The sequence below is a fragment of the Duganella sp. AC237 genome (genome assembly GCF_979254035.1).
In genome coordinates, this window is the sequence record NZ_CEEDEW010000003.1 from 801704 (window position 1) to 858113 (window position 56410).

Annotated in this window: 52 protein-coding genes (2 of these 52 cut by a window edge); 32 read left to right on the forward strand and 20 right to left on the reverse strand. The window is 63.1% G+C overall.

Going from position 1 to position 56410, the window contains the following annotated elements; all coding sequences use genetic code 11:
• From sucD to AC0IYS_RS03880, 3 genes are all read left to right on the forward strand, one after another.
• A protein-coding gene (gene sucD, locus AC0IYS_RS03870; protein ID WP_019923788.1) for a succinate--CoA ligase subunit alpha crosses the window boundary here: on the forward strand, positions 1-827 show its 3' portion. Its footprint begins 55 nt before the window's first position; the window shows 827 of its 882 coding nt (coding positions 56-882); its start codon lies off the left edge, out of view; it ends in the stop codon at positions 825-827.
• 70 nt (positions 828-897) lie between these two features.
• A complete protein-coding gene (locus AC0IYS_RS03875; RefSeq protein ID WP_471703938.1) occupies positions 898-1473 on the forward strand; it encodes an FHA domain-containing protein in 576 nt (191 codons plus the stop codon).
• Between the two features lie 189 nt (positions 1474-1662).
• Complete coding sequence (locus AC0IYS_RS03880) at positions 1663-2136, forward strand: pilin (RefSeq protein ID WP_471703939.1); 474 nt, start codon at positions 1663-1665, stop codon at positions 2134-2136.
• Positions 2137-2201: 65 nt separating this feature from the next.
• Here the strand turns inward: AC0IYS_RS03880 and AC0IYS_RS03885 are convergent, their stop codons facing one another.
• Complete coding sequence (locus AC0IYS_RS03885; RefSeq protein ID WP_471703940.1) at positions 2202-2912, reverse strand: flagellar brake domain-containing protein; 711 nt, start codon at positions 2910-2912, stop codon at positions 2202-2204.
• Positions 2913-3200: 288 nt separating this feature from the next.
• On the opposite strand from AC0IYS_RS03885, the gene AC0IYS_RS03890 reads away from it, so the two are divergent.
• Entirely contained in the window at positions 3201-4514 is a 1314-nt protein-coding gene (locus AC0IYS_RS03890; protein WP_471703941.1) for a hypothetical protein, read from the forward strand.
• A 107-nt stretch (positions 4515-4621) separates the two neighbouring features.
• Here AC0IYS_RS03890 and moaC read toward each other — a convergent pair whose 3' ends face one another.
• Positions 4622-5128 (reverse strand): cyclic pyranopterin monophosphate synthase MoaC, encoded by a 507-nt coding sequence (gene moaC, locus AC0IYS_RS03895; RefSeq protein ID WP_471703942.1) that lies wholly within the window; start codon positions 5126-5128, stop codon positions 4622-4624.
• Between the two features lie 124 nt (positions 5129-5252).
• Here moaC and AC0IYS_RS03900 point away from each other — a divergent pair, with 124 nt between their 5' ends.
• Positions 5253-6968, forward strand: coding sequence for a beta-barrel assembly-enhancing protease (locus tag AC0IYS_RS03900; protein WP_471708786.1), 1716 nt, complete (start codon positions 5253-5255; stop codon positions 6966-6968).
• Here AC0IYS_RS03900 and AC0IYS_RS03905 read toward each other — a convergent pair.
• The 4 genes from AC0IYS_RS03905 to AC0IYS_RS03920 are packed head-to-tail and all read right to left on the reverse strand — an operon-like array spanning position 6943 to position 9226.
• Positions 6943-7548, reverse strand: a complete 606-nt coding sequence (locus AC0IYS_RS03905; protein ID WP_471703943.1) for a DUF2946 family protein — start codon at positions 7546-7548, stop codon at positions 6943-6945. The two genes, AC0IYS_RS03900 and AC0IYS_RS03905, sit on opposite strands and share 26 nt — an antisense overlap.
• Positions 7541-8533, reverse strand: a complete 993-nt coding sequence (locus AC0IYS_RS03910; protein WP_471703944.1) for a YheT family hydrolase — start codon at positions 8531-8533, stop codon at positions 7541-7543. The genes AC0IYS_RS03905 and AC0IYS_RS03910 overlap by 8 nt, the downstream gene beginning before the upstream one ends.
• Before the next feature lie 16 nt (positions 8534-8549).
• Positions 8550-8978 (reverse strand): YybH family protein, encoded by a 429-nt coding sequence (locus tag AC0IYS_RS03915; RefSeq protein WP_471703945.1) that lies wholly within the window; start codon positions 8976-8978, stop codon positions 8550-8552.
• A gap of 35 nt (positions 8979-9013) precedes the next feature.
• Positions 9014-9226 (reverse strand): zinc-finger domain-containing protein, encoded by a 213-nt coding sequence (locus AC0IYS_RS03920; RefSeq protein ID WP_471703946.1) that lies wholly within the window; start codon positions 9224-9226, stop codon positions 9014-9016.
• A 139-nt stretch (positions 9227-9365) separates the two neighbouring features.
• On the opposite strand from AC0IYS_RS03920, the gene AC0IYS_RS03925 reads away from it, so the two are divergent.
• The 12 genes from AC0IYS_RS03925 to AC0IYS_RS03980 all read left to right on the forward strand — a co-directional run bounded on the left by AC0IYS_RS03925 (position 9366) and on the right by AC0IYS_RS03980 (position 22365).
• Entirely contained in the window at positions 9366-10130 is a 765-nt protein-coding gene (locus AC0IYS_RS03925; protein WP_471703947.1) for an AzlC family ABC transporter permease, read from the forward strand.
• Complete coding sequence (locus AC0IYS_RS03930; RefSeq protein ID WP_471703948.1) at positions 10123-10482, forward strand: AzlD domain-containing protein; 360 nt, start codon at positions 10123-10125, stop codon at positions 10480-10482. The genes AC0IYS_RS03925 and AC0IYS_RS03930 overlap by 8 nt, the downstream gene beginning before the upstream one ends.
• Before the next feature lie 64 nt (positions 10483-10546).
• Entirely contained in the window at positions 10547-11764 is a 1218-nt protein-coding gene (locus tag AC0IYS_RS03935) for a phosphoglycerate kinase (protein ID WP_471703949.1), read from the forward strand.
• Between the two features lie 263 nt (positions 11765-12027).
• A complete protein-coding gene (pyk, locus tag AC0IYS_RS03940) occupies positions 12028-13473 on the forward strand; it encodes a pyruvate kinase (protein ID WP_090325361.1) in 1446 nt (481 codons plus the stop codon).
• Positions 13474-13550: 77 nt separating this feature from the next.
• Complete coding sequence (fba, locus tag AC0IYS_RS03945; protein WP_471703950.1) at positions 13551-14615, forward strand: class II fructose-bisphosphate aldolase; 1065 nt, start codon at positions 13551-13553, stop codon at positions 14613-14615.
• A 107-nt stretch (positions 14616-14722) separates the two neighbouring features.
• Positions 14723-15616, forward strand: coding sequence for a phosphoribosylaminoimidazolesuccinocarboxamide synthase (locus AC0IYS_RS03950; protein ID WP_463452862.1), 894 nt, complete (start codon positions 14723-14725; stop codon positions 15614-15616).
• A gap of 1 nt (position 15617) precedes the next feature.
• The gene (purE, locus tag AC0IYS_RS03955; protein WP_471703951.1) at positions 15618-16124 is read left to right on the forward strand and encodes a 5-(carboxyamino)imidazole ribonucleotide mutase; all 507 of its coding nucleotides are present in this window, start codon (positions 15618-15620) and stop codon (positions 16122-16124) included.
• Between the two features lie 16 nt (positions 16125-16140).
• Positions 16141-17334, forward strand: a complete 1194-nt coding sequence (locus tag AC0IYS_RS03960; protein WP_471703952.1) for a 5-(carboxyamino)imidazole ribonucleotide synthase — start codon at positions 16141-16143, stop codon at positions 17332-17334.
• A complete protein-coding gene (locus tag AC0IYS_RS03965; protein WP_471703953.1) occupies positions 17331-18401 on the forward strand; it encodes an L-threonylcarbamoyladenylate synthase in 1071 nt (356 codons plus the stop codon). The genes AC0IYS_RS03960 and AC0IYS_RS03965 overlap by 4 nt, the downstream gene beginning before the upstream one ends.
• Before the next feature lie 135 nt (positions 18402-18536).
• Positions 18537-20030 (forward strand): alpha/beta hydrolase family protein, encoded by a 1494-nt coding sequence (locus AC0IYS_RS03970; protein ID WP_471703954.1) that lies wholly within the window; start codon positions 18537-18539, stop codon positions 20028-20030.
• 184 nt (positions 20031-20214) lie between these two features.
• Positions 20215-21594, forward strand: coding sequence for an SGNH/GDSL hydrolase family protein (locus AC0IYS_RS03975; protein WP_471703955.1), 1380 nt, complete (start codon positions 20215-20217; stop codon positions 21592-21594).
• 72 nt (positions 21595-21666) lie between these two features.
• Positions 21667-22365, forward strand: coding sequence for an OmpW/AlkL family protein (locus AC0IYS_RS03980; protein ID WP_471703956.1), 699 nt, complete (start codon positions 21667-21669; stop codon positions 22363-22365).
• A gap of 72 nt (positions 22366-22437) precedes the next feature.
• Here the strand turns inward: AC0IYS_RS03980 and AC0IYS_RS03985 are convergent, their stop codons facing one another.
• From AC0IYS_RS03985 to pdxH, 4 genes are all read right to left on the reverse strand, one after another.
• The gene (locus AC0IYS_RS03985; protein ID WP_090325377.1) at positions 22438-23622 is read right to left on the reverse strand and encodes an acyl-CoA dehydrogenase; all 1185 of its coding nucleotides are present in this window, start codon (positions 23620-23622) and stop codon (positions 22438-22440) included.
• An 88-nt stretch (positions 23623-23710) separates the two neighbouring features.
• Positions 23711-24214, reverse strand: a complete 504-nt coding sequence (locus AC0IYS_RS03990) for a flavin reductase family protein (protein WP_471703957.1) — start codon at positions 24212-24214, stop codon at positions 23711-23713.
• 168 nt (positions 24215-24382) lie between these two features.
• Positions 24383-25654: a class I SAM-dependent methyltransferase gene (locus AC0IYS_RS03995; RefSeq protein ID WP_471708787.1), complete on the reverse strand. Its 1272-nt coding sequence runs from the start codon at positions 25652-25654 to the stop codon at positions 24383-24385.
• 95 nt (positions 25655-25749) lie between these two features.
• Positions 25750-26997, reverse strand: a complete 1248-nt coding sequence (pdxH, locus tag AC0IYS_RS04000) for a pyridoxamine 5'-phosphate oxidase (protein ID WP_471703958.1) — start codon at positions 26995-26997, stop codon at positions 25750-25752.
• Positions 26998-27069: 72 nt separating this feature from the next.
• On the opposite strand from pdxH, the gene tcdA reads away from it, so the two are divergent.
• From tcdA to cysK, 3 genes are all read left to right on the forward strand, one after another.
• Complete coding sequence (gene tcdA, locus AC0IYS_RS04005; RefSeq protein WP_471703959.1) at positions 27070-27942, forward strand: tRNA cyclic N6-threonylcarbamoyladenosine(37) synthase TcdA; 873 nt, start codon at positions 27070-27072, stop codon at positions 27940-27942.
• 118 nt (positions 27943-28060) lie between these two features.
• Positions 28061-28594 carry an FKBP-type peptidyl-prolyl cis-trans isomerase gene (locus tag AC0IYS_RS04010; RefSeq protein ID WP_471708788.1) on the forward strand — a complete coding sequence of 178 codons (534 nt, stop codon included), beginning with the start codon at positions 28061-28063 and terminating at the stop codon, positions 28592-28594.
• A 66-nt stretch (positions 28595-28660) separates the two neighbouring features.
• Entirely contained in the window at positions 28661-29593 is a 933-nt protein-coding gene (gene cysK / locus AC0IYS_RS04015) for a cysteine synthase A (RefSeq protein ID WP_471703960.1), read from the forward strand.
• Here cysK and AC0IYS_RS04020 read toward each other — a convergent pair.
• The gene (locus AC0IYS_RS04020; RefSeq protein WP_471703961.1) at positions 29590-30639 is read right to left on the reverse strand and encodes a cation diffusion facilitator family transporter; all 1050 of its coding nucleotides are present in this window, start codon (positions 30637-30639) and stop codon (positions 29590-29592) included. The two genes, cysK and AC0IYS_RS04020, sit on opposite strands and share 4 nt — an antisense overlap.
• Positions 30636-30962 (reverse strand): ArsR/SmtB family transcription factor, encoded by a 327-nt coding sequence (locus AC0IYS_RS04025; protein WP_090325393.1) that lies wholly within the window; start codon positions 30960-30962, stop codon positions 30636-30638. The genes AC0IYS_RS04020 and AC0IYS_RS04025 overlap by 4 nt, the downstream gene beginning before the upstream one ends.
• A gap of 188 nt (positions 30963-31150) precedes the next feature.
• On the opposite strand from AC0IYS_RS04025, the gene AC0IYS_RS04030 reads away from it, so the two are divergent.
• Positions 31151-32728, forward strand: a complete 1578-nt coding sequence (locus AC0IYS_RS04030) for a Fic family protein (protein WP_471703962.1) — start codon at positions 31151-31153, stop codon at positions 32726-32728.
• Positions 32729-32857: 129 nt separating this feature from the next.
• Here the strand turns inward: AC0IYS_RS04030 and AC0IYS_RS04035 are convergent, their stop codons facing one another.
• The 3 genes from AC0IYS_RS04035 to AC0IYS_RS04045 form a co-directional block, all read right to left on the reverse strand.
• Positions 32858-33427, reverse strand: coding sequence for a hypothetical protein (locus AC0IYS_RS04035; RefSeq protein ID WP_471703963.1), 570 nt, complete (start codon positions 33425-33427; stop codon positions 32858-32860).
• Between the two features lie 6 nt (positions 33428-33433).
• Positions 33434-34186, reverse strand: coding sequence for a P-loop NTPase family protein (locus tag AC0IYS_RS04040; RefSeq protein ID WP_471703964.1), 753 nt, complete (start codon positions 34184-34186; stop codon positions 33434-33436).
• A gap of 127 nt (positions 34187-34313) precedes the next feature.
• On the reverse strand, positions 34314-34820 hold the full coding sequence (locus AC0IYS_RS04045; protein WP_471703965.1) for a CinA family protein: 507 nt from the start codon (positions 34818-34820) through the stop codon (positions 34314-34316).
• Between the two features lie 304 nt (positions 34821-35124).
• On the opposite strand from AC0IYS_RS04045, the gene AC0IYS_RS04050 reads away from it, so the two are divergent.
• Positions 35125-37731 carry an EAL domain-containing protein gene (locus AC0IYS_RS04050; RefSeq protein WP_471703966.1) on the forward strand — a complete coding sequence of 869 codons (2607 nt, stop codon included), beginning with the start codon at positions 35125-35127 and terminating at the stop codon, positions 37729-37731.
• On the opposite strand, the gene thiL is transcribed toward AC0IYS_RS04050, so the two are convergent.
• From thiL to AC0IYS_RS04065, 3 genes are all read right to left on the reverse strand, one after another.
• A complete protein-coding gene (thiL, locus tag AC0IYS_RS04055; RefSeq protein ID WP_471703967.1) occupies positions 37716-38684 on the reverse strand; it encodes a thiamine-phosphate kinase in 969 nt (322 codons plus the stop codon). The genes AC0IYS_RS04050 and thiL overlap by 16 nt on opposite strands.
• A 207-nt stretch (positions 38685-38891) precedes the next feature.
• The gene (locus AC0IYS_RS04060; protein WP_471703968.1) at positions 38892-39428 is read right to left on the reverse strand and encodes a hypothetical protein; all 537 of its coding nucleotides are present in this window, start codon (positions 39426-39428) and stop codon (positions 38892-38894) included.
• Between the two features lie 203 nt (positions 39429-39631).
• Complete coding sequence (locus AC0IYS_RS04065) at positions 39632-41518, reverse strand: ATP-dependent nuclease (RefSeq protein ID WP_471703969.1); 1887 nt, start codon at positions 41516-41518, stop codon at positions 39632-39634.
• Positions 41519-41948: 430 nt separating this feature from the next.
• On the opposite strand from AC0IYS_RS04065, the gene AC0IYS_RS04070 reads away from it, so the two are divergent.
• The 8 genes from AC0IYS_RS04070 (at position 41949) to AC0IYS_RS04105 (ending at position 52502) form a co-directional block, all read left to right on the forward strand.
• Entirely contained in the window at positions 41949-44267 is a 2319-nt protein-coding gene (locus AC0IYS_RS04070; RefSeq protein ID WP_471703970.1) for an NADP-dependent malic enzyme, read from the forward strand.
• 209 nt (positions 44268-44476) lie between these two features.
• Positions 44477-45520: a GDP-mannose 4,6-dehydratase gene (gmd, locus tag AC0IYS_RS04075; protein WP_471703971.1), complete on the forward strand. Its 1044-nt coding sequence runs from the start codon at positions 44477-44479 to the stop codon at positions 45518-45520.
• 10 nt (positions 45521-45530) lie between these two features.
• The gene (locus AC0IYS_RS04080) at positions 45531-46454 is read left to right on the forward strand and encodes an NAD-dependent epimerase/dehydratase family protein (RefSeq protein WP_471703972.1); all 924 of its coding nucleotides are present in this window, start codon (positions 45531-45533) and stop codon (positions 46452-46454) included.
• On the forward strand, positions 46451-47602 hold the full coding sequence (locus AC0IYS_RS04085; RefSeq protein WP_471703973.1) for a glycosyltransferase family 4 protein: 1152 nt from the start codon (positions 46451-46453) through the stop codon (positions 47600-47602). Before AC0IYS_RS04080 ends, AC0IYS_RS04085 begins: the two co-directional genes overlap by 4 nt.
• Positions 47603-47658: 56 nt before the next feature.
• Positions 47659-48810 (forward strand): glycosyltransferase family 4 protein, encoded by a 1152-nt coding sequence (locus tag AC0IYS_RS04090; protein WP_471703974.1) that lies wholly within the window; start codon positions 47659-47661, stop codon positions 48808-48810.
• A 192-nt stretch (positions 48811-49002) separates the two neighbouring features.
• Positions 49003-49722: a winged helix-turn-helix domain-containing protein gene (locus AC0IYS_RS04095; protein WP_471708789.1), complete on the forward strand. Its 720-nt coding sequence runs from the start codon at positions 49003-49005 to the stop codon at positions 49720-49722.
• Positions 49723-49759: 37 nt separating this feature from the next.
• Entirely contained in the window at positions 49760-51175 is a 1416-nt protein-coding gene (locus AC0IYS_RS04100) for a sensor histidine kinase (RefSeq protein ID WP_471703975.1), read from the forward strand.
• A 106-nt stretch (positions 51176-51281) separates the two neighbouring features.
• On the forward strand, positions 51282-52502 hold the full coding sequence (locus AC0IYS_RS04105; RefSeq protein WP_471703976.1) for an aminotransferase class I/II-fold pyridoxal phosphate-dependent enzyme: 1221 nt from the start codon (positions 51282-51284) through the stop codon (positions 52500-52502).
• An 88-nt stretch (positions 52503-52590) separates the two neighbouring features.
• Here AC0IYS_RS04105 and AC0IYS_RS04110 read toward each other — a convergent pair whose 3' ends face one another.
• Complete coding sequence (locus AC0IYS_RS04110; protein ID WP_471703977.1) at positions 52591-53580, reverse strand: alpha/beta fold hydrolase; 990 nt, start codon at positions 53578-53580, stop codon at positions 52591-52593.
• A gap of 32 nt (positions 53581-53612) precedes the next feature.
• A complete protein-coding gene (locus AC0IYS_RS04115; RefSeq protein ID WP_471703978.1) occupies positions 53613-54323 on the reverse strand; it encodes a dienelactone hydrolase family protein in 711 nt (236 codons plus the stop codon).
• Between the two features lie 291 nt (positions 54324-54614).
• Here AC0IYS_RS04115 and AC0IYS_RS04120 point away from each other — a divergent pair, with 291 nt between their 5' ends.
• Entirely contained in the window at positions 54615-55841 is a 1227-nt protein-coding gene (locus tag AC0IYS_RS04120; RefSeq protein ID WP_471703979.1) for an efflux RND transporter periplasmic adaptor subunit, read from the forward strand.
• On the forward strand, positions 55841-56410 hold the 5' portion of the coding sequence (locus tag AC0IYS_RS04125; RefSeq protein WP_471703980.1) for an ABC transporter ATP-binding protein. The gene runs 228 nt beyond the window's last position; the window shows 570 of its 798 coding nt (coding positions 1-570); it begins with the start codon at positions 55841-55843; the stop codon falls past the right edge of the window. The genes AC0IYS_RS04120 and AC0IYS_RS04125 overlap by 1 nt, the downstream gene beginning before the upstream one ends.

Here is a 56410-nt window from a genome sequence, read left to right on the forward strand (position 1 = left end):
AGACCGGCCAGTTCCACACCCGTGGCTGCCGCGATTACGCGAACGGCAAAAATGCGTTCGTCGCAGGCGTGAACCCGAAGAAAGCCGGCGAAGACTTCGAAGGCATTCCAATTTTCGCCAACGTTGCTGAAGCGAAAAAAGAAACCGGCGCCAACGTGTCGGTCATCTACGTTCCACCAGCAGGCGCGGCCGCCGCTATTTGGGAAGCCGTAGAAGCCGAGCTGGACCTGGCAATTTGCATCACCGAAGGCATTCCTGTCCGCGACATGATGGCCCTGAAGGACCGCATGGCCAAAGCCGGCTCGAAGACCCTGCTGCTGGGCCCTAACTGCCCAGGCCTGATCACCCCTGATGAAATCAAGATCGGCATCATGCCAGGCCACATCCACAAGAAGGGCCGTATCGGCGTCGTGTCGCGTTCGGGCACCCTGACCTATGAAGCAGTCGGCCAGCTGACCGCGCTGGGCCTGGGCCAATCGTCGGCAGTCGGCATCGGCGGCGACCCGATCAACGGTCTGAAGCACATCGACGTCATGAAGATGTTCAACGACGATCCTGATACCGACGCGGTCATCATGATCGGCGAAATCGGCGGTCCGGACGAAGCCAACGCGGCTTATTGGATCAAAGACAACATGAAAAAACCGGTCGTCGGCTTCATCGCCGGTGTTACCGCTCCTCCGGGCAAGCGCATGGGCCACGCCGGCGCGCTGATCTCCGGCGGCGCGGACACCGCACAAGCCAAACTGGAAATCATGGAAGCTTGCGGCATCACCGTCACCAAAAACCCGTCCGAAATGGCGCGTCTGCTGAAAGCCATGCTGTAATTACAGCCCGGTTGAATGTGGAATAATAAAGGGGAGCCTCGTGCTCCCCTTTATTTATTGGAGAACCGGATTGGCGAAGATCATCGTCACGCGCGACGGCCAGGTGGAACAGCAGGTCCAGCTGAGCAAGGAACGGATGACCATCGGCCGCCATCCGCGCAACGACATCGTGCTGACGCATCCGGCCGTCAGCGGCGAGCACGCCGTCATCGTCACCATCCTCGACGACTCCTTTCTGGAAGACCTGCACAGCACCAACGGCACCTTCGTCAACGGCCACCGCATCGGCAAGCATTTCCTGCAACACCAAGACGTCATCAAGATGGCCAAGTTCGAGGTCGAATTCCTGGCCGACGGCGTGCGGCCGAGCATGGCCGCCGAACCACTGCTGGCCCATATCGAAGTCTTAAACGGCAACAATGCCGGGAAACAAATGGCGCTGACCAAGCCGCAGACCACGCTCGGCCGTGCTGGCGTGCAGGTGGTGGTGATCACGCGCCAACCGGATGCTTATACGTTGACGCATATCGAGGGTGCGCAGGCGCCGCTGGTCAATGGCGTCGCGCTCGGCAAGCAGGGCTGGCGGCTCGGTCATGGCGATGTGATCGACCTCGGCGGCACGCAAATGGCCTTCCGCATCGGCTGACAATAATTGTCAGGCCTTGTCCCGGCTGACAAAACGCGGCGGTCGGAACTGACAAAAAACGGCAGCGGCTGGGGCTGAAATGGCGCTTATGAAAATATTCCGGCCCGTTTTGTCGAAAAAGAGGCTGGCACACCGCTTGCGATAAGAAAGGTGTACCACCCAATTTTTTCACCCCACAGGAGTCGCAAAATGAAATCCATGAAAATGATGAAGAAACAAGCACAGGCCGGCTTCACCCTGATCGAACTGATGATCGTCGTGGCGATTATCGGCATTCTGGCGGCGGTCGCGATTCCTGCGTACAGCGACTACACGGTCAAAGCCAAGGTCGCCAACATCCAGGGCGCGGCTGATTCGATGAAGACCGCTGTGGCGGTGTGCGCGCAAGAGGCCGGCGGCGTTCTCGCCGGTTGCGATGCGGGCCAGAATGGCGTTCCAGCTACGCTGACCAAGACCAAAGAAGTTCTTTCGGCAACCGTTGTGGATGGCACGATCGTCGTGACGTTGGCCGCTTCCGGCCTGGGCGATGGCGTCGATGGCAAAACCGTTACCTACACACCCAATATCGCCGCAGGCGCGACCAATTTGAACTGGACTGTCGCGACGACGGTCACCCACGTGGCGGCCCTGGCAGCCCTGACGAAAAACAACGTCGCGCCTTAATATCGATGTTGAATAAAAAAACCGGCCTCGGCCGGTTTTTTTTCGCCATCTCAAAACGCACGACCCTACACAATCTTCTGCCGGTCCGCGATCAATGCCTCGTACGTCAAATTCTGCAACATGGTGTAATGCACCGGATCCAAATCGACAAACTGCACGCCATAGGTAAACACCTCCGGCTTATCACCCGCCGCCGGCTTTACCACATTGATATTCCGGATAGTCGCGTTCGGATTAACGCGCACCTGCCGGTTACCCGGCTGTGCGATCAGGTAAAACGACAGCGCAACCTGCGCATCATCCTCCGGCAAGCGCTTCGCCGACTCGATCAGCGCCCCCGACACGCTTAAATTCACCAGGAACACAGACGACGTCCCGAACGGCGTCGTCAACTGCGCCGGAATATCCACCTTCACCCGCATCGCCGCCCGCAAGCTGGTGCCCTGAATCGACACCGGGAACGACAGATGGGCGTAAAAGAACGGCCGGGGAAACACGCGCTGCACGACGCACGCGAACGAGCACACGTTCACGCCGGAAAACACGCGGATGGTCAGCTTGTCTCCCTCGTTGATCGAAATGGGCGCGTTGTTCTCGAACGGCACCTTGACGATCATGTACTCGTCTTTGACCCAACCGATCAAGGTCGAAAAGTGCTGGATCGGCTTGATGGTCCGGTGCGTGATGAACTGGATCCTGCCGCCCACCTGCAGGTTCATCTGCTCGAATTCGTATTCCTGAGTCTTGGCTTCGCTCGGGAGAGGGTTGCTGCTCATTCAATTTCTTTCTCGCAGACGCATGGGCGACCACGGCAAGGTAACTGTCAAAAAAATTACTTCCGTGCTATTTATTATATACAGGTTAATGAAAAGTAACAAAGCAGCAATTGATGAGGTTGCCATGGACAACCACCGGGGCCGCAAAGCGTTGCGTTTTTGACGACAGGCGTGAATAGCCAGATAATCGGAGATCGCCATAAAAATTATAAAGTTAATAAGCTTAAAATACGTGTAACATCGATGCAGGATGATCTTCGACGTATTCCCTCGAGAGGCGAAACAGTCATGATAAAAAATCTTGTATTTGTCTCGATTGCCATGGCGCTTAGCGGGTGCGCTACAACCTCGGAGCTCGACGCCTCTCTGAAGACCATCGTCTGCGATGACGATCCGGCGCTGTGCCGGATGATCGTGACCGCGAACCAGGTCTACGCCCTGAAAAGCGACAACATGAATCCCGACAGTCCCGACGCGATCATCATGAAATACGACTTGGTGGATGATCCGAGGTTGGGCAACGCGGTGGATCGCTGGATCTCCGCCACCGATGCAGCCGGCGAGTCCGCCTATCAGTACACACGCGCCAGTGGTCCGCTGGGTCAAGCCGGAGCGTTGGGCGCTTTCGGGCCGCTCAGTTGGTCGGGATTTTTATCGAAGCGCTTCCGAGGCACCGTGCCCTCGCTGATCGGCGCATCCTACGATAACAACTGGTGCAACGTGCCCAGCGACCAAAGCGACATCGGCTGCGTCTATGGCTCCCAAGGCCCGTTGGGGGAGACTGGCGCGCTCAACCCAAGCTCCTATTACTACACCATGTACCACCTGCAGGAAGACAGTTTCTGGCGTGGAAACCACAACCACAATCTCGATTCCACCGGCGTCTGGGGGATCCAGGGACCGTTGGGACCCAGTGGCCCGTTCGGCGCCTTGGGTCCTTTGGGGCCGTTGGGGATATCGCTGCAACTCGGCATGACCACCACGACCGATGGTGTCTATAAGGCCGGTTCCAGCATCGTGCGCCAAACCCGGCCGATACGGTATGGCCAGGACGCCGCTGTCTGGCGCACCTACGATCTGTACGAGATGTACTCCAAGCAGTATGCGCAGCAAATGGGAACGGGATGCGGCGGTTGCGAGGTCAACGACACGTCGTTCGCCGTTGACGCGTCGTTTAACGACCCGACGACGACGGGCGATAGTTATTTATTCACGTCCCAGCACAATCAGTTCGTGCTGCTCAACGTGGTTCCGGTGAATGCCTGGAACGATTATGGATTGCAGCTCTACGTCTCCAATGATGGTGGCACCACCTACACGTTGTTGGCGACTTCGAACTCGAACGTCTATGCGGACGGCGGCGGTTTAATGGACTTCATCGTGATTCGAGCCAAGCAGGGGGAGATGTTCCGGGCAAATATCACTTTGCAAGCCGGCCTGCCTTTTTACGGCTATTACCTGTTCACCACAGGTTCCGGCGTGGGACAGGCAACGGCAGGCGCGACCGCTGCGGATGCCGACCTCTGGAGTTCTCGTCTGCAATCGAATGGAACACGGCGCTTCAATATCACTGGCGCTCACCAGCAGTGGGTGCCGTGGTAGCTTGAGCGGAGTCGAACGGCAGGGCTGGATGGAAGGGTTTTTGTAGTGGCGGCATCGTTCGATGACGTAGACCGCCAGTGCATTGTCGCCACGTTCACGTAAGGCGCTTAACTCGTCACGCTCCAGTCGCCACTCTTGCCGCCATGCTTTTCCATCACCCGGATATCGCTCATCACCATCCCCCGGTCTACCGCCTTGCACATGTCATACACCGTCAGCAACCCCACCTGCACCGCCGTAAGCGCTTCCATCTCCACGCCGGTCTTACCGAAAGTCTCCACCTGCGCCTTGCAGTGAACGCTCGAATTGGCCACATCGGTCTCAAAATCCACCGTCACCCGCGTCAGCGCCAGCGGATGGCACAGCGGAATCAAATCGCTGGTGCGCTTGGACGCCATGATCGCAGCGATGCGGGCGATGCCGAGCACGTCCCCCTTCTTGGCGGTGCCGCCGGTGATGATCGCCAACGTCTCCGGCTTCATGCGGATGGTTCCGCTGGCCAGCGCGATGCGGTGGGTTTCCTGCTTGGCGCCGACGTCGACCATGTGGGCTTGCCCGGAGGCGTCGAAGTGGGTCAGGTGGTCGGATGGCGGGGCGGATGTGGTGTCGGTCATGTTGAAGAGCTAACAAAATATTTCGGTGGCGGGCACTGTGCGTAAGCGCCCGAGATGCGGGTATCATAGCACCGTGAAATCGAACCGTTGCCCCCCTACCTACGATGGCCGCCGTCCGCTGCGCATGCGCATGATCGCGGCTGCCCTGCTGGTCGCCATGCCGATGGCCATGGCGCAGAACGCGCTCGCGCCCGCCAGGATTCCCAACCTGCCGGCGCTGGGCGATACCGAACGCCAGGACTTGTCGCCGCTGATGGAGCGCAAGCTGGGCGAGGAAATCATGCGCGATATCCGCCGCGACCGCGATTTCCTCGACGACGGCCCCATCCTCGAATACCTGAACACCTTCGGCAACGCGCTGGTCGCTGCCCGCCCGGATGCGCGCGGCGAGGCCAATTTCGATTATTACTTCTTCGCCGTGCGCGATCCGAACCTGAACGCGTTCGCCTTGCCGGGCGGTTTTATCGCTGTGCACTCGGCGCTGCTGCTGGCGGCGCAGTCCGAGTCGGAACTGGCGTCCGTGCTCGGCCACGAGATCGGCCACGTGGCGCAGCGCCACATCGCCCGCTCGATCGGCCAGCAAAAGCAGGACGCGCTGATCCCGCTGGCGGCGATGATCCTGGCCGCGCTGGCGTCGCGCGCCGGCGGCGACGCGGCCATGGGCGTGTTCATGGGCGGGCAGGGGCTGGCGATCCAGCGGCAATTGAATTTCGGCCGCGACGCCGAGCGCGAGGCCGACCGCATCGGCTTCCAGATCATGGGCGAGGCCGGTTTCGACACGTCCGGCATGGTGGGCTTCTTCCAGCGCATGCAGGCCGCTTCGCGCAACTACAGCGATCTGGTGCCGGCTTATCTGCAGAGCCACCCGCTGACGACCGAGCGCATCGCCGACATCCAGGCGCGCATCCGCGACCAGCCGTACAAGCAGCGCGTCGACAGCCTCGATTTCTATCTGGTGCGTTCGCGCGCGCGCGTGCTGCAGGACCAGACATCGCAAGGCTATGCCGAGACGAAGACGTTTTTCGAGAATCAGATGTTGCAGGAGAACCGTCATCAACTGACGGCGGGGCAGTACGGCATGGCTTTCCTGGCGCTGAAAAAAGGCGACACCGCCAACGCGCAGGTGTGGCTGGACAAGGCGCGCGCGACGTTCGGCAAGGCGCCCGCCGCCGGCACCTTCAGCGCGGCGCCGAAGCCGTCGTCGGATGCCATTTTCGTCAGCACGGCCATCGAGATCAAGCTGGCGCAGACCAACGACAAGGCCGTCCTCGCGCAGGCGGTGGTCGATGCCGAGGCGGCGCATCAGCGTTATCCGCTGTCGCGCGGCATCGCGCACCTGTACGGCGAGGCGTTGATCGCCGCCGGCAAGTACGAGGAGGCGGCCAGCTATCTGCGCGAACAGGTGCAGTCCTACCGCGAAGATCCTAACGCCTACGATTTGCTGGCGCAGGCCTATTCGAAGCAGGGCAAGCTGGCGTTGCAGCACATGGCGCTGGCCGAGTCGTATGTGTTGCAGGGTGGGGTGCTTTCGGCGCTAGACCAGCTTGGCTATGCGCGCAAGGCGCCCGACGCGTCGTTCTACGACCAGGCGGTGATCGATGCGCGCGAGCGCGAGTTGCAGGCGCGCCGGCGCGAGGAAATGGGCGACAAGGGCAAGAAGGATTTGCGCGAGGCCGACAGCCGGCCGGCGTTCAAGGCGGAGATGCGCTCCGGTTCCCGCGCCGAGGATGACGACCGTACCAAAAACCCGAACAGTCCATTCTCCAACCAGTCGACCAATCCGTTCGACCGGCTGCGCCAGGGGGCTTCGGACCTTACGCCGGGGCGCTCGGTTCGCTGACGAAGCCGAAGTGCGCCGCCACCTGCGCGGCGGCCACCCGGTGTACCGGCACCTGACGCTCGTGGTCGGTCAAGGTCAATGTGGAGGCGACCGAGTGCGCGTCGCTCTCCATCCATTCCAGCAAGGTTTCGTCGGCCACCGGCTCGTCGTTCATCCTGAGCAGCGGCAGCACCTGGGCGAAATCGCGGTCGTCCAGCTGGGCGACGATTTCACCGCTGCGCAAGACCAGCGCGCCGGCTTCCGTCAACACGGCCTTGTCGATGCCGCCCATCGCGGTGCCGGTGTGCAGCAGCCAGCCGCAGGACGGATCGGTGCGCACGATGTAGGGCGTCGCTTCCAGGTTCACGTACACGCGTTGCGGGCCGTTCTGGAAGTACCAGCAACCCCGGTCGTCGGCGGCGTAGTTGCGCACGATGAAGGCGATCAGCGCCTCGTGCGCGAGCTTGTCGCCGGGCAGATTCTGCTGCTGGGCGCGTTCGTCGCGCATGCGCCAGTTGCCGCGCGCGTCCAGACCCAGCCAGCCGTAGCAGTGGGGCACGTTCGGCCATTTGGCCAGTGCCTGCTTGACGATGTCATCCATGTTTCTTCTCGATCCGTTTCTGCGCCATACCGTCGTTGGCGCCTTCCATAAAGTGAATCAGACGCTGCGGCAGCCAGTGCAGCTTGCCCGGCAGACCGCCGACCGCGAAGCCGACATGGCCTCCGTGGTCAGGATAGTCCAATACCACGTTTGGTGCCGCACGCTGCGGCAGGTGGCGGCCGGGCAGGAAGGGATCGTTTTTGGCGTTGAGCACCAGGGTCGGCACGGTGATGTCGTTGAGTACATGCTTGGCGCTGGCGCGGTCCCAGTAGTCGTCGGTGTCGCGGTAGCCGTGCAGCGGCGCGGTGACGACGTTGTCGAAGGCGTACAGGTCGCGCGCCGCGTGCAGGGCGTCGAGGTCGAACAGGCCGGGGAACTCGCGCAGCTTGGCGATGCACTTGGGCTTGAGCGTTTGCAGGAACATGCGCGTGTAGATCATGTTGAAGCCGCTCGACAGCGAGGCGCCGCCCTGCGCCAGGTCCAGCGGCGCCGACACCGAACAGGCGGCGTCGACGAAGTCGGCCTGGTGCTGCGATTCGCCCAGCCAGCGCAGCAGCGCGTTGCCGCCCAGCGAGACGCCGGCGGCGTAGAACTTGCCGCCGCCTTGCGCGACGTGCTGTGCGTGCAGGCGGCGGATAATCCAGTCGACTTCGGTCGCGTCGCCGGAATGGTAGAAGCGCGGCGCGCGGTTGGCCTCGCCGGAGCAGCCACGAAAGTGCGGCACCGCGCCGGACCAGCCGCGCGCGGCGATGTCGGCCATCAGGGCGCGCGCGTAGTGGCTGTCGGACGAGCCTTCCAGGCCGTGGAACAGCACCACGAACGGTTGCCCCGGCTGGCCGTCGACGAAATCGACATCGACGAAGTCGCCGTCCGGCGCGTCCCAGCGCTCCCGGCGGAACGCCACCGCCGGCTTGGCGATGGCGACGGCGGGGTAGATGGTTTGCAGGTGACCGCTAGGCAGCCAGAACGGAGCGGTGTACTTCACGGCGGTGGACGGGGGGTTAGTGCAGGACTTGCGTCGACGTGTCGGCCGGCACCGGACCGGGCGCGACCGAAACGTGGTGCAGCACGATGCGCCAGCCGCGCGGCGTTTTGACGTAGACGTTGGTGGCGACCAGATGCGCCGCTTCGCCGCTGGCGGCGGTCGTGCCTTCGACCACCGTGTGCACGGAACTCATCAGGTTGTGGGTTTCGTGCAGTTGCGACGGCATGATGTGCAGGCCGCCGTGTTCGAGGATCTTGCTCCAGGACGAGCGGATCGCCGCGTGGCCGATCAGGCGGGTGCCGCCCGGATGGACGCAGACGATCTCTTCGTCGTCGGCCCACAGGGCCATCAGCGCGTCCAGGTCGGCGCGGTTGAGCGCGGCGTAGAACGCCGTTTCCACCTCGACGGCGCTGCCGTTCAACTGTTTTTCTCGTTTAATGGGCATGCGGGCTCCGGAGGACGCGGCTGGCGGTGGGCATATTAATGGTGGCCGACGACGGTGCCCGGCTTGAGGCGGTAGGCGGTACCGCAGTACGGGCACTTGGCGGTGCCGTCGTTGTTGAATTCCAGGAACACGCGTGGGTGCGACGACCACAGCGGCATGGCTGGGTTCGGGCAGTGTGCCGGCAAATCCTTGCCATCCAGCTCGACGGCGTTGGGGGCGGCTGCGGCGGACGTGTTGGCGTTGGTCATGTTGTAATGCTCCGAAAGGCGTGAAAACCACGATTTTAACGGAATTGCGCATTGAGCAAAAATCATCGGTAAAATAGCGCCTCAACAATATCGGTGTGGCCTGCTATGTGGCGGGAATGCCACACAACACTACAGCCACATGACCGAACCGAGCAGCACCCCTCCCGCGCCCGCCCGCTATGTGGCCGAGCATCATGAGCCTTCCTGGAGGGAAGGCCTGAAGGTCGGCACTCCCACATTGTTCGGCATCGGCGCCTGGGGTTTGGTGGTCGGCATCGCGATGGTCAAGTCCGGGCTGAGCGTGCCGCAGGCGCTGGGCATGACGTTGCTGGTGTTCGCCGGCTCGGCGCAACTGGCGGCGTTGCCGCTGATCGCTGCCAGCGCGCCGATCTGGGTCATCTTCCTGACGGCGTTCGTCGTCAATTTGCGGTTCGTTATCTTTGCGGCCTTGCTGGCGCCGCACTTCGCCCATCTTCCCTGGATGCGCCGGTTTTTGCTCGGCTATGTCTCCGGCGATATCACGGTGGCGCTGTTCTTGAAAAAGTATCCGTCGGAAGCCCCGCAGGTCGGCAAGTTGTCGTATTTGAAGGGCCTGATGTACCCGAACTGGGGCGCATGGCAGGTCGGCTCGATCGCCGGCATCTTCCTCGGCAGCACAGTGCCGCCGGAATGGGGGCTGGGTTTTGCCGGCACCTTGGCCATTATTTGCGTGATGATCCCGTTGATGGTCGGGCGGCCGGCGCTGTGCGGCGTGCTCGTCGCGGGCGGCGTGTCCGTGGTCGCGGCGGGGCTGCCTTATAAGTTGGGCCTATTGCTGGCGGTGCTGGTCGGCATGTTGACCGCGATGGCGGTGGAAGAGGGCGCCGAAAAGTGGCGCACCCGCTCGGAGAACAAAAATGGCTGATTGGGAAATTTGGGTCGTCATCGGTGTGCTGGCGCTGGCCACCGCCGCCACGCGCAGCTCGTTTTGGCTAATCGGCCAGCACATCACCATCCCCAAACGGGTGCAGGAAATGCTGCGCTATGCGCCGGCCTGCGCACTGGCGGCGATTATCTTCCCGGATCTGCTGCTGGCCCCGGACGGCCACGTCGTCCTTGATGTGAGCAATCTAAAATTAATCGCCGGCATCGTCGCGACGGGTTATTATTTGCTGCGGCGCAATATGCTGGAAACGATCATTTTCGGCATGGCTTTCTTTACGGCACTGCGGGTGCTTCCCTCCTTCTTGCCCACCCTTGTTCCTGTATTTCAATAACAATAAAACACGGCTGCGCTTGCGGTAAAATAGCGCTCTTCTTTCAACTCACCCTTGGGTCGCCATGTCCGCTGTTTTGAACTTCATCCGTCTGCAAGATCTCATCGCCCAGAATGCGCTGCAAGGCAAGCGCGTCTTCATCCGTGCCGACTTGAACGTGCCGCAGGATGATGCGGGCAATATCACCGAAGATACACGCATCCGCGCCTCCGTTCCCGCCATCAAGGCGGCCGTGGCCGCCGGCGCGAAAGTGATGGTGACGTCCCACCTGGGCCGTCCGACCGAGGGCGAGTTCAAGCCGGAAGACAGCCTGGCGCCGGTCGCCGCGCGCCTGTCCGAGTTGCTGGGCCAGGCGGTCGAGCTGAAACAGAACTGGGTCGAGGGCGCCGGTCTGGAAAACCTGCAAGCCGGCCAGGTTGTGCTGCTGGAAAACGTCCGCGTCAACAAGGGCGAGAAGAAGAACAACGACGAGCTGGCGCAAAAAATGGCCAAGTTGTGCGATATCTACGTTAACGACGCTTTCGGCACTGCCCACCGCGCCGAGGCGTCGACCCACGGCATCGCCAAGTTCGCGCCGGTCGCGTCGGCAGGCCCGCTGCTGGCCGCCGAGCTGGACGCGTTGGGCAAGGCGCTGGGCGCCCCGGCCCGTCCGCTGCTGGCGATCGTCGCCGGTTCCAAGGTATCGTCCAAGCTGTCGATCCTGAAGGCGCTGGCCGACAAGGTCGACAACCTGATCGTCGGCGGTGGCATCGCCAACACCTTCATGAAGGCCGTCGGCCTGAACATCGGTAAATCGCTGGTCGAGAACGAACTGGTTGAAGAGGCCAAGGCCATCATCGACATCATGGCCAAGCGCGGCGCGCAAGTGCCGATCCCGGTCGATGTTGTGTGCGCCAAGGAATTCTCGCCAACGGCCGTCGCCACCGTCAAGGACGTGGCCGATGTCGCCGACGACGACATGATTCTGGATATCGGTCCCAAGACCGCCGCCACCCTGGCCGCGCAGATCGCCGCCGCCGGCACCATCGTCTGGAACGGCCCGGTCGGCGTGTTCGAGTTCGACCAGTTCGGCGAAGGCACCAAGACGCTGGCGCTGGCTATCGCCAACTCCAAGGCGTTCTCAATCGCCGGCGGTGGCGATACCCTCGCGGCGATCGCCAAATACGGTATCACCGAGCAGATCGGTTATATCTCGACGGGCGGCGGCGCTTTCCTCGAATTCCTGGAAGGGAAGACCTTGCCGGCGGTGGAAATCCTGACGCAGCGTGCTGCGGCGCAATAACTTTAGACGTGATGTGACGTAAAAAGCACGGTCGTGCGGTGTAGCAAATTGCCAGTAAAATTCGAGTAATCGCTGAAAAAAGCCCGGTTTGTGAAAGTTTGCTACAAAGGTTTGTAGTCTGGCTACATTAATAGCCACTTTGCCTACTTCGAACCGGGCGACACCCAGCTCGACACGAGCTTACAGTGCAGCTTTCCTGGTTTTTTCCTGGTTCCCGCCGCTATCGCGGGGGCTTTCCGCATGACCCAACGCTAAGGAATCCTATGTCCCGTAGTACCAAAATTGTCGCAACGATCGGCCCGGCCTCTACAGACTTCAACGTTCTGGTAAAAATGATACGCGCCGGGGTGGATGTCGTGCGTTTGAATTTCTCGCACGGCAAGGCGCAGGACCATATCGACCGCGCCAAGCTGGTGCGCGAGGCGGCCGCGGAATGCGGGCGCGAAGTGGCGATCATGGCGGACATGCAGGGTCCTAAGATCCGCGTGGGCAAATTTGAAAATGGTAAGATCGATCTGACCAATGGCGACAAGTTCATCCTGGACGCCAAATGGGGCGAAAACGGCGAACTGGGCAACCAGGAACGCGTCGGTCTGGATTACAAGGCGCTGCCGCAGGATCTGCGCGCCGACGACAAGCTGCTGCTGAACGATGGCTTGATCGTGCTGGTGGTCGACAAGATCGTCGGCCATGAAATCTTCACCACCGTGAAAATCGGTGGCGAGCTGTCCAATAACAAGGGCATCAACCGCCAGGGTGGCGGCCTGACCGCGCCGGCGCTGACCGCCAAGGACATGGAAGACATCAAGACGGCAATGAGTTTCCAGTGCGATTACTTGGCGATCTCGTTCCCGAAAAGCGCAACCGACATGGAAATGGCGCGCACCCTGGCCAATATCGCCGGCGAGCCGTTCAACCATAAGCCGATGATGATCGCCAAGATCGAGCGCGCCGAAGCGATCCCTGTGCTGCAGGAGATCCTCGACGCCTCCGACGGCATCATGGTCGCCCGTGGCGATCTGGCTGTTGAGGTGGGCAACGCGGCGGTGCCGGCGCTGCAAAAGCGCATGATCAAGATGGCGCGCGAGTCGAACAAGCTGGCGATCACCGCGACCCAGATGATGGAGTCGATGATCTTCAACGCCGTGCCGACCCGCGCCGAAGTGTCCGACGTGGCCAACGCCGTGCTGGACGGTACCGACGCGGTGATGACCTCGGCGGAAACCGCCTCGGGCCGCTACCCGATCGAGACCGTGGAAATGATGGCCGCCATTTGCGTGGAAGCCGAGCAGTCCGAGTACAACAAGCTCGACGCCGACTTCCTGAATGTGACCTTTACCCGCATCGACCAGTCGATCGCCTACGGCGCGCTGTTCACCGCGCACCACCTGGCGGTCAAGGCGATCATCGCGCTGACCGAGTCCGGTTCGACCGCGCTGTGGATGAGCCGTCACAACATCGACACGCCGATCTACGCGTTGACGCCGAGCGTGACGACCCAGCGCAAGGCGGCGCTGTACCGCAACGTGAAGGCATACAATTTGGCGCAGGCTGGCGATAGCGCCGCCGTGCTGCAGGCTGCCGAAGACTTGCTGGTGCAGAACGGCATCGTCAAGAAGGGCGATATGATCGTCGTGACGTGGGGCGGCCAGATGGGCCAGGCCGGCGGCACCAACGCGCTCAAGATCGTCAAAGTAGGTATTAAGTAAGTCCGATAGCGCGCCCCCGCGGAACGGGGGCGCAATGCTCCGGCAACCAAGTTTTTTTATTGTTTGGAGTACACATCATGTCCCTCGTATCCATGCGTCAACTGCTGGACCACGCCGCTGAAAACGGCTATGGCATTCCTGCTTTCAACGTCAACAATCTGGAACAAGTGCAAGCCATCATGGCCGCCGCCGACGCGCTCGACAGCCCGGTCATCATGCAAGCCTCGGCCGGCGCCCGCAAGTATGCCGGCGAAGCGTTCCTGCGTCATCTGATCGACGCCGCGATTGAAGCCTATCCACATATTCCGGTCGTTATGCACCAGGATCACGGCCAATCGCCGGCGATCTGCATGGCCGCGATCCGCTCCGGCTTCTCGTCGGTGATGATGGACGGCTCGCTGGAAGCGGACGGCAAGTCGGTCGCATCGTACGAGTACAACGTCGAAGTGTCGCGCGAAGTGGTCAAGTTCTCGCACGCCATCGGCGTCACCGTGGAAGCCGAGCTGGGCGTTCTGGGTTCGCTGGAAACCATGAAGGGCGACAAGGAAGATGGCCACGGCGCCGACGGCACCATGACCCGCGAGCAGCTGTTGACCGACGTCAACCAGGCCGCCGACTTCGTCAAGCAAACCCAGTGCGACGCGCTGGCCATCGCCATCGGCACTTCGCACGGCGCCTACAAGTTCACCCGCAAGCCTACCGGCGACATCCTGGCGATCGACCGCATCAAGGAAATCCACGCGCGCATTCCGAACACCCACCTGGTGATGCACGGTTCGTCGTCGGTGCCGCAGGAACTGCTGGCCATCATCCGCGAATTCGGCGGCGACATGAAGGAAACCTATGGCGTGCCGGTTGAAGAAATTCAGGAAGGTATCCGCCACGGCGTTCGCAAGATCAACATCGACACCGACATCCGCCTGGCGATGACCGCCGCGATCCGTCAGTTCATGTTCCAGAACCCGTCGAAATTCGATCCGCGCGACTACCTGAAGCCTGCCCGCCTGGCCGCCGAACAAATCGTTCGCGCCCGTTTCGAGCAGTTCGGCTGTGCCGGTCAAGCATCGAAAATCAAGCAAGTGACGCTGGAAAAAATGGCCGAGCGTTACAAGGCCGGCGAGCTGCAACAGATTGTGAAGTAAAATTCGGGTTGGACGGGCGATGGTTGCCCGAATCTCTTGACCGGCTGGCAAGGTTTCCTTGTCGCCGGTTTTCGCTTTTTCTACGTTTGGTTAATACATTCTCCGCTATGAACAGCCTTTACCAATCCTCCATCAAATCCCTGCCACTGCTCGGCCATGGCAAAGTCCGCGACAATTACGCCGTCGGCGATGACAAGATCCTGATCGTCACCACCGACCGTCTGTCCGCCTTCGACGTTGTCATGAACGAGCCGATCCCCGGCAAGGGCATGGTTTTGAACCAGATGAGCGATTTCTGGTTCGAGAAACTGGGCCACATCGTGCCGAACCACCTGACCGGCGTCGCGCCGGAGTCCGTGGTGGCCGCCGATGAGGTGGAGCAGGTAAAAGGCCGCGCCGTGGTCGCCAAGCGCCTGAAGCCGATCATGGTCGAGGCGGTGGTGCGCGGTTACATCATCGGTTCGGGCTGGAAGGATTATCAGGCGACGGGCAGCATCTGCGGCATCGAATTGCCGGCCGGCCTGCGCCAGGCGGAGAAATTGCCTGAGCCGCTGTTCACCCCGGCCGCGAAAGCCGATCTGGGCGAACACGACGAGAACATCAGCTTTGCCGACATGGAAAGCCGCATCGGCGCCGAACTGGCCGCGAAAATGCGCGATATCAGCATCAAGTTGTACACGGCAGCGGCGGACTACGCTGCCACGCGCGGCATTATCATTGCCGACACCAAGTTCGAATTCGGCCTCGACGAAAACGGCGTCATGCACCTGATGGACGAAGTGCTGACCGCCGACTCGTCGCGCTTCTGGCCAGCCGATTCGTACGCGCCGGACATGTCGCCGCCGTCGTTCGACAAGCAATTCGTGCGCGATTACCTGGAAACCTTGGACTGGGGCAAGACCGCGCCGGCGCCAGCCTTGCCGGCCGACGTCATCGACAAGACCCAGGCCAAGTACTTTGAAGCGATCGAGCGCCTGACCGGCCAGAAGCTGAAGGCCTGAGATGGCGGACGCTAACAACTCCAAGCCGCTGGTCGGCGTCATCATGGGCTCGTCCTCGGACTGGGACGTGATGCAAAACGCGGTCGCCATCCTCAAGCAGTTCGGCGTGCCGTTCGAAGCGCAAGTGATTTCGGCGCACCGCATGCCCGACGAAATGTATGCGTACGCCAAGAGCGCCCGTGCTCGCGGCTTGCGCGCCATTATCGCCGGCGCGGGCGGTGCGGCCCACCTGCCGGGCATGGTCGCGGCGATGACCATCGTCCCGGTGCTGGGTGTGCCGGTGCCGTCGAAGTATTTGCGCGGCGAGGATTCGCTGTTGTCCATCGTGCAGATGCCGAAGGGCGTGCCGGTGTCGACCTTCGCCATCGGCGAGGCTGGCGCCGCCAACGCCGCGTTGACGGCCGTGGCCATGATCGCCGCCAACGACGACGCGCTGGCCGACAAGCTGGAAGCCTTCCGCGTGACGCAGACCGACGCCGCCAAGGCCATGACGCTGCCGCTTGAATAACGTTTGAAATACATCGATGAGTAAAGATTTTTCTCCACTTCTGCCCGCCGCCAATCCACCGGCGTGGCTGGGCGTGATGGGCGGCGGTCAGCTGGGCCGCATGTTCGCCCACGCCGCCCAGAGCATGGGTTATCAGGTCGCAGTGCTGGAGCCTGCCGATGAATGTCCCGCAGGCCAGGTCGCCCAGCGCCTGGTCAACGCCGGCTACAGCGATGCCGCCGGACTGGACGCGCTGGCCGAGCAATGCCTGGCCGTCACCACCGAGTTCGAGAACGTGCCTGCCGACAGCCTGTCGCGGTTGGCCGAGCGCGTATTCGTCGCCCCCAACGCGCATGGCGTGTCGGTGGCGCAGGACCGCATCGCCGAGAAGAAATTCTTCGTCGATTGCGCGCCGCGTTCGGGCGTGCTGCCGGCACCGCACAAAGTGATCGCATCGCAGCAGGATATCGACGATATCGCCGACGATCTGCTGCCGGGCATCCTCAAGACCGTGCGCATGGGTTACGACGGCAAGGGCCAGGTCCGCGTGAAGTCGCGCGAGGACGTGCGCGCCGCGTTCGAGAGCATGGACAAGGTTACCTGCCTGCTGGAAAAGATGCTGCCGCTGGCCTATGAGGTGTCGGTGCTGACCGCGCGCGGCGCCGATGGCGCGTCGGTGGTTTATCCGATCGCCGAGAACGTGCACCGCGACGGCATTCTGTTCACCACCACCGTGCCGGGCCCGAACGTTTCCGACGCCAGCGCCAAAGTGGCGCAGCAGGCCGCGCAAGCGATCGTGGCCGAGCTCGGCTACGTCGGCGTGTTGTGCATCGAATTCTTCGTGCTGACCGACGGTAGCCTGGTGGTCAACGAAATGGCGCCGCGTCCGCACAACAGCGGCCACTACACGATGGACGCCTGCGTCACCAGCCAGTTCGCGCAGCAGGTTCGCGCGATGACGCGCTTGCCGCTGGGCGACGTGCGCCAGCATTCGCCGGCCGTCATGCTCAACATCCTCGGCGATGTCTGGTTCGAAGGCGACAGCGAGACCGTGCGCGAACCGGCCTGGGACCGCATCCTGGCCTTGCCGGGCGCCTGCCTGCATCTGTACGGCAAGGACGACCCGCGCCGCGCCCGCAAGATGGGCCATCTGACCATCGTTGCGCCGACCTTGGACGAGGCGCAGCGCCAGCTGAACGCCGCGTGCGCCATCCTGGGTATCGCGCCGTGAAGAAACAGCATCACGCGGTAGCCGACGCCGCCGACATCGCGGCCGCGGCCGCCGTATTGGAGGAGGGCGGCCTGGTCGCCTTCCCGACCGAGACCGTCTACGGCCTCGGCGCCGACGCCGAAAATCCCGCAGCCGTCGCCCGCATCTATCAAGCCAAGGGCCGCCCCAACGACCACCCGGTGATCGTGCACGTGGCGCCCGGCGCCGACCTGGACTATTGGGTCACCGACATCCCCGACGAAGCGCGGCAACTGGTCGCCGCCTTCTGGCCGGGACCGCTGACCCTGATTTTGAAACGTGCCGGCCACATCCCCGACGCCGTCTCCGGCGGGCAGGACACGGTCGGCATCCGCTGCCCGTCGCATCCGGTCGCGATCGCCTTACTGAGCGCCTTCAAGGGCGGCAAGGGCGGGGTGGCGGCGCCGTCGGCCAACAAGTTCGGCAACGTCAGCCCGACCACGGCCCAGCACGTGCGCGACGAGTTCGCGCTGGACGACGAGGATGAAGGCCCGATCACGGGCGATGACGCCTGTTCGGCCGCGTTATTGAATACGGTGCTGGAGGGCGGCCCCAGCCAGGTCGGCATCGAATCGACCATCGTCGACCTGTCGCGGCTGGCGACGCACGGCCCGGTGCTGCTGCGTCCCGGCCATATCAGCGCCGAGCAAATCGCCGGCGTCATCGGCCAATTGCCGGCCGCGCCGGACCAGGCCGCGCCGCGCGCCTCGGGCACGCTGGAATCGCACTACGCCCCACGCACGCCGGTCACGATGCTCGACGGCGCCACCCTGACCGTTAAACTGGCGCAGTTGCAGGCCAAGGGCATCAAGGTCGCCATCATCAGCCACGCGCAGCCAAAGCTGGCCGTCAGCCAGCAAATGCTGCCCGCCGACCCGGCCGGGTACGCTTACGGCCTCTACGCCGCCCTGCGGGACATGGACCAGACCGGTTCCGATCTGATCCTGGTCGAAACCCCGCCGCAGGATGCGCAATGGCTGGGCGTCAACGACCGCCTGCGCCGCTCGGTGTTCGGCTCCACCGGCATCATCGACTCCCTGTTGCAATAGGTTTTTGGGCCGTTCGGTTCGCCTGGTTTGAGTGAAATTTCCGAAATCCAGTGCTAAGATGAATTGTTGCCGGCCGAAAAGCTCGCCCGGCCGTCTTGCATTGGAGGTCGTATGCGCTGGGCTGGATGGAGAGTGATGTGGTTACCGCTGGTGCTGGCATCATGCGGTGGCGGCGGTGGCGGTGGCTCCAACGGCCAGAGCAGCGGCGCGGTGGTGGTACAGCCGCCCGTCTTGCAACCGGCGCCGCCGCCGCGCGGCATGCTGATCGGCGGCGCGACCCTGGTGCCGGCCACCTTGGCCAGCGGCGGTCCCGCCAATACGCTGGAACCTGGCGAACTGAAGTTGTTGGTCGATGCGTCCGTGGTGCTGGGAACCAATGTCACCAGCGCGCCCGTGTGCGCGGTCACCACTTATACCCTCAAATACCATACCGTCGACGCGATGGCGGCCGACACCGATGCCAGCACCGCCGTCATGGTCCCGTCCGGCAAGGACGCCGCCTGCCAGGGCGGCCGGCCCGTCCTCGTGTATGCGCACGGCACCTCCGTGAAAAAAAGCACCGATATGGCCGACCTGTCGGCCAGCGAGCCGCTGATGATCGCCGCCTTGTTCGCCGCCCAGGGCTACATCGTGGTGGCGCCGAACTACGCGGGATATGCGGGTTCGTCACTGGGCTATCACGCCTACCTCGACGCCGCCCAGCAATCGAGCGATATGGTCGACGCGTTGCGCGCCGCCCGCGCCGCCTTCGGATCGATGAAGGTTGCCGCCTCGAGCCGGCTGATGTTGACCGGCTATTCGCAGGGAGGCTATGTCGCGATGGCCACGCAGCGCGCGATGCAGACCGGTTACGCGGGCGAGTTCGCCGTCACCGCCGCCGCGCCGCTGTCCGGTCCGTATGCGCTGCTGTTGACGGGAGATACCATTTTCAGCGGCGCGCCGACGGTGGGCGCGACCGGCTTCCTGCCGTTGGTGATCAATGCCGGCCAGCGCGCCGGCGCCGCGCTCTATGCGGCAACAGCCGATATCTACGAAGCCAGGTACGCCACCGGCATCGATACGCTGCTGCCGGGCACGCGCGGCTTCGGCGATCTGGTGGCCGCCGGCAAGCTGCCCGACGACGTGCTGTTCGCGCAGGATTCGTTGCCGCAGGCGAGCGGCTACGCCTCCTTCTTCGGCGCCGACCATTTGATACGGACGAGTTACCGCAACGCCTACCTGGCCGATTTGAAGGCCAACCCGTGCAACGCCAGCGCGGCCAACCCGCTCGATTGCGCGCCGGCCCAGCCGTTGCGCCGCTGGCTGCTGAAAAACGATCTGCGTACTTATACGCCCGCCGTGCCGTTGTTCCTGTGCGGCGGCAATGACGATCCGGTGGTGTCCTTCACCAATACGAAGGCGGCCGGGGCTTACTTCGCTGCCCGGGGAGCGACGGCCGTAACCGGACTCGATCTGGAGGAGACGTCGCTGGCGGCGCCTTACTTGAGCACGCGGTTGCAATTTGCCGCCGCCAAGGAGGCGCTGCGCTTCGCCAACAAGTCGGTGAAGGATAGTTATCATGCCGGCCTTGTCGCGCCGTTTTGCCTGCGCGAGGCGCGCGCGTTCTTCGATTCTGCCCCAAACCGCTAACTTGGCCTTTGAGGAAAATTAAACTTGCAACGGAATAGCCGAGCAACTGTTCTTTTTTGCTCACAACTATTGCGTTTGTCGGGTGTTTTCCTATACAAGCCACGCGAACGCTGGCATATTAGTCGGGCTACGAATAGCACGTTCGTTCGTGTCAAATCATAAAAGAATATTTACAGGAGACAACATGCGCAACACCAAATTTGCACTCGCTGCAATGACTCTGGCCGTCCTCGCGGGTTGCGGCGGCAGCGCCGACCCGAAGCCGGGTGATCAGACCATCAAAAACAAGTACAGCGCGCAAGTGTCGTTCGGCGATAGCCTGTCCGACGTGGGTTCGTATGCCGTCGGTACCGTGGCTGCGCTCAAGGGCGGCAAATTCACCATCAATGGCGACAATACCGCCATCGCCTCCACCCTGACCGGCAAAAACTGGACCGAACTGGTCGCCGCCCAGCTGGGTCTGCCGGCGCCATGCGCCGCGCTTACCGGCCTCGACGGCGACGCCACCAAGGGCTTCTCGGTGCCGCAGGTCGCGCACGCCGGCTGCTACGGCTACGCCCAGGGCGGCTCCCGCGTCACCAACCCCGTCGGACCGGGCAACAAGTTGACCGGCAGCGCGCTGGGCGCGTTGACGGTTCCCGTCGTCACCCAGGTGGCCAACCACCTGAAGGCGGTCGGCGGCAAGTTCAAGGGCGACGAGATGGTCTTCGTCATGGCCGGCGGTAACGATGTGCTGTTCCAGTTGGCCGCGCTGAGCGCCGGCGCCACCGCCGCCGGCACCGCCGCCGGTGGTCCCGCATACTTGCAGAGCCTGGTGCCACAGCTGGCGGCGGGCGCGACCAATCCGCAGACCGCTGCGCAGGCGATAGCCTTTGCCGCGCAGACGGAAGCGGCGCGCGCCGGCAGCACCCAGGCCAGCATCACCCAGATCGCCATCGGCGCGGCCGCCGTCCAGCCGGGCAATTCGGCGGTCGGTGGGCAGGCCGTCTACGGTCCGATGGTCGCCAAGGCCACCGCCGACGCCACCGCCGCCGGCAACAAGGCCGGACTGGACTACGCCGCCGCCAAGGGCCCGGAACTGGTCGCCGCGCTGGCGACCGCCGGCACCGAACTGTCCAACCTGGTCAAGACGCAAATCCTCGCCAACGGCGCCAACTTCGTGACGGTGAACAACCTGCCGGACGTGGCCACCACGCCGTCGGGCCGTGGCCAGTCGGCCGCCACCCAGGCGCTGATCAACGCCATGGTGAGCGCCTTCAACAACGCGCTGACCGCCGGCCTGTCGGCCGAATCGAAGGTGGTGATTGTCGACGTGTTCGCCGTCAGCCACGACCAGGCCACCAATCCCGGCCCGTACGGCCTGACCAACGTGGCCGAACCGGCTTGCGACCTGAGCGCCGCCAAGAACCCGCTGGGCACTTCGCTGGTATGCAACGGCGGCAACCTCAAATCGGGCGATGTCAGCCACTATTCGTTCGCCGACGAAGTCCACCCAACCCCGTTCAACAACCTGCTGCTGGCCCGTTTCGTGTCCAGAAGCCTGGTGACCAAGGGCTGGCTGTAATTCTGTCGTCGCAGGGGAGCGCCGCTTTCGGCGGTGCTCCCCGGACAACACCATAAAAAATCAGGAGACGATATGAACAAGGGTTTCAACACCACCGTAAAACTGCTGGCGCTGGCCGCCGCGATGTCGGTGGCCACGGCCGCGTCGGCGCAACAGACCACCGGCACCTGGCTGGTCACCGCCGGTATCAACAAGATCACGCCAAAGGTCAAATCCGGCGACGTGTCGGCGCCGGCGCTGCCGGGCACCAAGGCCGACATCGATCCGGACATCAAACCGCGCGTAGCGTTCGCGTACATGGTCACCGATAACATTTCGGGCGAAATCGATCTGGGCCTGCCGTACAAGCACGACCTGGTCGGCGCGGGATCGATCGAGGGCACGGGCAAGCTGGGCTCGTCGGAAGTGCTGCCGCCGACGGCCTTCATCCAGTACCGCTTCCTGCCGGCGAACGCGATGTTCCGTCCGTATGTCGGCCTGGGCATCACCTACGCGCACTTCCAGAAGGAACGTGGTTCGGGCCAGCTGACGGCGATCCTGAACACCGGCGGCCCGGGCGCCACCTTCAAGGTCGACGACAAATGGGCGGCCAGCTACCAGATCGGCGGCACCGTCAAGATCAACGAGCAGTGGTTTGTCGATGCGACCGTCATCAAGACCAAGCTCAAGACCAAGGTGCATTTCTCGACCGGCCAGACCCAGGACATCCGCCTCGATCCGCTGGCGGTGAGCGTCAGCGTCGGCTACAACTTCAAGGGCTTCAATTTCTGATTATTGCGCTTGGGCCGGATAAAAAAAACCGCTGCGATGTTCTGCAGCGGTTTTTTTTCGTCTTGCGGCGGCTTACTGGAAAGCCTGGATGCCGGTCTGCGCGCGGCCCAGGATCAGGGCGTGGATGTCGTGCGTGCCCTCGTAGGTATTAACCACCTCCAGGTTGACCATGTGGCGGATGACGCCGAACTCGTCCGAGATGCCGTTACCGCCGAGCATATCGCGCGCCACCCGGGCGATGTCCAGCGACTTGCCGCAGGAATTGCGCTTCATCATCGAGGTGATTTCCACCGCCGCCGTGCCGGCGTCCTTCATGCGGCCCAGTTGCAGACAGCCCTGCAGGCCCAAGGTGATTTCGGTCTGCATGTCGGCCAGTTTCTTTTGCACCAGCTGGTTGGCGGCCAGCGGACGGCCGAACTGCGAGCGGTCCAGCACGTACTGGCGGGCGATGTGCCAGCACGCCTCGGCCGCGCCCAGCGCGCCCCAGGCGATGCCGTAGCGCGCCGAGTTCAGGCAGGTGAACGGACCTTTCAGGCCGCGCACGTCCGGGAAGGCGTTCTCCTCCGGGCAAAACACGTTATCCATGACGATCTCGCCGGTCAGCGAGGCGCGCAGGCCGAACTTGCCGTGGATGGCGGGCGCGCTCAGGCCGGCCATGCCTTTTTCCAGCACGAAGCCGCGGATCGCGCCTTCGTCGTCCTTGGCCCAGACCACGAACACGTCGGCCACCGGGGAATTGGTGATCCACATCTTGGCGCCGGTCAGCGCATAGCCGCCCGGCACCTTCTTGGCGCGGGTGATCATCGAGCCGGGATCGGAACCGTGGTTCGGCTCGGTCAGGCCGAAGCAGCCGATCCACTCGCCGGTGGCCAGTTTCGGCAGGTATTTCTGGCGCTGCGCCTCGGTGCCGAATTCGAAGATCGGCACCATCACCAGCGACGATTGCACGCTCATCATCGAACGGTAGCCGGAATCGACGCGCTCGACTTCGCGCGCGATCAGGCCGTAGGAGACGTAATTCAGGCCGGGGCCGCCGTACTGGTCGGGAATGGTCGGGCCCAGCAGGCCCAGTTCGCCCATTTCGCGGAAGATCGAGGTGTCCATCTTCTCGTGGCGGAAGGCCTCCAGGATGCGCGGAGCCAGCTTGTCCTGGCAATAGGCTGCGGCGGCGTCGCGCACCATGCGCTCGTCGTCGGTCAGTTGCTGATCCAGCAACAAGGGGTCATCCCAGTGGAATTGGGCGCGGGCTTGGCTCATGGTGGTCTCTCATTATGGTGAATGCTGCCAGCATTCTATGCCGCGCCGCAGACCCCGGCTTTTCAAATGGCGACACCAATTTCCGTTTTTAGCCCAGGCTGCCGAACTGGCCGCCGTGGAAGATCAACGGCGGCGCCGGCGTAAATTCGCACAATTCGACCTCTCCGACGAAAATCACGTGGTCTCCCTCGGGATAGCGGCTGCGGTTGTGGCATTCGAACCAGGCCGAGCCACCCTTGAGGATGGGATGGCCGGTGCGCGACAGGTCGTACTCGACGCTGTCCCACGGATTGCTGCCGCGCGTGGCAAACAGCTTGGCCAGGTGGGCCTGGCCGGCGCTGAGCACGTTGATGACATAGTGGGAGTTACCGGTGAAGATGGGCATGCTGTTGGCGCCGTTCGACAGGCTCCACAGCACCAGCGGCGGATCGAGCGACACCGAGTTGAAGGAACTGGCCGTCAGGCCACGAAACGTGCCGTCGGCCAGCCGGGTGGTGATCACGGTCACGCCGGTGGCGAACTGGCCCAGGGCCTGGCGGAAATGGGCGGTGTCGAAAGCGCGTTCTTCAGCGCGGGGGAAAATGGTGTGCATGGGTCGGCCTGGGTTCTTTTAGCCATTATGCCAAAGATTTGTGGCGGCGACGGATTGCGTCCCTTGGGAGGGCGGTAAACGCGCTGCGGACGGCGCGCGATTGCGTTACAGGGGGCCATCGCATGCGGCTTCGTAGCCCGGGGTCAGGTCCACCATTTCTACACGATCTCAACCGTCGAGGTCCGGTACGCTCGGGCCCGTGTAGCATTGGTGGACCTGACCCTGGAGTTGCTTTTGCTCCGGGTACATGTGCCGGCGCGACCACGGCAGGGTGCCGCTGCGCTGCCCCGCCTTGTGGCCGACGATTTGATACAGGCTGATCCAATCCTGCTCGAACGCGTAGCTGCAACCGGCCAGGTACACGTGCCAGATGCGGTAGCGCTTGTCGCCGGCGAGCGCGCGCAGGCGCTCGGCGTGCGCTTCGAAATTGTCGGTCCAGATGGCGCAGGTGCGCGCGTAGTGCCGCCGCAGGTTTTCCACGTCGTAGGCTTCCAGGCCGCCTTGCTGCATCGCCTTGAGCACGCTGCCGACGTGCGCCAGTTCGCCATGCGGGAATACGTACTTGTCGATGAACTCGCCGCCGCCGTAGGGCGTCTGGCCGTTGTCCGCGTCGGTGGAGGTGATGCCGTGATTCATCACCAACCCGTCCGGCGCCAGCAGCCGTTCGATGGCGGCGAAGTATTCCGGCAAATGCCGCAGGCCGACATGCTCGAACATGCCGACGCTGGTGATGCGGTCGAATTGGCCGCGCACGTCGCGGTAGTCCTGCAGCCGGATCTCCACCAGGTGCTCGAGCCCGGCCAGCCGCACGCGCTGCCGGGCCAGCGCGCACTGGTTTTCAGACAGGGTGACGCCGATGCAGCGCACCCCGTATTGCTGCGCGGCGCGGATCACCAGCGCGCCCCAGCCGCAGCCGATGTCGAGCAAGGTGTGCTGCGGCTCCAGCGCGATCTTGCGCAGGATGTGGTCGATCTTCTTGAGCTGGGCGGCGGCCAGGTCCTCGTCGCCGTTCTCGAAGTAGGCGCAGGAATAGACCATGTCCGGATCGAGGAATTGCGCGTAGAAATCGTTGGAGACGTCGTAGTGGTAGCGGATCGCCTCGGCATCCTTGTGCCTGTCGTGCTTCATGCCGCGCGCCGGGCGCGAGAACTTGCGCTCCGGCTTGAGCGTGGTGCGCGCCAGCGCGTTGACGACGGCGATCATGTCGCGCGCCGCCCCCTTGACCTCGATCACGCCTTCCACATAGGCCGTGCCGAGGTTGGCCAGCGACGGCTTGAGCAGGTAGCGCGCGGCCGCTACATTGGGCAGGCGTATCGTCACGCGCGGCGCCTCGCTGGAAAAGTCGACGCATTGGCCGTTCCATAATTCAATCCGCAGCGGTAGCGCGATCTGTCGCCGGATGCCGGCAATCCAGGCGCTGAAGCGGTTTTGTACGAACACTTGTGCTAACACGATGCACCTCCCGTCCAGAATAAAAAAGACCACCGCAAGCGATGGTCTGGATTTCCGAATCGGATCGCGTTCGCGCGCCGCGGTTACGGCTGCAAGCGCTCCTTGATCCAGCTGCCATCTGCCTGTTTCACATACACGATCCGGTCGTGGAAGCGCGAGCGGCGCCCCTGCCAGAATTCGATGCGCACCGGTTCCAGGCGGTAACCGCCCCAGTGTTCCGGCCGCACCGGATGCTCGCCGCTGATCGCGGCCGAGGCATCGTAATTGGCTTCCATCTGTTCCCGGCTGGCGATGGGCGCGCTCTGCCGCGAGGCGATCGCGGCGATCTGGCTTTTCACCGGCCGGCTATGGAAGTATTGATCGCTTTCCTCGGCCGAAGTTTTGACGACCTTGCCTTCAATGCGCACTTGGCGCTCGAGTTCGTTCCAAAAGAATAGCAGCGCCGCGTGCGGGTTGTCGCGCAATTGCTGTCCCTTCTGGCTGTCGTAATTGGTGTACCAGGTGAAGCCGCGCGGATCGAATTGCTTGATCAAAACAATGCGCGAGGTCGGCTTGCCGTCGGCGCCCACCGTGGCCACGCTCATCGCGTTCGGTTCGTTGACCTTGGCGTGCAGCGCCTCGCCGAACCATTTGCCGAACTGGGCGATCGGGTCGTCGAGCACGTCCGCTTCCGTCAGGCTGGCGCGGCCATAGTCGAGGCGCAGATCGGCCAGCACCACGCCGTCTGCCACGGCGTTGGCGACGGCGACCTGTTGCTGCTCCGGCACCTGGCTTTGCGGCAGGTCGGGCGTGATACCGCGCCGCAATTGCATCGCGCTGCCCAGTTGCGCCATCTGTTCCGGGCTGAACAGGCGCTTGGCCATCGGCGCGATGTTGGCTTCCTCCTTGGCCATGTGGGCGGCGTAGGCGTCGCAGAAGCGCTGCACGTCCGGCGCCGACAGCTCGGCGCTGTCGCCGGCGGCGATTTTTTCCAGCTGCGCGCGGACGATCTCCCAGTCCTTGTCCATGGCCTGGTGGTCGGCCAGGATGCCCGGCACCAATTCGTCGAGCAGCGCGGCGTCGGCGTCGCGCGCGGTGGCCTGCAACATCGGCATCAGGTTTTGCTCTTCGTCGTCGTGGTGCAGGTGGGCGGCGTTGTTGAAATACTTGAGCACGGCTTGCGCGGCTTTTTGCGCCTCGGCGTCGGCGCCGTGGGCGGGCAGGTGGGTCAGCAGGTTTTGCATCGTCAACAATTGCTTGCGGATACGGTCGTGGCAATGTTTCAAAAATGCTATCGGCTGGCTGAAATCGGGGGCGGTGTCGAACAGGGGTTTATTCTCTGCGTTGCTCATGGCGTGGGGCTTAGGCTAGGGGGAAAGTCATTCTAGAATAATTCTTGTCGCCGTGTCCGGTAAAATGGCGGGATGAACAGTATCTCTGACCTTAATGTCGACCAAGGCCCGGACGCCGTCGACTTCGACCGCCGTTTCGGCGGCATCGCCCGATTGTATGGCGAACGCGCGCTGGCGCGCTTCCGCGGCGCCCACGTGTGCGTGGTCGGCGTCGGCGGCGTCGGCTCGTGGATCGTCGAGGCGCTGGCCCGCAGCGCCATCGGCCAACTGACCCTCATCGACCTCGACAACGTCGCCGAGTCGAATATCAACCGCCAGATCCAGGCGCTGACCGGCACTGTCGGCCAGGCCAAGATCAGCGCGCTGGCCGAGCGCATCGCGCAGATCAATCCGTATTGCGTGGTCAACCAGATCGAGGATTTCGTCAGCGCCGACAATCTCGACGAGATGCTCGGCACCGGCAAGTTCGATTACGTGGTCGACGCCATCGACAGCGTCAAGGCCAAGGCGGCGATGATCGCGTATTGCCGCCAGCACGCGCTGCCGCTGGTCATCATCGGCAGCGCCGGCGGCCAGACCGATCCGACCCAGATCGCCGTGCGCGACCTGGCCCGCACCGAGCAGGAACCGCTGCTCAAAAAAGTGCGCAAGGTCTTGCGCAGCCAGTACGGCTATCCGCGCGGCGAGAAAACCAAGTTCCACGTGGACGCGGTGTTCTCGATGGAACCGCTCAAGTTTCCCGAAACGGGCGAGGTGTGCGCGGTCGACGGCGACGACCGCGCCGGCGGCGTGACCGGCTTGAACTGCGCCGGCTTCGGCTCGGCGATGGTGGTCACGGCCACGTTCGGCATGGTCGCCGCCGGCCACGTGCTGCGGCAGCTGGCCAATGGCGCGCAGGCGGTGCCGGCGCCGGTACCTGCGGTGGCGGCTGACGAGACGGCGTAGATTTTATCCGGTGCGCCAGGCAGGTTTGCTATCATTGTGCGCGCTGGCCCGGCCGCCGTGCCGTCCACAGAAACTCATTGAAAGAAAAAACATGACGCGTAGTTCCGTTTTAGTAGCAATGCTGTGCGCGCTGGCGGCCTCCGTGGCCCAGGCCCAAGCTCCCGCCGCGCCTGCCGCACCCGCAGCCCCGGCCGCCCCTGCCGCGCAGCCAGCGCCGGCCGCGCCCACCACCACCGCCACGCCCGCCGTCGCGCCGCCACCGCCGCCGATGGTCGTCGGTTCGGCCACGCCGGGTCCGGCCGCCGAGCAGCTGATCATCACCGACACCAAGGTCGGCACCGGCAAGGAAGCCAGCACCGGCGCCACCGTCTACATGCACTACACCGGCTGGCTGTATCGTCCGCTGGCGAAAAACATGCACGGCAAACAATTCGACTCGTCGATTTCGCGCGGCGAACCGCTCGACTTCGTGCTCGGCGCCGGCCGCGTCATCAAAGGCTGGGACCAGGGCATCCAGGGCATGAAGGTCGGCGGCAAGCGCACCCTGATCATTCCGTCCGAGCTGGCCTACGGCTCGCGCCCGTCGCCGGGCAGCGGCATCCCGCCGAATTCGGCACTGATCTTCGACGTCGAACTGATGGATGTGAAGTAAACAATACGTCGTTGTCCGCGCGGCAGGAGTAGACTGGCTACTCCCTATCGCGCGGAGGTTTTTTTCATGAAAATTGCCAACGACGTAACTGAACTGATCGGCCACACCCCGCTGGTGCGGCTGCATCGATTGACCAAGGGCCTCAACGCTGAAGTACTGGTCAAGCTGGAATACTGCAACCCGGCCCACAGCGTGAAAGACCGCATCGGCCTGTCCATGATCGAAGCGGCCGAAGCGGCTGGCCAGATCCATCCCGCCACCATCATCCTCGAACCGACCAGCGGCAACACCGGCATCGCGCTGGCGATGGTTTGCGCCGCGCGCGGCTACCGCTGCACGCTCGTCATGCCGGACACCATGAGCCGCGAGCGCCGCATGCTGCTGCGCGCCTACGGCGCCGAGTTGATCCTGACGCCGGGCAGCGAAGGCATGCTCGGCGCCATCCACCGCGCCGAGGCGCTGGCCGAGAGCGACCGCCGCTACCTGATGCCGCAGCAATTCAACAACCCCGCCAATCCGGATGTGCACCGCCGCACGACGGCCGAGGAAATATGGGACGACACCGACGGCCGCGCGGATATTTTGGTGGCTGGCGTCGGCACCGGCGGCACCATCACCGGCGTGGGCGAAGTGATCAAGGCGCGCAAGCCGGCGTTCCGCTGCATCGCGGTCGAGCCGGAAGCCTCGCCGGTGCTGGCCAAGGGTGTCAAGGGAGCGCACCCGCTGCAGGGCATCGGCGCCGGCTTCGTGCCGGCCGTGCTCAATACGCGGGTGTACGACGAGATTATTGGCGTCAGCAACGACAATGCCTTCGAGACCGCGCGGCTGGCGGCCAGCCAGGAGGGCTTGCTGGTGGGGATATCGTCGGGCGCGGCGCTGTGGGCCGCGCTGCAAGTGGCGCGCCGGCCGGAAAGCGCCGGCAAGATGATCGTCACGATCATCCCGTCGTTCGGTGAGCGCTACCTGAGCACCGCCCTATACGCCCAATACGCTGATTAGTGCGCCGGCTCCTGCAGGCAACACTCGTGCACCGTGGTGCCGAGCCGCACCTGCAAGGTGCTGTGCTGGATTGAGAAATCCTCGCGCAGCTGCCGGGTAATGTCGTCGACCTCCACGTCGCCCGGATACCCGGCCGGCGTGACCAGCTGCGCGGTCAGCGCCGTCTCGGTGGTGCTCATCGCCCAGATGTGCAGGTCGTGCACCTCGGTCACACCGGGACGGTCGCGCAAGAACTGCTCGATCTCGCCGCGATCCACGTTGTCCGGCACCGCCGCCAGCATCATGCGCAGCGACTGCTTGAGCAGGGACCAGGTGCTGTAGACGATAATCGCCACGATCACCATGCTGACCGCCGGATCGACCCAGTTCCAGCCCGAATAGCGGACGATCAGGCCGGCCACCAGCACGCCCAGCGAGATCGCCGCGTCGGCGGCCATGTGCAGGTAGGCCCCACGGATATTGATGTCGTCCTTGCTGCCGGACATGAACAGCCACGCCGAGAAGCCGTTGATCAGAATACCGATGCCGGCCACCACCGACACCGTAAAGCCGCCCACCGGCTCGGGATGGGCCAGTTGCTGCACCGCCTCGAAGGCGATGCCGCCGCAGGCGACCATCAGCAGCATGGCGTTGAACAGCGCCGCCAGCATCGACGTGCTGCGCAGGCCGTACGTATAGCGCTGGTTTGGGAGGCGCTTGGCCAGGATGGCCGCGCCCCAGGCCAGCATCAGGCCCAGCACGTCGGACAGGTTGTGGCCGGCGTCGGCCATCAGCGCGGTGGAGTTGGCCAGGAAACCGTAGAAGAATTCGACGCCGACAAAACCCAGGTTGAGCACGATGGCGATGGCGAAGGCGCGGCCCATGGTGTTGGGATCGCCGTGGTGGTGATGCCCGTGGCCGTGCGCGTGATCGTGTCCATGGCCATGATCGTGGGCGTGTGCTTTCGCGGCCGGCTTGGCGGGCGCGTGGCTGTGGCCATGCCCTTGATCATGATCGTGGTGCTCATGGTCGTGATCGTGGTCGTGATGGTCGTGGTGCTTGCTCATGCTTCGTTCCCGTTGGCAGGTTCGGCGATATGTTCCAGCATATCGTTCAGGACGTCGCTGATATGCGCATCGGCGGCGGAGTAGAAAACTTGTTTGCCTTGACGCTCGGACTTCACGATGCGCGCCGCGCGCAGCAAGCGCAAGTGGTGGCTGACGAGGGAGCTGCTCAGTTCAAGGGAGGTGGCGATGTCGCTGACGGCGATCGGCGCCGCCACGCAGGCGAGCACAATGCGCAAGCGGGTCGGGTCGCCCAGCAGGTGGAACAGATCGGCGAGTTGGGCGATGGCGGGATCGACGCCGGCGTAGTCGTGTTGACAGCTCATGGATTTAGCTCGTGTATTTTGTATAACTCTTCATGTGAACAGCTATTCATATGTTAGCACGAATAATTTGCGTGCTCAGGACTTTTTCATCCGCTGAAAGTTATATACATTTCCTGCATCTCAATTTTCTAATCATTTTTTTGGCGGGGGGCTAAAATGTAATCGTTACTTACGCGGGTTAATCGAAAATGACACAGTACTTGGGGCAAAAATGGCTGGCTGAAAAATTTCAGCTTGAACCGGTTCAAGCTTTTGCTGTCGTCAGCAAATTAGGCAACACTCGCCGAACGGTGGAAAGTGACGGCACGCGCGAAGAAACATACGTTAAAGTTGATGCCAGACCTAGCTTACGCACAGAACTCACGTTTGCGCTCAAACACGAGGTCGTTAATTTGGAATTCTTCTCGCGCTTGTTTGACGTACTCGACGCAAGTGAGCTCGAAGCATGGCTTTCAGACGAGCCGACGGGCGCGTACGCTCGCCGCGCCGGATTCCTATATGAATGGCTCACTAATCTACAGCTTAACGTGCCGGAGGGCTTGGGCGGGAACTATGTTGACGCCCTTGACTCAGGCACCCATCTCGTTGCAAGCCGGTCAGCCAATGTCCCTCGCTGGCGCGTGAGGGACAACATGCCTGGAACGCGCGAGTTCTGCCCAATTATCCACCGTACCGAGGCGATCAAACAATGGGAAACCTATGATTGCGACGGGGAGCTTGCAAAGCTTGAACGTGAGTTTGGCGCCGATATTCTGATGCGTAGTGTGGTTTGGTTGTCCATAAAGGAAAGTCGAGCAAGCTTCAAGATCGAACACGAAGATGGCCACGTCGATCGAATAAAGAGGTTTGCGGCTGTCATGGACCGTCGGTGCGGTCAGGACGGAGATCCACTAACGCTGGATTCGCTAGGCCAGCTTCAGGCTGACATCCTTGGGATGGCAACGCGATATGGATTGCGCAAATCGCCCGTAATCGTCGGCCACACAGCGGGCTTCACAAATGTCGTCGATTACATTGCACCGCACTGGCATCAAACGGAACAGATGCTCGATGGCTTGCGCACCACAATGCGTCGAACAAAAGGAATGCCGTCCATTTTAAGGGCGGCAATTGCCTCATTTGGTTTTGTCTATATCCATCCAATGTCGGACGGGAACGGACGCATCTCAAGGTTCCTGGTAAATGATGTGCTACGTCGTGATGGGGCAGTGCCAGCGCCATTCATCATTCCTATTTCTGCGACGATCACTGACAACTCACGCGAGCGCATTGGTTATGATCGCGCCCTTGAAGTGCTCTCCAAACCACTGATGCTTAAGTACCACAGGCAGTGTGATTTCGGTACGCGGAACACTTATGACGATGGGATCGAAAGTGATTTTACCTTCGACGCATACGAAGATGCCTTACCAACTTGGCGTTATCCCGATCTCACACAACAGGCGGACTTCCTTGGCCGCGTCGTCCGGATGACCATCGAAGTGGAGATGAGTAAGGAGGCTAGCTACCTGCGCGATATCGAACGTGCCAGACATAATGTAAAAGACTATCTCGAGGGACCTAACAGTGATATCGACCAAATAATCCGCTCCATACGGGACAATGGCTGGATGCTCTCAAACAAGTTACGAAAGGCGTTTCCAATGTTGGAGGATCCTCGACTTGCAGAGTCCATCATCGACGCCGTTCGAGCAGTGCTAGATCCCGACTACCTTGAAGTCATAGACGATGAGGGTAAAGCTGATTCACCTGGTCATTCTATGTGAACATCCTCGAAGGTGAGCACCGCGTGCAGTTTGCCAATCTTGGTCCAGATGTTCCCGACGCGCTCTTTCAGGCGCACGAAGATGGGAAAGTTGTGTTTTTCTGCGGCGCCGGAATCGCTCTCCAAACCGCTATTTCTGCAACTCCGCCTGCAACTGGTTGCGCACCTTCGGATCGAGCTTCTCGATCGCCTTGGTCAGTTTTTCAGCATTGCGCAAGGCCAGCGTCTGCTCCGGCGTGAGCTGCTTGGCCTGCTCGATCACCGGCGCCGGCGCGGGTTTGGAAAACACCGCCTGCGCGCCAACAACGATCAGCGCACTGAGTATGGCGATACCGGCGGCCGCCCCCAGCAACCGCAACTCGCGCGGCGTGATCGCGGGCGACTGCGTGGCGATCGGCCGCACCGGACCGGGTGGCGTCGGCACGTAGCCGGCATTGGCGGCTGACGGGGAGGGCGCCGGGCCCTCGTCGGTTGCGTCCGGCGCCGCCGTTTTGCGCGCCGACTCCGCCGGCAGCCCGCCCGCCAGCCGCGCATGCTGCGTGAGCTCAAGCGAGGCCGCGTCGATGGCCGCGATATGCCGCCCGACCGCTTCCTCCAGCACCGCCTCGTTCAGCGCCACCAGCGCAAAAATCGGGTCGTCGATGTCGATCTTGACGCCGGTTTTTTCAAATACCAGACTCCGCAGCTTTTGTTGATCCATGGCCGCTTACCACTCGACCTTGTCGAGCTGCTCGAACAAGTCGCGGAACACCACCTTGATGCGCTGCTTTTCCATGACGTTGAACTTGTCGCTTTCGCGTACCTCGTTGGCGGTCAGGCGCGCCGTGTTCATCTTCTTGATGTCGGCGCCGAAGGTGTCGGCGTTGCGGGCCGACAGCACGATGCGCCCGCGCACGCGCGACGAGTTGTCGGCGTAGGTTTGCGATTCGGTGAACTGCTTGCCGGACGCCGATTGCAGCAGCCCGAAGTGTTCGTTTTCCCACAGCACCAGCGGCACCTTGGTCGCCTTGGCGGTCGAGACGAAGCCCATCGCCGTGTCGTGCAAGGTGTCGCCGCCGCCGACGATGGTGTGGATGTAGACCTTGCGGCCCGATTCTTCCAATAAAGCGAAGCAATCGTTTTCAAGCAAATAGCCCATCAGCGGCGAGAAGGTGTTGGCGCCGTTGTCGATGACGCAGTTGCCTTCCTCTTCGAGGATGTCGATCATCAGCGCGTCGAAGCGTTTCGGGTCGATGGTGCGGCTGTCGGTCATCACCGGCACGTGCTTGACCTCCATCGCCTTGTAGCGCGAAAACGTGGCGTTCTCCTGGTCGGTGTCGTAGCAGCGCAGCGGCTGGCGCTGCGCTTCCAGGTCGCCCGCGGCGTCCTTGCTGGCGAGCCACTGCGCAAGGATGGTCGACACCAGCGTCTTGCCGATGCCGCCTTTACCCTGGAGAATAAAATGTACCGTGTTTTGCATCGAAATCACCCCTGAATCTGCATGGAATAGGCGCACCATCGCGCTCGAACGCATCGAGAGTAATTGTTTTGTGGCAGGAAGGCAACCATCACGAAAGCGATGGCGCCATCAGGGGGATGAAACCAGGTTAATCAATAAAGCGCAGCAGGCCCTGCAAGGCGTGGATCACGGTTTGTTCGCGCACCGCCTTGCGGTCGCCGCTGAAGACCAGGCGCTCGGTGTGGACGGTGTCGGCGTTGGCCCAGCCGAAGCAGACGGTGCCGACCGGCTTGCCCGGCACGGCGCCGGTCGGGCCGGCGATGCCGGTGGTCGAGACGGCCAGATGGGCGTTGCTCGAACCGAGGGCGCCGCTCGCCATCGCCGCCGCCACCTCCTCGGAGACGCTGCCCATCTGCGCGATCAGCGCGGCCGACACGTCCAGCAGCTCGCTCTTGGAGGCGTTGGAATAGGCGATGAAGCCGCAGTCGAACCACGCGGTCGAGCCGGCGATCTCGGTGATGGCCTGCGCCACGCCGCCGCCGGTGCACGACTCGGCGGTGGCCAGGATCAGGCCCTTGTCCTGCAGTGCCTTGCCGACCTGCGCGGCCAGGTCGAGGATGGTGCTAGCGTTATCGGATGTCATCTCGGTGCTCATGTAAACTCTCCTTCTGAAGCGGCGTTCGGGAGCCGGCTGGGATATCCCGCTGGGCGTGCTGCCACTGTACCATGCAGATCACAATCGTTGCCAGCGATGCACCGCTGATTAACGGCAACCCTAACTTTGCATAAAAACATTAGACCGGCGATTTGAACTTGCGTACACTCAATAGCACTGCGTGACGTGCTCTGCCCAAACACCGCGGAACGCGCACCAGACAAGCAAGCCGAAGTCGCTTGCGGGAAGAAATCGGACTGATCCGGCCAGAACGCCGGTTCAAGAGCCCACGGAGGCGCATCCCATGATCAGCCAGACTGATATTTTTCATGCACGCATCTTGATCGTCGACGACCAGCTCGTCAACGTGGAGCTGCTGGAATTCCTGCTCAAATCGACGGGCTACAAGGCCGTCACGTCCACCACCGACTCGCGCGTGGTGGCCGACTGGCACAGCCGACACCGGTACGACCTCATCATCCTCGACTTGCAGATGCCCGGCATGGATGGCTTCGAGGTGATGGACGCGCTGCGCCCGCTCGAGGCCGATTCCTGGCTGCCGGTGCTGGTGGTCACGGCCCAGCCGGACCATAAACTCAAGGCGCTCGAATCGGGCGCGCGCGATTTCCTGAGCAAGCCGATCGACCCGGTCGAGGTGCTCACGCGCATCCGCAACATGCTCGAGGTGCGCCTGCTGCACCGCGAGGCGCGCAACTACAGTGTGCGCCTGGAGCAGACGGTGCGCGAACGGACGGTCGAACTGCAGCGCTTCCGCAGCGCCATGGACGCCACCGCCGACGCCATTTTCCTGCTCGACGCGGCCACCGCCGAACTGGTCGACGTCAACGACGGCGCCTGCCGCATGCTCGGCTACCCGCGCGACGAGATGCTGGGCCAGACCGCCAGCCGGCTGGGACTGGGCACGCAGGCGCTGCTGCGCGCTCAGGCGCACCGGCTCGACGACTACGCCGCCGCCGTCGGCAAGGCGCGCGCGCCGGAACTGGCCGAACTCGAATTGATGCGGCGCGACCTAATTTCGGTGCCGGTGGAGATTTACTGGCAGCTGCTCACGCGGCCCGGCCAGTCGAACGTCATGCTGGGCGTGGCGCGCGACATCAGCGAGCGGCGCCACTCGGAGGAGCTGCTGCAGCACATGGCCCATTACGACAGCCTGACGGGTCTTCCCAACCGCACCTTGTTCTTCCAGACCCTGGCCGACGCGATCTCGCTGGCGCAGGAAAAATCGTGGCGCATCGTGGTGCTGTTCATCGCGCTGGACCGCTTCAAGAACATCAACGATTCGCTTGGCGCCGCGCTGGGCGACGAGTTGCTGCGCCAGTTCAGCAACCGGCTGGTGCAATGCGTGCGCCTGCGCGACACGGTCGGGCGCATGGGCGGCGACGAATTCGCGCTGATCCTGTCGATGCCGCGCGACCAGCAGGACGCCGTCCACACGGCCAACGAGGTGAGGGAGGCGCTGCGCCTGCCGTTCGACCTGAACGGCCACCCGGCGGTGCTCAGCGCCAGCATCGGCATCGCCATGTATCCGGACGACGCCACCGATCCGGAAACGCTGCTGAAATACGCCGACACCGCGATGGAGCGCGCCAAGCAGGCGGGCCGCGACGGCTACCGCTTCTTCACCGCCGGCATGAACGTGCAGGTTCTCGCGCGGCTCGACATGGAGCTGGCGCTGCGCCGCGCGCTCGACAACGACGAACTGCTGCTGTACTACCAGCCCAAGGTCAACCTGCACACCGGCGCCATCGCCGGCGCCGAGGCGCTGCTGCGCTGGCAGCGGCCCGGCTTCGGCCTGGTGTTCCCGTCCGAGTTCGTGCCGGTGCTGGAGGACACGGGCCTGATCGTGCGCGTCGGCGCCTGGATCATCGACGCCGCCTGCAAGCAGATCGGCGCCTGGCTGCGCAGCGGCGTGGGACCGGTGCGCGTGGCCGTCAACGTCGCCAGCCGCCAGTTCATCGAGGGCGACCTGGAACAGGTGGTGCGTTCGGCGCTGGTGCGCCACGAGGTGCCGCCGGAGCTGCTGGAACTGGAGCTGACCGAAACCGCGCTGATGTCCAACGCCGAGCGCACCATCATGGTGCTGACCAATCTGAAGGCGATCGGCATCAAGGTCGCGATCGACGATTTCGGCACCGGCTACTCGTCGCTGGCGTACCTGCAGCGCTTCCCGATCGACAAGCTCAAAATCGACATCGCCTTCGTGCGCGAGATCACCACCAATCCGAACGACGCGGCGATTGCCACGGCCATCATCAGCATGGCGCACAGCCTCAAGCTGCGCGTGATCGCCGAGGGCGTGGAAACGCGCGCGCAGCTCGAATACCTGCGGCGCAGCCGCTGCGATGAAATCCAGGGATATTTCTTCAGCCGTCCGGTGGCGCCGGCCGACATGGCGGTGCTGGTCGAATCGGGCCGCTGCCTGCCGGTCGATCCGTCGGCGCCCAACCAGCCGGCGCAAACGCTGCTCATCGTCGACGACAATCCGGATATCTTATGGTCGCTCGACCAGCTGTTCCAGCGCGACGCCTACCAGATTTTGACGGCCGGATCGGCCAGCGAGGCGTTCGAGCTGCTGGCGCTGCATCCGGTGCAGGTGATCCTGTGCGACCAGCGCCTGCCGGGCATGAACGGCACCGAGTTCCTCGGCCAGGTCAAGGACATGTACCCGGAGACGATCCGCATCATCCTGTCCGGCTACATGGGGCTCGACGCCGTGCTCGAATCGGTCAACCAGGGCGCCATCTACCGTTTCTACACCAAGCCGTGGGACGACACCCAACTGCGCGACAACATCCGGCTGGCGTTCCACCACTACTGGCTGATGCACGGCAGCGGCCTGCGCGCCGGCCAGCCGGACGAGGATGTGACCGCGCTTCAGGACGTGAAGTGATCGAAGCCGGCGAGCTTGAGGTCTAGCGGCTGGCCGGCGGCGTCCACCAGGCGCAGGCCCGGCGCCGCCTCGATGCTGCCGACGCGCGTGACCGGCGTGGCCACGCTGCCGGCGGCTGCGATGATGGCCGCGCGGGCCGACGCCGGCGCGGTGAAGCACAACTCGTAATCGTCGCCGCCGGCGGCGGTGAATCGGCGCCGCAGCTCCTGCGGGAAGGCCGTCAGCGCCTCGCCGGGCGGCAGCGCATCCACATTCAATGTGGCGCCCACGTTCGACATCGCCAGGATGTGACCGAGATCGCCGACCAGGCCATCGGAGATATCGACGGCCGCGCGGGCGATGCCCTGTTCGGCCAGCACGGCGCCCAATTCCACACGCGGCACCGGCGTGTGCATGCGCACGGCGGCCGTGTGCAGCGCCGCCGCTTCCATGGTTTGTTCGAGACGGTAGCCGGCCAGCGCCAGACGCGCGTCGCCCAAGGTGCCGGACACCCAGATATCGTCACCCGGCTGCGCGGCGTTGCGGCGCAAGGCCTGGCCGGGACGCAGCTCGCCGAAGACGGTGATGCAGATCGTCAGCGGGCCTTTGGTGGTGTCGCCGCCTATCAGCTCGATGTTGAAGGCATCGGCCAGCGCGAACAGCCCTTGCGAGAAGCCGGCCAGCCAGGCGCGGTCGGCGGACGGCAGCGCCAGCGCCAAGGTGAACCCGACCGGTCGCGCACCCATCGCCGCCAGGTCGGACAGATTGACGGCCAGGCTTTTGTGGCCGAGCCGATAAGCGTCCTCGCCGGCGAAGAAATGGCGGCCCTCGACCAGCATGTCGGACGAAATCGCCGTCTGCATGCCGGGGGTAGGGGTGAGCAGCGCGCAATCGTCGCCGATGCCGATCGCCGCCCGGCTTGGGTGCTGGGGGCGCTGGAAGTATTCCTTGATGAGGTCGAATTCGGAGATCATGGCCTATTGTACCCAGCCGGCCGGCGAAGAGCACAAAAATGAGAAACGTGGCTGTTAGGCGAAGTGACACAGAGGCCGTTAAAGCAAGCCATTTAAATCACGTAGGGCGGATTAGCGTAGCGTAATCCGCCAAGCTCAGACGGCGACTCGAAGCGGAGGGGCAGTTATGCTAATTTAAATTTGGAGAGATTATTCATGCTCAAGGAATTATTTTAGTGCGCGGACTACAGTGTATTTCTCCCAATAAATTGACAGGACGTCCCTGCAAAGGTGCATGTTTTCAAGAATTTCTTCTAGCGAATTTTTCGAAAGAAGTGTGTACTCCTGAATCATTCCTTTCTCTGATACTCGTAGTTTAGTGAACGTAAATCCGTGCTCATCTGTATTATTCCAATCGGCATGTACAACTAAATTTCTTGTTTTTCCCGAATCTTCCATTCGTTTAATCAATTCGGGGTATATGTCAATAATGTTATGAGTTAAATGAAATTGATCGCAAAGCCTTTTGAAGAGATCTAACTTTGCGCCATACATCAGTTTATCTAACACTACCAAACCGAGCTCATCGCTCCGGTCGCATAGCATAAAGCAGATGCAGTCTCCGACATCTTTTTCGAGTGCATTGAAGGCTAATATTATCCATCCAACAAGTGGCAACGCCTCTTCAATTTGCTCTAGTGCCCTGTCTTCGTCTAAAACATCGTGTTCCAAGTGCTGAATAAATTGTTTTGTTTTTTTCTTCATTGGTAAAGCATCTATAAAATTCGAGTTTGGTCGCTATATATTATTAATTGCGTTAACTATGCGCGGCTAATTAACTGGGATTCTTAGAGCTATTTGGGCGTTTCACTTTTGTCAGAATTTATATGGGCTTGAAAAAAAATCCGAAATTTTTAAAAAAATATGTACATCTGCGAAAATTTCTTTTTGCTAGATCATAAAGTTGTTTAAGGTGACTTTTCCTTGACTTTTTCTAGTATTTGCATAAGCATCTCGGGTACTTCTCCTCCTGCCATAAGGGTTGCAGATCTGTAGGCAAGTTGATTTTTTGCTAGGCTAATACCGGCAGCGGCTTCCACATTGTCGCAGGACGTCATCCAATCAACCCACTTTTCAGACAAAAACGTTTCAAGATGATCGCCAAATATCGCTGTGTGCTCGCCGACAACAGCGGATGGAAAGTCTTCTTCTGCTAAACCGAAGTATCTCAGCAACGCGCGATTCGCTGCTACGTGAGATATTCTCTCGGAGTCTATTTTTCCTTGCGTTTTTCCATTCGCTTTCGCTCGGGCCTCAAAACCGCAGTCTGCGTCGAAGAGTGTGTACACAGGGATACCAATCGACGTCAGGATGGCGTGCGCTAGGGGTATTGAACCTTTTCCACCCACCGGCACGATAGAGATGCCGGCGGCCTCAAGTGAACCAAGATAGGCTTTGTCACCAATGCCGTAGAAGACCGACGACTCAGTTGTGCCCTCGACTAGGAACGCGCGATGCGCGAAGAGAGCCACAGAAAGCTCATTTGCGACGATACCATCGAGTTGTCGCTCAACTGTCTCAGCGCTAACTACACCGACCAGCTTTGCCTTTATACCTGCGAGTGTCGCGCTATGAACGGTCACTACGGGAGTATCATCGGACGACCTGCTGAGCCGTCTGACTTGGCTGAAATGACGCGCCTCAAGGAAGTAAGGACTGTGAGTCGCATAGGTCACCTGGATGCGTTTGTTAGTGTCCTCCGCGAGCGACCGAAGCACTTTTGCGAAGGTTTGAGCTTGGATGGGGTGCTGATAGAGTTCTGGTTCCTCGATAGCTAAACAAATGACTCCTTCTGTCGAGGCCGCGCCAGACTGCGCCAAGAGTTGAAGTGCAGAGATTAAAAGAGTTCGTTGAAAGCCATGCCCTTGGCGCTCTACAGCGGTCTCGGTTGCACCATCACGTACGGCCAGCTCGAACGTTGTCCTCGGGGCCTTGAGCTCGACTTCAGTAGGTGCGATCGTTACAGCCCGACCTGGAGAGTAGGAAGCAACGACCTCGTTTAACTGAGTCGACATGATTTCTAGCTGTGATTTGAACTTCTCATAGTAGACTTCCTGCTGTTTCGCACGAGATTCCTCGACGATCTTCGCGATTTCTTCATCGGCCGCCGTGCGATCGACCGAACGTTCAAGGATTCGTCCGATGATGCTCGACTTCCCGTCGACCGACTCCTCACTGGCTCGAAGGTCAGCAGTTACTAGGACGAAGTCGAAGAGACCGCTCATCTTCCCGCCGCTGTTGAAACCGAAGAAATTAGTCTGCAGGAACTCGGGCGCTTCTACTAGTTTATCGGTGTGGTCAGCCTCCCAAGTTGTCATAGCTTGGTTGACAGCCTCCAGATTGCTCCAAGCCGGAAGATTGAGCGTAGGATCTGAACTCCGCAAATCGTTGTAAGCGATCTTTTTTTCGGCAGCCGATCCCTTGCTGCGAATCGTGTTGAAGGGCGCGTAGCCCTTGGAATTTGCAGACAGAGTTTCAGTACCATCGGGGCCTCGACGCTTCCATGCTGTGAAGGTAGTGACTTCTGCGGGAGCATACTTGCCAAGCTCAATCCTATCCTTCTCAGTAAGCTCATGAAATGTGACTTGAACCTCGATGTCTTCGTTGATTGCTTCGAACGAGCAGTCCTTTTCAGTCAGCAAGCCAAGCTTACCGTTGAAGAACCAATCTAATGCGCGAAGCACAGTCGATTTACCCGCCCCGTTCGGGCCGATGAATGTGGTCACAGAGTCGAAGGAGATGATCACGTCCTTCAAGGTGCGGAAATTCTTGATTCGGACTGAGTGAATTTTCATTTTTATTCTGCGCCCTATGCTATCGCTATTCGATGCAGTCGAGCATAGCATCTTGCTCAGGCGAAAAATGCGTACATTGTCACGTTCAGAGGGTTCTAAAAGCTCGTAGCAAGCCACGAGTAAGCAAACAGCTTGGGGCCTGGGGGACTAGTGGGGAGAGGTACGGGCGCTACGCACCGTTATATTTGCAATTGCAATCGAAGCCGAAAATTCGATAGTTAATTTCGATGATCTTGCAAAATTGATTATATTGAAGCTATTGATAGCCTAAAGCCGCTAAAAACACCAAAAATTCGGCGATTTCCCCTCCGGCATCATTAAAGCTGCCAATAACCGTCATCACCGTTGGTGAAAATACCTACTTAAATGAAAGAATTGGTCTGATAAAATCGTAGGCTTTCCGACCGCACAAACAGGAAGGCAGCACAGCATGGATTCGTCATCTGAAAAAAAAGAAGAAATTCGTCAACAATTGCGCGTCGCCGCGCTCGAGTACCACGAGTTCCCGACCCCAGGCAAAATCAGCGTTACGCCGACCAAGCAACTGACCAACCAGCGCGATCTGGCGCTTGCCTACTCCCCGGGCGTGGCCGCCCCGTGCGAAGAAATCGTCATCGACCCGGCCGCCGCTTATAAATACACCGCGCGCGGCAACCTGGTGGCCGTCATCACCAACGGCACCGCCGTGCTGGGCCTGGGCAACATCGGCCCGCTGGCCGCCAAGCCGGTCATGGAAGGCAAGGGCGTGCTGTTCAAGAAGTTCGCCGGCATCGACGTCTTCGACATCGAGATCAACGAGCTCGACCCGGACAAGCTGGTCGACATCATCGCCTCGCTCGAGCCGACCTTCGGCGGCGTTAACCTGGAAGACATCAAGGCGCCCGAGTGCTTCTACATCGAGCGCCAGCTGCGCGAGCGCATGAAGATTCCGGTCTTCCACGACGACCAGCACGGCACCGCCATCATCGTCGGCGCGGCCATCATGAACGGCATCCAGTACGTCGGCAAGGATATTAAAAACTGCAAACTGGTGGTGTCCGGCGCCGGCGCGGCCGCGCTGGCCTGCCTGGACCTGATCGTCGACCTCGGCTTCCCGCTGGAGAACATCTACGTCACCGACCTGGCCGGCGTGGTCTACAAGGGCCGCACCGAGCTGATGGACCCGGACAAGGAACGCTTCGCGCGCGACACCTCGGCCCGCACCCTGGCCGAAGTGATCCCCGACGCCGACATCTTCCTCGGCCTGTCGGCCGGCGGCGTGCTCAAACAGGACATGGTCAAGGCCATGGCCAAGAACCCGCTGATCCTGGCGCTGGCCAACCCGAATCCGGAGATCCTGCCGGACGACGTCAAGGCCGTGCGCGGCGACGCCATCATCTGCACCGGCCGTTCGGACTATCCGAACCAGGTCAACAACGTGCTGTGCTTCCCGTACATCTTCCGCGGCGCCCTCGATTGCGGCGCCACCACCATCACGCGCGAGATGGAGATCGCCGTGGTCCACGCGATCGCCGAACTGGCGCACGCCGAACAGTCCGACATCGTCGCCACCACCTACGGCTTCACCAACCTGTCGTTCGGCCCCGAGTACCTGATCCCGATGCCGTTCGATCCGCGCCTGCTGATCAAGATCGCGCCTGCCGTGGCCAAGGCGGCCGAGGATTCTGGCGTCGCCACCCGTCCGATCAAGGACCTGCAAGCGTACGCCGACAGCCTGCAGCAATTCGTCTACCGCAGCGGCACCTTCATGAAGCCGCTGTTCCAGGTGGCCAAGAAGACCGATATGAACCTCAAGCGCATCGTCTACGCCGAGGGCGAAGAGGAGCGCGTGCTGCGCGCCGTGCAGGTCATCGTCGATGAAAAGCTGGCGCGCCCGATCCTGGTCGGCCGTCCGGCCGTGCTGGAGACGCGCATCGCCAAGTTCGGCCTGCGCCTGAAGCACGGCGTCGATTTCGACGTCATCAACCCGGACCACGACGACCGCTATCGCGACTACTGGCAGACCTACTACGACATGACCAGCCGCAAGGGCGTGACGCAGGAATACGCCAAGCTGGAAATGCGCCGCCGCCACACCCTGATCGGCGCCATGATGATCAAGAAGGGCGACGCCGACGGCATGATCTGCGGCACCTTCGGCACCACCCAGCTGCACCTGCACTACATCGACCAGGTGCTGGGCAAGCGCGAAGGCGCCTGCGTGTACGCGGCGATGAACGTGTTGATCATGCCGGAGCGCCAGCTCGTCATGGTCGACACCCACGTCAACGAGAACCCGAACGCCAACGAACTGGCGGCCATCACCGTCATGGCGGCCGAAGAGATGCGCCGTTTCGGCCTGTCGCCGCGCGCCGCGCTGCTGTCGCATTCGAACTTCGGTTCGTCCAACAGCGAGTCGGCGCAGAAGATGCGCGCCGCGCTGGCGCTGGTCAAGAAGCTCGATCCGACCCTGGAGATCGACGGCGAGATGCACGGCGACACCGCGCTCGACTCGAAGCTGCGCCACGCCATCATGCCGGAATCGACGCTGACCGGCGACGCCAACCTACTGGTGGCGCCGAACATGGACTCGGCCAACATCGCCTACAACCTGGTCAAGACGGCGGCCGGCAACGGCATCGCGGTCGGCCCTATCCTGCTTGGCTGCGCCGAGGCGGTGCACATCCTGACGCCGTCGGCAACGGTGCGCCGCATCGTCAACATGACCGCGCTGTGCGTGGTCGACTCGGTGGCTCAGCGCAAGGTCTAAACCGGAGTACCCAACCGTGACGGCCCGCCGCGCGCGGGCCGGCGATACCGGTCCCGCTCCGCCAGGAGCCGGGCCGGTTTTTTTTGGGGCGTCGACACGCTGTAACAGGATGTAATTTATGTAATGTCGGGCCTTGCGCGAACCGTCCCGTGTGACCGTCCTGTTACAATACCGGACAATTTTTATCTTACAATTTGCAGCCACACACCATGACGAAAACAAAAAAAGCCCTCATTACGGGCATCACCGGGCAAGATGGCGCTTATCTGGCCGAACTGCTGTTGGAAAAGGGTTATGAGGTCACCGGCACTTATCGTCGCACCAGCTCGGTCAACTTTTGGCGGATCGAAGAACTGGGCATCCAGTCGCACCCCAAGCTCAACCTGGTCGAGTACGACCTGACCGACCTGGCGTCGAGCATCCGCCTGATGCAGACGGTGCAACCGGACGAGGTGTACAACCTGGCCGCGCAAAGCTTCGTCGGCGTGTCGTTCGACCAGCCGCTGACCACCGCCGAGATCACCGGCGTCGGCCCGGTCCACCTGCTCGAGGCGATCCGCATCGTCAATCCGAAGATCCGCTTCTACCAGGCGTCGACCTCGGAAATGTTCGGCAAGGTGCAGGCCGTGCCGCAAAAAGAAGATACTCCGTTCTACCCGCGCAGCCCGTACGGCGTGGCCAAGCTGTACGCGCACTGGATGACGGTGAACTACCGCGAGTCGTATGGCATCTTCGGCTCGTCGGGCATCCTGTTCAACCACGAGTCGCCGCTGCGCGGGCGTGAATTCGTCACCCGCAAGATCACCGACTCGGTGGCCAAGATCCATCTGGGCCTGCTCGACGTGCTTGAGCTGGGCAATATGGACGCCAAGCGCGACTGGGGCTTCGCCAAGGAATACGTCGAAGGCATGTGGCGCATCCTGCAGGCTGACGAGCCGGACACCTTCGTGCTGGCCACCAACCGCACCGAGACCGTGCGCGATTTCGTCAGCATGGCCTTCAAGGCGATCGATGTGACGATCGCGTGGAGCGGCGAGGCCGACAACGAGATCGGCACCTGCAAGAAAACCGGCAAGGTGCTGGTGCGCGTCAATCCGAAGTTCTACCGCCCGGCCGAAGTCGAACTGCTGATCGGCGACCCGGCCAAGGCCACCGAAAAGCTGGGCTGGAAACCGCAAACCACGCTGGAACAGCTGTGCCAGATGATGGTCGAGGCCGACCTGCGCCGCAACAAAGCCGGCTTCTCGTTCTAAGGTGGGCACGGTGACGGCGGCGCTGGAGGGCAGCGAGGGCACCGGCAAGCGGGCCTTGATCACCGGCCTGTCCGGCTTCACCGGCCTGTACGTCGAGCGCGAACTGCGCGCGGCCGGCTATGAAGTCTTCGGCACCGTGTCGCCGGACGGCGCGCAGGCCGAAGGGCGCTATCCGGTCGACCTGAACGACCGCGCCGGCCTGGCCGCCGTGGTGCAGCAGGTGCGCCCCGATGTGGTGGCGCATTTGGCCGCCATCGCCTTTGTCGGCCACGGCGACGTCGAGCAAATCTACCGCGTCAACGTCGCGGGCACCCGCAACCTGCTCGAGGCGCTGGCCGGCCTCGATAAGAAACCGTCGGCGGTGCTGCTGGCCTCGAGCGCCAACATCTACGGCAACACCGACGTCGGCGTCATCGGCGAGGACGTGCCGGCCGCGCCTGCCAACGACTACGCCGTCAGCAAGCTGGCCATGGAATACATGGCGCGCCTGTGGCAGGACAAGCTGCCGCTGATCGTGGTGCGTCCGTTTAACTACACCGGCGTCGGCCAGCACGAGAACTTCCTGCTGCCGAAAATCGTCTCGCACTTCCGCCGCCGCGCGGCCGACATCGAGCTGGGCAACCTGCATGTGTGGCGCGACTTTTCCGACGTGCGCGCGGTCGCCCGCGCCTACCGCGGCCTGCTGGCCGCGCCGGCCGCCGCCGCCGGCAAAACCTTCAACATCTGCTCGGGCCAGGCCTATTCGCTGGGCGAGGCGCTCGACATGATGGCCGACATCGCCGGCTATAAAATCAATGTCCACGTCAATCCGGCCTTCGTGCGCGCCAACGAGGTGGTGCGCCTGGTCGGCGACAATACCCGCCTGGTCGCCGTCACCGGTCCGATCGCCGCGCCGCCGCTGGCCGAGACGCTGCGCTGGATGTACGAAGCATGAGTGGCGCACCCCGGGTCGGGTTGTCGACCACGACGGCCGAGCCGGGACTGACCGGCGGCCGGCTCGACGGCATCGGCGTCTACAGCAGCGCCCTGCTGCGGCACCTGCCGCGCGCCGGCGTCGAGGTGCTGCCGTTTTCGTTCGCCCCGCCCGGCCAGGCCGGGCGCCTGACCGTGGGCCGCGCGCTGCCGCTGTCGTATCCGCTCGCCACGCTCGGCGACCTGATCCTGCCGTCCAGCGTCCACCTCAACGTCAGCCGGCTGGCGCCGGCACCGCTGGACCTGTTCCACGCCACCGACTACCGCATCGTGCGCATGGATTGCCCGGTGGTGGCGACGCTGCACGACGCGCTGCCGATCTGCCATCCGGAATGGGTGCGTCCGCGCCTGCGCGGCCTGAAGAACTGGCTGCAGGCCAAGGCGGCCCGCAAGGCCCAGCATGTGATCACCGGCTCGCACTATTCGATCCGCGAGTTGGTCGACTGCTTCGGCGTCGACGAGCGCCGCATCAGCGTGGTGCACCACGGCGTCGGCGCCGAATGGTTCGAGACGCCGGCCGCCGCCGAGCGCGACGCGACCTTGGCGCAATACGGCCTGCGCGCCGGCTACTTCCTGTTCGTCGGCACGCTGCAGCCGCGCAAGAACATCGGGCGCCTGCTGGATGCCTACCTGGCGCTGCCGCCGGTGCTGCGCTCGGCGCGCCAGCTGGTCGTCGTCGGCGCGCCCGGCTGGCGCAGCGAGGACCTGGTGGCGCGCCTGAAGGCGGCGCGCCAGAACGGCGAGAACGTGGTCTGGCTCGACCAGCTGACCGACCACGGCCAGCTGCGCCACCTGTACGCCGGCGCCGGCGCCTTTATTTTCCCTTCGCTGTACGAGGGTTTCGGCCTGCCGGTGGTCGAGGCCTTCGCCAGCGGCGTGCCGGTGGCCACCTCCAACGCCACCTCGCTGCCGGAAGTGGCGCAGGGCGCGGCGCTGGAGTTCGACCCGCTGTCGGTGCCGGAGATGAGCGCGGCGATGACCGCCATCGTGCGCGACGACGCGCTGCGTGCCCGTTGCGTCGACGCCGGCCGGCGCCGCGCGCTCGAACTCACCTGGGACGAAGCGGCCCGCCGCACCGCCGCCGTGTATCATGGCGTCCTGTCACAATAACGCCCCACCCCTGCCACGCCGGCCGGCGCCGCAGGGCGGCAACCCCCACCACATCCATGCGCGTCCTCCATTTCTATAAGACTTATTATCCCGACACCTGGGGCGGCATCGAGCAGGTGATCCGCCAGATGTGCGTGGGCACCGGACGCCTCGGCGTGACCAACGAAGTACTGACGCTGACCCGCGACGGCGGCCCGGCGCAGATCGAGTTCGAAGGCCATACCGTGCACCGCGTGCGCATGGACTTCGAGATCGCCTCGACCGGCTTCTCGTTCGCGGCGATCCGCGCGCTGGCGCGCCTGGCGCGCAAGGCCGACGTGATCCACTATCATTTCCCGTGGCCGTTCATGGACGTGGCCCACTTCATGGCCCGCATCAACAAACCGAGCGTGGTAACCTACCACTCGGACATCGTGCGCCAGAAGAACCTGCTGCGCGTCTATAGCCCGCTCAAGCGCCGTTTCCTGCGCAGCGTCGACACCATCATCGCCACTTCGCCCAACTACCTGGCCTCGTCGCCGGTGCTCAAGCGCTTCGCCCACAAGACCCGCACGATCACCTACGGCCTCGATAAGAGCATTTATCCGCAGCCGTCGGCGGCGGTGATGGAGAAGTGGCGCGAACGCTGCGGCGAGCGCTTCTTCCTGTTCGTCGGCGTGCTGCGCTACTACAAGGGACTGCACATCCTGCTCGACGCCATGGCCAACATCGATTATCCGGTGGTGATCGTCGGCGCCGGCCCGATCGAGCAGGAGCTCAAGGAGCACGCCGCCCGCCTGGGGCTGACCCACGTCACGTTCGTCGGCGCGGTGGAGGAGGAGGACAAGATCGCGCTGCTGCGGCTTTGCTACGCAATGGTGTTCCCGTCGCACCTGCGCTCGGAGGCGTTCGGCATCTCGCTGCTGGAGGGCGCGATGTTCGGCAAGCCGATGATCTCGAGCGAGATCGGCACCGGCACCACCTACATCAACATCGACAACGAGACCGGCCTGGTGGTGCCGCCCAGCGACCCGCAAGCCTTCAGCGGCGCCATGCGCCTGCTGTGGGAGCAGCCCGAGCGCGCCGCCGAAATGGGCCGCCGTGCCGAGGCGCGCTACTGGGAGCTGTTCACCGCCGAGCGCATGGCCGAGAATTACCACGCGCTGTACCGCGAGCTGGCGGCGCGCCAAAGCGGCAAGCGCGCAGCCCCGCGCGACCACGCTGTTTGATCTGGCGCAAGTCTTCGGCGGGCGCCGGCGGCTATCATCGTCACCGAACTCCGCGTCCTGCCGACGGTCCTCATTGATGGCGCTACCAAGATGGCGCCACCCCCTGTGCGACGCAACGACGTCGTCCGGGCGGGGGTTCACCCGGTCGTCCTTGTCTCCAAGCAGGTAGAATACGCCCATCGCCCCAATATGATGGAGAACCGCGTGCGCTGCCTGGTCATCGAAGATGAAGTAGAAACCTCGAACTACATCTGCAAGGGCCTGCGCGAAGCAGGCTACCTGGTCACCGCCTGCGCGACCGGTCCGGACGGACTCGATTACGCCACCGGCGAGCAATGGGACTTGATCATCCTCGACCGCATGCTGCCGGGCCGCATCGACGGCCTGTCCATCGTCGACAAGCTGCGCGCGCTGGGCAAGCAGACCCCCGTCATCATCGTCAGCGCGCTGACCACCATCGACGCCCGCGTCACGGGCCTGCGCGGCGGCGCCGACGACTACCTGTCCAAGCCTTTCGCCTTCTCCGAGCTGCTGGCGCGGGTCGAGGCGCTGTTGCGGCGCAGCGCCCCGGGCGCCGACAGCACCCAGCTGCAGGTGGCCGACCTGACCCTGGACCTGCGCACCATGCGCGTCACGCGCGGCCCCAAGGTCATCACCTTGCAGCCGCGCGAGTACCGGCTGCTCGAATACCTGATGCGCAACGAGAACCAGGTCGTCACCCGCACCATGCTGCTCGAATCGGTGTGGGATTACCACTTCGACCCGCAGACCAACGTGATCGACGTCCAGATCAGCCGCCTGCGCGCCAAGGTGGACAAGGATTTCCCGGTCATGTTGATCCACACGCTGCGCGGCGTCGGCTACCGCATGGGCGCCGGCGCGGCCGACGACACGGGGCCGGCGCTTGGCTAATTCGTCTAACTCGTCTCGATCGTCTACCCCGTCTTCCTTGCCGGGCGCCGCAGCCAGGTTGCCGGCCAAGCGGCCTTTCGGGCCGCTCGGGCGGGCCTCGATCGCCGCCAAGCTGGCGCTGGGCTACGGCCTGCTGGGCACCTTCTCGATCGTGGTGGTGTCGGCGGTGTTCTACACCGGCACCATCGGCGTGCTTGACGATAACCTCGACGGCAAGATCGTCATGCAATCGGAGCGCCTGATCGAACACGCCCGCTTCCCCGGCCACGGCGCGCTGGTCGAGGAGGTGCGGCGCCAGCTGGCCGACGGCGTCGACAGCGACCGCGAGATCTTCCAGCTCCTCACCGGCAACGGCGTGCCCGCCGCCGGCAACCTCGATGCCGTGCCGGCCGGTGCCGGACCCGTGCCGCCGCGCCGCGCGCTGATGGTCACCACCGTCGTCAAGCGCGCCGGCCATGACCGGCCGGCGCGCCTGTACCTGCGGCCGATGGCCGACGGCGGCCTGCTGATCGTCGGGCGCGACCTGAGCGAACAGCACGCGGTGCGCGAGGTGATCTGGCGCGCGCTGCTGGCCGGCGCCGGCGTCTCGCTGCTGCTGACGGTGGGCGGCGCGCTGCTGTTCCGCCGTGGCATCGAGGGGCGGCTGGGCCAGATCCGCCGCACCGCCGCCCAGATCGAGGCGGGCAACCTCAGTCACCGCATTCCCGTCTCCGGCGGCGACGAGTTCGCGCTGCTCAACCGCGACATCAACCGCATGCTCGACCGCATCGAGCTGCTGATGGAGGGCATCCGCCACGTCTCCAACGCCATCGCCCACGACCTGCGCACGCCGCTCAGCCGCATCCGCGGGCGGCTCGACGACGCGCTGCGCCACGAGATGACGGTGCCGCGCCTGTCCGGCGCCGCCCACGACGCCATCGACGACATCGACGATCTGATACGCCTGTTCGAACGCCTGCTGCAGATCGCCGAAGCCGAATCGGGCATGCGCGCCCGCCTGTTCGAGCGGCTCGACCTGGGGCGGGTGGTAGCCGACATCGGCGAGATGTACGAGGCCATCGCCGAGGATGCGGGCATCGCGCTGACGGTCGATTCGCCGGCCTCGCTGTACGTCGACGGCGACCGCAACCTGCTGGCCAGCGCCGTCGCCAGCCTGCTCGACAACGCCATCAAATACGCCGGGCCGGGCGCCGCCATCCGCGTGCGCGCCGGCGTGCACCAGGGCCGGGCCTCGATCGCCATCCACGACAACGGCCCCGGCATCCCGGCGGCGGAGCGCGACAAGGTGACGCAGCGGTTTTATCGCCTCGACAAGAGCCGCCACCTGCCCGGCAACGGCCTGGGACTGTCCATCGTCAGCGCCACGGCCACCTCGCACGGCGGCTCGCTGGCGCTGGAGGACGGCGCGCCCGGGCTGGTCGCGCGCATCCTGCTGCCGCTGGCGCCGGGGTGACGGCGGTGATGCGCCGCCAAGCTATCCCACCCGTAATGTGACCGCAATCTTGCGGAGAGGCGCGCGGCCCTATCATGGATTCACGCTCACTCGACTCTCCATCACCATGCATGATTTAAGCGACATCGCCCACTGGCTGCAACACCACCCGATCCACCACGACTCGCTGGTGCACAGCACCTTGCCCGATCCAACCTTCGTCACGGGCGGCGAGACGGTGGTCTCCTTCAGCACCAACAACTACCTGGCGCTGGCGAACCATCCGCGCCTGGTGGCGGCGGCCAAGCAGGGCCTCGACCGCTACGGCGTCGGCAACTGCGAATCGCGGCTGCTGGGCGGCGACCTGGAAGTCTACCGCGAGCTGGAACGGCGCCTCGGGGCGCTCAAGCACAAGGGCGACGCGGTGCTCTTCGTGACCGGCTACATGACCAATATCGGCGTGCTGTCGTCGATCGTCAAGGCGGCCACCCTGGCGCGGCTGCACGGCTTCCGCACCAAGAAGCGCCACAAGTACGCCTATTACTCGGACGAGTTCAATCACATCAGCATCCGCGAAGGCATCCAGATGTCCGGCGCGCTGCGCTACAATTACCGCCACTGCGACATGAACCACCTGGAGACACTGCTCAAGGCCGGCGCCGAGGAGGGCACCACGCCGCTGATCGTCAGCGACGGCGTGTTCAGCATGGAGGGCACGATCGCGCCGCTGCCGGAGCTGGTGGCGCTGGCCGAGCGCTATGGCGCGCTGCTGTACATCGACGACGCCCACGCCACCGGCATCCTGGGCGCCAACGGCGGCGGCACCTCCGAGCATTTCAACTGCTACAGCGAGAACATCATGCAGATGGGGACCCTGAGCAAGGCGCTCGGGTCGATCGGCGGCTTCGTCGCCGTCGAGCCCGAGGTGGCCGACGTGATCCGCCTGACCAGTTCCGCCTACGGCTTCACCTGCCCGCCGCCGCCGGACCAGGCGGCCGCGCTGCTGGCGGCCCTGGATTTGCTGGAGGAGGAGCCGCAGCGCCGCCAGCGCCTGTGGGACAACCAGCGCTACTTCATCGACAAGATGGCGCCGCTGGGCTACACCATCATCTCGACGCAGACGCCGATCCTGCCGGTGTTGATCGGCGACGCCGAGACCTGCCAGCGCTACGCGATCGAATTGCGCCGCGAGGGCATCCATGTCGACGCGATCCAGTTCCCGGCCGCGCCGGTGGGCCAGGCGCGCCTGCGCTTCATGATGAACGCCGGCCATACCCGCGCGCAAATCGACCATGTGGTCGGCGTCATGGCGCGCATGGCGGGGCGCGAGTTGCGCCTGGTGGCCTGACGGTCTTTTTCTACTGAATGCTCTGCCCGGCGCTTCTTGATCACAGGGAGCGCGGGCATCTGTTACCGGCCCGCGGCTCCGCGTGCTGTCAAGACTTGGCGAAGGCCAGGAAGTCGGCGTTGAACTTCTCTTTGTGGGTGTCGGTCAGGCCGTGCGGGGCGCCCGGATAGGTGATCAACTTGGCCTGCTTGACGATCTTGGCGGCGGCGCGGCCGGCGGCGTCGATCGGCACCACCTGGTCGTCCTCCCCGTGAATGATCAGCGTCGGCTTGTCGAATTTTTTCAGGTCGTCGCGGAAGTCGGTCTGGGCGAACGCCGCGATCGAATCGTAGGTGTTCTTGTGTCCGGCCTGCATGCCCTGGTTGTAAAACGCGTTGATCAGCCCTTGCGACGGCTTGGCGCCGGGACGGTTGTAGTTGTAGAACGGGCCGGAGGCGAAGTCCAGGTACAACTGGCCGCGATTGGCCTCGGACGCGGCGCGGATGCCGTCGAACACCGACAGCGGCAGGCCGCCCGGGTTGGTGTCGGTCTTGAGCATCAGCGGCGTGACGGCGGAAATCAGCGCCAGCTTGGCGACGCGTTTGGTGCCGTGGCGGCCGACGTAGCGCGCCACCTCGCCGCCGCCGGTGGAGAAGCCGGCCAGGATGATGTTGTTCAGGTTGAGCGCTTCGATCAGCTGCGCCAGGTCGTCGGCGTAGTGGTCCATGTCGTTGCCGTCCCAGGGTTGGCTCGAACGGCCGTGGCCACGGCGGTCGTGGCTGACGACGCGGAAGCCGTTGTTCGCCAGATGGAAGGCGGCCGATTCCCAGCTGTCGGCGTTGAGCGGCCAGCCGTGGCTCAGGATCACCGGTTGACCGTTGCGCGGACCCCAATCCTTGTAATAGATCTCGACGCCGTCGCGGGTGGTGATGGTGCTGGCGGTCTTCTGGATTTTGCCGCCGGTGGCGGCGGCCTGGCTGTCGGTGCTGACGGCGGCCAGCGGCAGCGCGGTGGCGACCGCCGCGGCGGCGGCGAACGCGCCGCCCACCATGGCGGAGCGGCGGGATGGATTGACTTGGTTGTTATCGTTGCTGGACATGGTTTTTCCTTATTTGTCGATGGGATTAAAAATCAGTTCAGGTGCTGCTTGAAGAAAGCGTCGGTGCGGCCGTTGGCCAACGTTGCCGCCTGGGCGTCGTAGTGGTCGCCGCCCGGGCGGGCGAAGGCGTGGTTGCAGCCCGGGTAGGTATGCATCTCGATGTTGGCGTTGTCCTTGAGGGCGGCGTGGATGACCGCCTGCGCATCCTTGCCGATGTATTCGTCGTCGCCGGCAAGGTGGTAGAGCAGCGGGCGTTTGACGTTGGCGCCTTCGCCCGCGTAGTTTTCGGTGGCGCCGCCGTAGTAGGCGACGAAGGCGTCGGCGTCGGCGCGGGCGGCGGTGAGGAAGGTCATCAGTCCGCCAAGGCAGTAGCCGGTCACGCCGACCTTGCCGGAGGCGCCGGTCATCGCGCGGGCGGCGGCCACGGTGGCGGCGATGTCGCCGACGCCGGCGCCGAAGTCGTAGGCGCTGTACAGCGCGAAGCCGCGCTCCCAGTCGCCGGGGCTGGCCTCGGACATGTCCAGGCCAGGTGCGGCGCGCCAGAACAGATCGGGGCCGACGGCGATGTAGCCCTTGGCGGCATAGTCGTCGCAGATGCTGCGGATGCCGGCGTTGACGCCGAATATCTCCTGCAGAACAATGATGACCGGCGCGCTGCCACTGCCGGTCGGACGCGCGACGTAGCACTGGAAGCTGCCGTCGGCGACGGTGACGGTGAGGGACTCCTTGAGGGATGCGTTCATGTTTTTGCTCCGTGGTGTGGGCCGCTGACAGGCCGTTGTGGCCTGGCGATGGAGTGCATGGTAGGGCCGATTTTCGTCGCTGGGAACGGCCATTCCTGCAAAGTTGGATTGCAAAATTGCATATCCCGACATCGGGGTGCGGGCTTCCATCCCCTAAGTGATACGCGTCTCCATTCCCCTTTGCGGGCCGGCGATGCAAAGCGCTGGATTGCGTTTTTTGCAAAACTGCTCAATACTTGCCGGGTTGATCCGCGTATGGCCGGATCTCCACTATGAGACAGATAAAAAACGATGGCCTTTTTCACCAAGAAAAAGATCGCGCTGGCGGTGGGCGCGATCGTGATCGGCGGCGCCGCGCTGGCGTTCTATTCCAAAAGCCAGACCCCTGTGGTGGAGCCGCCACGGTTCCGCGTCGCCGCCGTCGATACGGGCACCATCACGCAGACGGTGACGGCCACCGGCACCATCAATCCGGTCGCCCTGATCAACATCGGTTCGCAGGTGTCTGGCACGGTCAACGTGCTGAAGGCGGACTTCAACGACCGCGTGAAAAAAGGCCAGATCCTGCTGACGCTCGATCCGACCATCTTCAACGCGCAAATCCGCCAGGGCGAGGCGCAACTGGCATCGGCGCGCGCCTCGCTGCGGCTGGCGCAGGCCACGCACCAGCGCAACCAGACCCTCGTGACGCAAAGCTTCATCTCGCCGCTGGCGCTGGACCAGTCCAAGCGCGAGGTCGACGTGGCGCAGGCGAACATCCAGCTGACGCAGGCGCAGCTGGCGCGCGCGCAGGCGGACCTGAACAACAGCGTGATCCGCTCGCCGATCGACGGCGTGATCATCAAGCGCACCGTCGACCTGGGACAAACGGTCGCCGCGTCGTTCACCACGCCGACCCTGTTCCAGATCGCGCAGGATTTGACCAAGATGCAGATCGATACCAGCGTTTCGGAGGCGGACGTCGGCGCGCTGAAGGAGGGGCAGCAGGCGCGCTTCGTCGTCGACGCCTATCCGGACCGGGAGTTCGAGGCGCGCATGCGGCAGTTCCGCCTGGCGGCCAACGTGGTGCAGAACGTCGTCACCTACAACGTGGTGCTCGATGTCGACAACCGGGACGAGCTGCTCAAGCCGGGCATGACGGCGCAGGTGCGCCTGTTGGTGGGCAACCGCGAGAACGTGCTGCGCATTCCCACCGCCGCGCTGCGCTTCCGCCTCAGCGACGAGGAACTCGAGCGGCAGGCCAAGGCGGCCAAGGGCAAGGGTGCGGGGACCGGCGCCGGCGCCGACGCCGCGCTGGACGCGCCGCCGCCGGACGACGATGCGGCGTTCCGCACCAAGGCCGACTTGACGCGCACCTTCAAGATCTACACGCTCGACGCCAAGAATCAGCCGCAGCCGATCGACGTCAGGATCGGCCTGTCGAACTTCCGCTATACGGAGGTGGTGGGCGGCGCCTTGAAGAAGGGCGACAAGGTTGTCACCCGCGCCATCGTCGAGAACAAGGACGGGGTGCGTTGATGACGCCACCAGCCGGCAGCGCATTGACCAATGCCTTGATCGACATACGCGGCGTCACCAAAAGCTACTTCTCCGGCGGCGTCGAGACCAGGGTGCTGTTCGGGATCGACCTGGCGGTGCCGCGCGGCGACTTCCTGGCGGTGATGGGGCAGTCGGGCTCCGGCAAGTCGACCTTGATGAATATCTTCGGCTGCCTGGACCAGGCCAGCGGCGGCAGCTACTTCCTCAACGGCGTCGACACCCTGACCCTGTCGCGCGCGGAGCTGGCCACCATCCGCAACCGCACCATCGGCTTCGTGTTCCAGAGCTTTAACCTGATCAAGCGCATGAGCGTGGCGGAAAACGTCGCGCTGCCGCTGATCTACGCCGGCGTCTCGCGCGCGAAGGCGCACGCCAAGGCGCTGGTGGAGCTGGAGCGCGTCGGGCTGAAGGCGTACGCCAAACGCACGCCGAACCAGCTGTCCGGCGGCCAGCAGCAACGCGTGGCGATCGCCCGCGCGCTGGTCGGCGATCCGCCGCTGATCCTGGCCGACGAACCGACCGGCAATCTCGATACGCAGACCAGCGAG

What these genes read in the sequence shown, in the direction of transcription:
- AC0IYS_RS03880 (WP_471703939.1), top strand. Translation starts at nt 1,663, where the DNA reads ATGAAATCCATGAAAATGATGAAGAAACAAGCACAGGCCGGCTTCACC.
- AC0IYS_RS03885 (WP_471703940.1), bottom strand. Translation starts at nt 2,912, where the DNA reads ATGAGCAGCAACCCTCTCCCGAGCGAAGCCAAGACTCAGGAATACGAA.
- AC0IYS_RS03890 (WP_471703941.1), top strand. Translation starts at nt 3,201, where the DNA reads ATGATAAAAAATCTTGTATTTGTCTCGATTGCCATGGCGCTTAGCGGG.
- moaC (WP_471703942.1), bottom strand. Translation starts at nt 5,128, where the DNA reads ATGACCGACACCACATCCGCCCCGCCATCCGACCACCTGACCCACTTC.
- AC0IYS_RS03900 (WP_471708786.1), top strand. Translation starts at nt 5,253, where the DNA reads ATGCGCATGATCGCGGCTGCCCTGCTGGTCGCCATGCCGATGGCCATG.
- AC0IYS_RS03905 (WP_471703943.1), bottom strand. Translation starts at nt 7,548, where the DNA reads ATGGATGACATCGTCAAGCAGGCACTGGCCAAATGGCCGAACGTGCCC.
- AC0IYS_RS03915 (WP_471703945.1), bottom strand. Translation starts at nt 8,978, where the DNA reads ATGCCCATTAAACGAGAAAAACAGTTGAACGGCAGCGCCGTCGAGGTG.
- AC0IYS_RS03920 (WP_471703946.1), bottom strand. Translation starts at nt 9,226, where the DNA reads ATGACCAACGCCAACACGTCCGCCGCAGCCGCCCCCAACGCCGTCGAG.
- AC0IYS_RS03925 (WP_471703947.1), top strand. Translation starts at nt 9,366, where the DNA reads ATGACCGAACCGAGCAGCACCCCTCCCGCGCCCGCCCGCTATGTGGCC.
- AC0IYS_RS03930 (WP_471703948.1), top strand. Translation starts at nt 10,123, where the DNA reads ATGGCTGATTGGGAAATTTGGGTCGTCATCGGTGTGCTGGCGCTGGCC.
- AC0IYS_RS03935 (WP_471703949.1), top strand. Translation starts at nt 10,547, where the DNA reads ATGTCCGCTGTTTTGAACTTCATCCGTCTGCAAGATCTCATCGCCCAG.
- pyk (WP_090325361.1), top strand. Translation starts at nt 12,028, where the DNA reads ATGTCCCGTAGTACCAAAATTGTCGCAACGATCGGCCCGGCCTCTACA.
- fba (WP_471703950.1), top strand. Translation starts at nt 13,551, where the DNA reads ATGTCCCTCGTATCCATGCGTCAACTGCTGGACCACGCCGCTGAAAAC.
- AC0IYS_RS03950 (WP_463452862.1), top strand. Translation starts at nt 14,723, where the DNA reads ATGAACAGCCTTTACCAATCCTCCATCAAATCCCTGCCACTGCTCGGC.
- purE (WP_471703951.1), top strand. Translation starts at nt 15,618, where the DNA reads ATGGCGGACGCTAACAACTCCAAGCCGCTGGTCGGCGTCATCATGGGC.
- AC0IYS_RS03960 (WP_471703952.1), top strand. Translation starts at nt 16,141, where the DNA reads ATGAGTAAAGATTTTTCTCCACTTCTGCCCGCCGCCAATCCACCGGCG.
- AC0IYS_RS03970 (WP_471703954.1), top strand. Translation starts at nt 18,537, where the DNA reads ATGTGGTTACCGCTGGTGCTGGCATCATGCGGTGGCGGCGGTGGCGGT.
- AC0IYS_RS03975 (WP_471703955.1), top strand. Translation starts at nt 20,215, where the DNA reads ATGCGCAACACCAAATTTGCACTCGCTGCAATGACTCTGGCCGTCCTC.
- AC0IYS_RS03980 (WP_471703956.1), top strand. Translation starts at nt 21,667, where the DNA reads ATGAACAAGGGTTTCAACACCACCGTAAAACTGCTGGCGCTGGCCGCC.
- AC0IYS_RS03985 (WP_090325377.1), bottom strand. Translation starts at nt 23,622, where the DNA reads ATGAGCCAAGCCCGCGCCCAATTCCACTGGGATGACCCCTTGTTGCTG.
- AC0IYS_RS03990 (WP_471703957.1), bottom strand. Translation starts at nt 24,214, where the DNA reads ATGCACACCATTTTCCCCCGCGCTGAAGAACGCGCTTTCGACACCGCC.
- pdxH (WP_471703958.1), bottom strand. Translation starts at nt 26,997, where the DNA reads ATGAGCAACGCAGAGAATAAACCCCTGTTCGACACCGCCCCCGATTTC.
- tcdA (WP_471703959.1), top strand. Translation starts at nt 27,070, where the DNA reads ATGAACAGTATCTCTGACCTTAATGTCGACCAAGGCCCGGACGCCGTC.
- AC0IYS_RS04010 (WP_471708788.1), top strand. Translation starts at nt 28,061, where the DNA reads ATGCTGTGCGCGCTGGCGGCCTCCGTGGCCCAGGCCCAAGCTCCCGCC.
- cysK (WP_471703960.1), top strand. Translation starts at nt 28,661, where the DNA reads ATGAAAATTGCCAACGACGTAACTGAACTGATCGGCCACACCCCGCTG.
- AC0IYS_RS04020 (WP_471703961.1), bottom strand. Translation starts at nt 30,639, where the DNA reads ATGAGCAAGCACCACGACCATCACGACCACGATCACGACCATGAGCAC.
- AC0IYS_RS04025 (WP_090325393.1), bottom strand. Translation starts at nt 30,962, where the DNA reads ATGAGCTGTCAACACGACTACGCCGGCGTCGATCCCGCCATCGCCCAA.
- AC0IYS_RS04030 (WP_471703962.1), top strand. Translation starts at nt 31,151, where the DNA reads ATGACACAGTACTTGGGGCAAAAATGGCTGGCTGAAAAATTTCAGCTT.
- AC0IYS_RS04035 (WP_471703963.1), bottom strand. Translation starts at nt 33,427, where the DNA reads ATGGATCAACAAAAGCTGCGGAGTCTGGTATTTGAAAAAACCGGCGTC.
- AC0IYS_RS04040 (WP_471703964.1), bottom strand. Translation starts at nt 34,186, where the DNA reads ATGCAAAACACGGTACATTTTATTCTCCAGGGTAAAGGCGGCATCGGC.
- AC0IYS_RS04045 (WP_471703965.1), bottom strand. Translation starts at nt 34,820, where the DNA reads ATGAGCACCGAGATGACATCCGATAACGCTAGCACCATCCTCGACCTG.
- AC0IYS_RS04050 (WP_471703966.1), top strand. Translation starts at nt 35,125, where the DNA reads ATGATCAGCCAGACTGATATTTTTCATGCACGCATCTTGATCGTCGAC.
- thiL (WP_471703967.1), bottom strand. Translation starts at nt 38,684, where the DNA reads ATGATCTCCGAATTCGACCTCATCAAGGAATACTTCCAGCGCCCCCAG.
- AC0IYS_RS04060 (WP_471703968.1), bottom strand. Translation starts at nt 39,428, where the DNA reads ATGAAGAAAAAAACAAAACAATTTATTCAGCACTTGGAACACGATGTT.
- AC0IYS_RS04065 (WP_471703969.1), bottom strand. Translation starts at nt 41,518, where the DNA reads ATGAAAATTCACTCAGTCCGAATCAAGAATTTCCGCACCTTGAAGGAC.
- AC0IYS_RS04070 (WP_471703970.1), top strand. Translation starts at nt 41,949, where the DNA reads ATGGATTCGTCATCTGAAAAAAAAGAAGAAATTCGTCAACAATTGCGC.
- gmd (WP_471703971.1), top strand. Translation starts at nt 44,477, where the DNA reads ATGACGAAAACAAAAAAAGCCCTCATTACGGGCATCACCGGGCAAGAT.
- AC0IYS_RS04085 (WP_471703973.1), top strand. Translation starts at nt 46,451, where the DNA reads ATGAGTGGCGCACCCCGGGTCGGGTTGTCGACCACGACGGCCGAGCCG.
- AC0IYS_RS04090 (WP_471703974.1), top strand. Translation starts at nt 47,659, where the DNA reads ATGCGCGTCCTCCATTTCTATAAGACTTATTATCCCGACACCTGGGGC.
- AC0IYS_RS04095 (WP_471708789.1), top strand. Translation starts at nt 49,003, where the DNA reads ATGGAGAACCGCGTGCGCTGCCTGGTCATCGAAGATGAAGTAGAAACC.
- AC0IYS_RS04105 (WP_471703976.1), top strand. Translation starts at nt 51,282, where the DNA reads ATGCATGATTTAAGCGACATCGCCCACTGGCTGCAACACCACCCGATC.
- AC0IYS_RS04110 (WP_471703977.1), bottom strand. Translation starts at nt 53,580, where the DNA reads ATGTCCAGCAACGATAACAACCAAGTCAATCCATCCCGCCGCTCCGCC.
- AC0IYS_RS04115 (WP_471703978.1), bottom strand. Translation starts at nt 54,323, where the DNA reads ATGAACGCATCCCTCAAGGAGTCCCTCACCGTCACCGTCGCCGACGGC.
- AC0IYS_RS04120 (WP_471703979.1), top strand. Translation starts at nt 54,615, where the DNA reads ATGGCCTTTTTCACCAAGAAAAAGATCGCGCTGGCGGTGGGCGCGATC.